This window comes from Pseudarthrobacter sp. NKDBFgelt (assembly GCF_046097905.1).
Classification (GTDB): Bacteria; Actinomycetota; Actinomycetes; order Actinomycetales; family Micrococcaceae; genus Arthrobacter; species Arthrobacter polychromogenes.
Window position 1 is genome coordinate 56535 of record NZ_JBJURL010000003.1, and the last position, 51393, is coordinate 107927.

The 51393-nt window shown below is 64.8% G+C and carries 47 protein-coding genes and 1 pseudogene (1 of these 48 cut by a window edge); 15 read left to right on the forward strand and 33 right to left on the reverse strand.

Annotation, left to right across the window (positions count from 1 at the left end; genetic code table 11):
• Positions 1-125 carry the 5' end (the start) of a hypothetical protein gene (locus tag ACKAE7_RS01510; protein ID WP_238340638.1) on the reverse strand. The gene continues 388 nt to the left of window position 1, outside the view, so the window shows 125 of its 513 coding nt (coding positions 1-125); its start codon is at positions 123-125; its stop codon lies beyond the left edge, outside the window.
• Between the two features lie 425 nt (positions 126-550).
• Positions 551-1204, reverse strand: coding sequence for a DUF6318 family protein (locus ACKAE7_RS01515; protein ID WP_408978338.1), 654 nt, complete (start codon positions 1202-1204; stop codon positions 551-553).
• Positions 1205-1646: 442 nt separating this feature from the next.
• Between ACKAE7_RS01515 and bioB the strand changes: the two genes are divergently transcribed.
• The 5 genes from bioB to ACKAE7_RS01540 all read left to right on the forward strand — a co-directional run bounded on the left by bioB (position 1647) and on the right by ACKAE7_RS01540 (position 4671).
• A complete protein-coding gene (gene bioB, locus ACKAE7_RS01520; RefSeq protein ID WP_408978339.1) occupies positions 1647-2666 on the forward strand; it encodes a biotin synthase BioB in 1020 nt (339 codons plus the stop codon).
• Positions 2663-2944 (forward strand): hypothetical protein, encoded by a 282-nt coding sequence (locus ACKAE7_RS01525; RefSeq protein ID WP_408978340.1) that lies wholly within the window; start codon positions 2663-2665, stop codon positions 2942-2944. Before bioB ends, ACKAE7_RS01525 begins: the two co-directional genes overlap by 4 nt.
• A gap of 62 nt (positions 2945-3006) precedes the next feature.
• Positions 3007-3441, forward strand: coding sequence for a pyridoxamine 5'-phosphate oxidase family protein (locus tag ACKAE7_RS01530; protein WP_066273926.1), 435 nt, complete (start codon positions 3007-3009; stop codon positions 3439-3441).
• A gap of 19 nt (positions 3442-3460) precedes the next feature.
• Entirely contained in the window at positions 3461-3889 is a 429-nt protein-coding gene (locus tag ACKAE7_RS01535; protein ID WP_188811162.1) for a very short patch repair endonuclease, read from the forward strand.
• A 371-nt stretch (positions 3890-4260) separates the two neighbouring features.
• Entirely contained in the window at positions 4261-4671 is a 411-nt protein-coding gene (locus ACKAE7_RS01540) for an Hpt domain-containing protein (RefSeq protein WP_188730855.1), read from the forward strand.
• On the opposite strand, the gene ACKAE7_RS01545 is transcribed toward ACKAE7_RS01540, so the two are convergent.
• Complete coding sequence (locus ACKAE7_RS01545) at positions 4644-5414, reverse strand: response regulator transcription factor (RefSeq protein WP_190611331.1); 771 nt, start codon at positions 5412-5414, stop codon at positions 4644-4646. The two genes, ACKAE7_RS01540 and ACKAE7_RS01545, sit on opposite strands and share 28 nt — an antisense overlap.
• A gap of 93 nt (positions 5415-5507) precedes the next feature.
• On the opposite strand from ACKAE7_RS01545, the gene ACKAE7_RS01550 reads away from it, so the two are divergent.
• On the forward strand, positions 5508-7166 hold the full coding sequence (locus tag ACKAE7_RS01550; protein ID WP_408978362.1) for a sensor histidine kinase: 1659 nt from the start codon (positions 5508-5510) through the stop codon (positions 7164-7166).
• Between the two features lie 33 nt (positions 7167-7199).
• On the opposite strand, the gene ACKAE7_RS01555 is transcribed toward ACKAE7_RS01550, so the two are convergent.
• From ACKAE7_RS01555 to speB, 8 genes are all read right to left on the reverse strand, one after another.
• Positions 7200-7433 carry a PLDc N-terminal domain-containing protein gene (locus tag ACKAE7_RS01555; protein ID WP_104186210.1) on the reverse strand — a complete coding sequence of 78 codons (234 nt, stop codon included), beginning with the start codon at positions 7431-7433 and terminating at the stop codon, positions 7200-7202.
• 81 nt (positions 7434-7514) lie between these two features.
• Positions 7515-7931, reverse strand: coding sequence for a thioesterase family protein (locus ACKAE7_RS01560; RefSeq protein ID WP_190611476.1), 417 nt, complete (start codon positions 7929-7931; stop codon positions 7515-7517).
• 38 nt (positions 7932-7969) lie between these two features.
• Positions 7970-10045, reverse strand: a complete 2076-nt coding sequence (locus tag ACKAE7_RS01565) for an ABC transporter ATP-binding protein (RefSeq protein WP_321202290.1) — start codon at positions 10043-10045, stop codon at positions 7970-7972.
• Positions 10042-11775, reverse strand: a complete 1734-nt coding sequence (locus ACKAE7_RS01570; protein WP_408978341.1) for an ABC transporter ATP-binding protein — start codon at positions 11773-11775, stop codon at positions 10042-10044. The genes ACKAE7_RS01565 and ACKAE7_RS01570 overlap by 4 nt, the downstream gene beginning before the upstream one ends.
• Positions 11776-11940: 165 nt before the next feature.
• A complete protein-coding gene (locus ACKAE7_RS01575; protein ID WP_408978342.1) occupies positions 11941-13551 on the reverse strand; it encodes an MFS transporter in 1611 nt (536 codons plus the stop codon).
• 10 nt (positions 13552-13561) lie between these two features.
• Entirely contained in the window at positions 13562-14035 is a 474-nt protein-coding gene (locus tag ACKAE7_RS01580; RefSeq protein WP_188811158.1) for a MarR family winged helix-turn-helix transcriptional regulator, read from the reverse strand.
• A gap of 169 nt (positions 14036-14204) precedes the next feature.
• Positions 14205-15923: a thiamine pyrophosphate-binding protein gene (locus ACKAE7_RS01585; protein ID WP_408978343.1), complete on the reverse strand. Its 1719-nt coding sequence runs from the start codon at positions 15921-15923 to the stop codon at positions 14205-14207.
• A 4-nt stretch (positions 15924-15927) separates the two neighbouring features.
• A complete protein-coding gene (gene speB / locus ACKAE7_RS01590; RefSeq protein WP_408978344.1) occupies positions 15928-16992 on the reverse strand; it encodes an agmatinase in 1065 nt (354 codons plus the stop codon).
• 320 nt (positions 16993-17312) lie between these two features.
• Between speB and ACKAE7_RS01595 the strand changes: the two genes are divergently transcribed.
• Complete coding sequence (locus ACKAE7_RS01595) at positions 17313-18128, forward strand: DUF559 domain-containing protein (RefSeq protein WP_408978345.1); 816 nt, start codon at positions 17313-17315, stop codon at positions 18126-18128.
• Positions 18129-18254: 126 nt separating this feature from the next.
• Here the strand turns inward: ACKAE7_RS01595 and ACKAE7_RS01600 are convergent, their stop codons facing one another.
• On the reverse strand, positions 18255-18830 hold the full coding sequence (locus ACKAE7_RS01600; RefSeq protein ID WP_104186205.1) for a cupin domain-containing protein: 576 nt from the start codon (positions 18828-18830) through the stop codon (positions 18255-18257).
• Positions 18831-19098: 268 nt separating this feature from the next.
• Here ACKAE7_RS01600 and ACKAE7_RS01605 point away from each other — a divergent pair, with 268 nt between their 5' ends.
• Entirely contained in the window at positions 19099-20616 is a 1518-nt protein-coding gene (locus ACKAE7_RS01605) for a sodium:solute symporter (protein ID WP_400618989.1), read from the forward strand.
• Positions 20617-20716: 100 nt separating this feature from the next.
• Here ACKAE7_RS01605 and ACKAE7_RS01610 read toward each other — a convergent pair whose 3' ends face one another.
• A complete protein-coding gene (locus ACKAE7_RS01610) occupies positions 20717-20944 on the reverse strand; it encodes a hypothetical protein (RefSeq protein WP_188811155.1) in 228 nt (75 codons plus the stop codon).
• A 244-nt stretch (positions 20945-21188) separates the two neighbouring features.
• Here ACKAE7_RS01610 and ACKAE7_RS01615 point away from each other — a divergent pair, with 244 nt between their 5' ends.
• Together ACKAE7_RS01615 and ACKAE7_RS01620 are read left to right on the forward strand one after the other, a co-directional pair.
• Positions 21189-22361: a VIT1/CCC1 transporter family protein gene (locus ACKAE7_RS01615; RefSeq protein WP_408978346.1), complete on the forward strand. Its 1173-nt coding sequence runs from the start codon at positions 21189-21191 to the stop codon at positions 22359-22361.
• Entirely contained in the window at positions 22361-23293 is a 933-nt protein-coding gene (locus ACKAE7_RS01620) for a matrixin family metalloprotease (RefSeq protein ID WP_408978347.1), read from the forward strand. Before ACKAE7_RS01615 ends, ACKAE7_RS01620 begins: the two co-directional genes overlap by 1 nt.
• Positions 23294-23313: 20 nt before the next feature.
• On the opposite strand, the gene ACKAE7_RS01625 is transcribed toward ACKAE7_RS01620, so the two are convergent.
• Positions 23314-24453: an LOG family protein gene (locus tag ACKAE7_RS01625; protein WP_408978348.1), complete on the reverse strand. Its 1140-nt coding sequence runs from the start codon at positions 24451-24453 to the stop codon at positions 23314-23316.
• A 172-nt stretch (positions 24454-24625) separates the two neighbouring features.
• Between ACKAE7_RS01625 and ACKAE7_RS01630 the strand changes: the two genes are divergently transcribed.
• Together ACKAE7_RS01630 and iolB are read left to right on the forward strand one after the other, a co-directional pair.
• Entirely contained in the window at positions 24626-25366 is a 741-nt protein-coding gene (locus tag ACKAE7_RS01630; RefSeq protein ID WP_188811329.1) for a GntR family transcriptional regulator, read from the forward strand.
• 18 nt (positions 25367-25384) lie between these two features.
• A complete protein-coding gene (gene iolB, locus ACKAE7_RS01635) occupies positions 25385-26278 on the forward strand; it encodes a 5-deoxy-glucuronate isomerase (protein WP_408978349.1) in 894 nt (297 codons plus the stop codon).
• 127 nt (positions 26279-26405) lie between these two features.
• Here iolB and ACKAE7_RS01640 read toward each other — a convergent pair whose 3' ends face one another.
• From ACKAE7_RS01640 to ACKAE7_RS01705, 14 genes are all read right to left on the reverse strand, one after another.
• Positions 26406-27446, reverse strand: a complete 1041-nt coding sequence (locus tag ACKAE7_RS01640; RefSeq protein WP_408978350.1) for a Gfo/Idh/MocA family oxidoreductase — start codon at positions 27444-27446, stop codon at positions 26406-26408.
• A 44-nt stretch (positions 27447-27490) separates the two neighbouring features.
• Positions 27491-28483: a Gfo/Idh/MocA family oxidoreductase gene (locus ACKAE7_RS01645; RefSeq protein WP_408978351.1), complete on the reverse strand. Its 993-nt coding sequence runs from the start codon at positions 28481-28483 to the stop codon at positions 27491-27493.
• Between the two features lie 87 nt (positions 28484-28570).
• Positions 28571-29506 carry an ATP-binding cassette domain-containing protein gene (locus tag ACKAE7_RS01650; protein WP_400601223.1) on the reverse strand — a complete coding sequence of 312 codons (936 nt, stop codon included), beginning with the start codon at positions 29504-29506 and terminating at the stop codon, positions 28571-28573.
• A 13-nt stretch (positions 29507-29519) separates the two neighbouring features.
• Complete coding sequence (locus ACKAE7_RS01655) at positions 29520-30569, reverse strand: ABC transporter permease (protein ID WP_188811144.1); 1050 nt, start codon at positions 30567-30569, stop codon at positions 29520-29522.
• 64 nt (positions 30570-30633) lie between these two features.
• Positions 30634-31635: a substrate-binding domain-containing protein gene (locus ACKAE7_RS01660; protein ID WP_188811141.1), complete on the reverse strand. Its 1002-nt coding sequence runs from the start codon at positions 31633-31635 to the stop codon at positions 30634-30636.
• A 253-nt stretch (positions 31636-31888) separates the two neighbouring features.
• The gene (locus ACKAE7_RS01665) at positions 31889-33325 is read right to left on the reverse strand and encodes a sugar porter family MFS transporter (protein WP_408978352.1); all 1437 of its coding nucleotides are present in this window, start codon (positions 33323-33325) and stop codon (positions 31889-31891) included.
• The gene (locus ACKAE7_RS01670) at positions 33322-34197 is read right to left on the reverse strand and encodes a sugar phosphate isomerase/epimerase family protein (RefSeq protein WP_188811139.1); all 876 of its coding nucleotides are present in this window, start codon (positions 34195-34197) and stop codon (positions 33322-33324) included. Before ACKAE7_RS01670 ends, ACKAE7_RS01665 begins: the two co-directional genes overlap by 4 nt.
• A gap of 101 nt (positions 34198-34298) precedes the next feature.
• A complete protein-coding gene (locus ACKAE7_RS01675; RefSeq protein WP_188811137.1) occupies positions 34299-35312 on the reverse strand; it encodes a Gfo/Idh/MocA family protein in 1014 nt (337 codons plus the stop codon).
• A gap of 45 nt (positions 35313-35357) precedes the next feature.
• Positions 35358-36269 carry a sugar phosphate isomerase/epimerase gene (locus tag ACKAE7_RS01680; protein WP_188811135.1) on the reverse strand — a complete coding sequence of 304 codons (912 nt, stop codon included), beginning with the start codon at positions 36267-36269 and terminating at the stop codon, positions 35358-35360.
• Positions 36270-36360: 91 nt separating this feature from the next.
• Positions 36361-37872, reverse strand: a complete 1512-nt coding sequence (locus ACKAE7_RS01685) for a CoA-acylating methylmalonate-semialdehyde dehydrogenase (protein ID WP_408978353.1) — start codon at positions 37870-37872, stop codon at positions 36361-36363.
• Positions 37873-37918: 46 nt separating this feature from the next.
• On the reverse strand, positions 37919-39847 hold the full coding sequence (gene iolD / locus ACKAE7_RS01690; protein ID WP_408978363.1) for a 3D-(3,5/4)-trihydroxycyclohexane-1,2-dione acylhydrolase (decyclizing): 1929 nt from the start codon (positions 39845-39847) through the stop codon (positions 37919-37921).
• Positions 39848-39887: 40 nt separating this feature from the next.
• On the reverse strand, positions 39888-40838 hold the full coding sequence (locus ACKAE7_RS01695) for a deoxyribose-phosphate aldolase (RefSeq protein ID WP_408978354.1): 951 nt from the start codon (positions 40836-40838) through the stop codon (positions 39888-39890).
• Positions 40835-41839: a 5-dehydro-2-deoxygluconokinase gene (iolC, locus tag ACKAE7_RS01700; protein WP_408978355.1), complete on the reverse strand. Its 1005-nt coding sequence runs from the start codon at positions 41837-41839 to the stop codon at positions 40835-40837. The genes ACKAE7_RS01695 and iolC overlap by 4 nt, the downstream gene beginning before the upstream one ends.
• A 204-nt stretch (positions 41840-42043) precedes the next feature.
• Positions 42044-42448, reverse strand: a complete 405-nt coding sequence (locus ACKAE7_RS01705) for a tautomerase family protein (RefSeq protein WP_408978356.1) — start codon at positions 42446-42448, stop codon at positions 42044-42046.
• Positions 42449-42608: 160 nt separating this feature from the next.
• Between ACKAE7_RS01705 and ACKAE7_RS01710 the strand changes: the two genes are divergently transcribed.
• Together ACKAE7_RS01710 and ACKAE7_RS01715 are read left to right on the forward strand one after the other, a co-directional pair.
• Positions 42609-42971, forward strand: a complete 363-nt coding sequence (locus ACKAE7_RS01710; RefSeq protein WP_400601213.1) for an ArsR/SmtB family transcription factor — start codon at positions 42609-42611, stop codon at positions 42969-42971.
• On the forward strand, positions 42968-43450 hold the full coding sequence (locus ACKAE7_RS01715; protein WP_188811121.1) for an SRPBCC family protein: 483 nt from the start codon (positions 42968-42970) through the stop codon (positions 43448-43450). The genes ACKAE7_RS01710 and ACKAE7_RS01715 overlap by 4 nt, the downstream gene beginning before the upstream one ends.
• A gap of 146 nt (positions 43451-43596) precedes the next feature.
• On the opposite strand, the gene sucD is transcribed toward ACKAE7_RS01715, so the two are convergent.
• The 5 genes from sucD to pcrA form a co-directional block, all read right to left on the reverse strand.
• Positions 43597-44499, reverse strand: a complete 903-nt coding sequence (gene sucD, locus ACKAE7_RS01720; protein ID WP_157239019.1) for a succinate--CoA ligase subunit alpha — start codon at positions 44497-44499, stop codon at positions 43597-43599.
• Positions 44500-44510: 11 nt separating this feature from the next.
• On the reverse strand, positions 44511-45680 hold the full coding sequence (gene sucC / locus ACKAE7_RS01725) for an ADP-forming succinate--CoA ligase subunit beta (RefSeq protein ID WP_188811118.1): 1170 nt from the start codon (positions 45678-45680) through the stop codon (positions 44511-44513).
• Between the two features lie 242 nt (positions 45681-45922).
• A complete protein-coding gene (locus tag ACKAE7_RS01730; RefSeq protein ID WP_408978357.1) occupies positions 45923-46600 on the reverse strand; it encodes a hypothetical protein in 678 nt (225 codons plus the stop codon).
• Between the two features lie 27 nt (positions 46601-46627).
• Positions 46628-47938, reverse strand: coding sequence for a glycosyltransferase (locus tag ACKAE7_RS01735; RefSeq protein WP_408978358.1), 1311 nt, complete (start codon positions 47936-47938; stop codon positions 46628-46630).
• A gap of 119 nt (positions 47939-48057) precedes the next feature.
• A complete protein-coding gene (pcrA, locus tag ACKAE7_RS01740; RefSeq protein ID WP_408978364.1) occupies positions 48058-50610 on the reverse strand; it encodes a DNA helicase PcrA in 2553 nt (850 codons plus the stop codon).
• 169 nt (positions 50611-50779) lie between these two features.
• Between pcrA and ACKAE7_RS01745 the strand changes: the two are divergent.
• Positions 50780-51393, forward strand: a pseudogene (locus ACKAE7_RS01745) (HNH endonuclease); the annotation flags it as partial.

The following is a 51393-nucleotide window of genomic DNA, read 5'->3' on the forward strand; positions in this document are numbered from 1 at the left end:
TCCGCATAAAAGTTGGTCTCAGCACCCCTCAACGTGTGCGGGCTGGGTTGGGCCACCACCGTTCCAGCATTCACCGGCAGGCTCTGGAACTCCCGCTGGATGTCAGCTGCGATCCTGGGCAGCAAGTCCTCGGGCCTGGCGTCAAAGAGGCACGTAGGGCCGGAATGATGAGCCCAAACAGCGCCGGGCACACCTCGGGGCCGGGAGAGCCAGGTGACGGGAATGCCCTCTTCACCGTCGGGCCCATCCTTGCACTCCAACTGGCGGGCAAGGCAAGGAGTATCAAAGTCTCCCCCGCCGAGGTGGCACTGGAGTTCGTACTTGTACTCGTTGGGGTCACTATTTACCGTACCTGCCGGGACTGGGACTATTGCTCCCGTCGTAGGATCACTTTTTAGGTCGTCAGCACCGACTTGGACCCCAGTATCCACGAAGCCCACTTCTACAGGGGACTTAGGGTGTTCGTCGCCGTACACGGGGCTGCCCAGAAGAAATAGCGACAATGCGGACAATAAGATCCCAACTACCCCAATAGATCCGGTGCGCATAGCTACCGAATCAGGCTCAGTTTGCTAATGGTCCAGCCCGTGCCCTCAAACCTTGCCATAGCCTGGCTTCCTGAGTTCGTGCCTGCTGTCGCCTCCTGATACGGACTCCCGTCCGGATTGTGGATCACCAGTTCCTTCTGAATCACCTGCAGCGTGACACGTGTCGGCTCCCCTACAGGGGCATCAGCCGTTACCGCTGGTGTTTCAATATGGCCGCCTGAAATCCACTTCCCATCGCTCCACGCTGTTTGAATGTTGTCAACTAGCCCCTTACAAAAGACGCAATCTGGTCCCGACAACGCTGACAGATGTTCAGTGTCACCCGTCTCATATGCATAACTCAGCACACTAAACCAATATTTCGCAAAGGCCTCCGCCCCCTCCTTCGTCTCCGTCTTCGCCACCTCGGGGAGCACAGGGACGGGGACGTTTTGGGCGGGACCGGAAGCGTCGGCCGGCTTGTACACGGCGGTGGGTGTCGGGGTCGGAGTGGAGGGCGGGCTGGTGGTGGCCGAGCCCGTTGGCGTGGAGGACGCGGTGCCTGGATCTGCGGGCGCTCCACCCGCGCAACCGGCCAGCAAGATTGCCGCGGCAACAACAGCACCGGCAGCAGCTGAGCGGATTCCCCAAGGCGTGGAGACGTTGATTGATGTCATGGGCCGCTAATCCCCCAGTAGTTTCAAGACGGCTAACTCCGGACAATGACTTAAGGGTAGCCCAGGTCACATTTGAGCGATAAGACTTATCCACAGACACCCGCCCAAGGTTTTATCACTCTCTGGAGACCTTGAAAGAAGTCATAAGACAAGCCGGTACACGTTTGGTACGGCAGAGCGCTGCCCTGGAGAAGCTACTTCTGCGGAGGCAACGCCAACTCCCCCGGCTGTCCGTGGACGAGGCGGGCGACGAGTCATACTGCGGGCCGCCGTCGGGCGCGTCGTTCGCCGACCGCACCATGTCCGGTTATTCGGAGGAGTTGTGCCTTGACTGCTGCCGTAAACAAAAGCCGTTACCGCCCATTGTTGCCCTTCCACAAAACCGGCTAAAGATACCGGAATTACTGTCGGAAGGAGATCACAACCGAAAGCTAGGACGGCGATGACAACCATTTCCCCCACCACGGAATATCCAATCCTGGAGACCGCGCGGCAGCAGGTCCTGGAGGATGGGATCGGCCTCACGGAGGCTCAATTGGTGGAGGTTCTGCGCCTCCCCGATCCCGCCGTCCCCGCCGCGCTGGAGCTTGCCCACCAGGTCCGCCTCAAGCACTGCGGTGAGGACGTGGAGGTTGAAGGGATCATCTCCATCAAGACCGGCGGCTGCCCGGAGGACTGCCACTTCTGCAGCCAGTCCGGACTCTTTGACAGCCCCGTCCGCGGCGTCTGGCTGGACATCCCGGAGCTGGTCAGGGCGGCCAAGGAAACAGCAGCAACAGGGGCCACTGAATTCTGCATCGTGGCAGCCGTTCGCGGACCCGACATCAAACTCATGAACCAGATCAAGTTCGCCATCGACCGCATCAATGAGGAAGTGGACATCAACATCGCCTGCTCCCTGGGCATGCTGACCCAGCGCCAGGTGGACCAGCTCGCCAGCTGGGGCGTCCACCGCTACAACCACAACCTCGAAACCGCGCGCAGCTACTTCCCCAAAGTGGTCACCACGCACACATACGAGGAGCGGCTGGAGACCTGCGCCATGGTCAAGGATGCCGGCATGGAACTGTGCTGCGGGGCGCTGATCGGCATGGGCGAGTCACTCGAACAGCGCGCAGAGCTGGCCGCGCAACTGGCTGCCCTGGAACCGCACGAAGTGCCGCTGAACTTCCTCAACCCAAGACCCGGCACGCCGCTGGAAAACCAGCAACTGATGGACGGCAAGGATGCCCTCCGCGCCATCGCCGCGTTCCGGCTGGCCATGCCCCGCACCGTCCTGCGGTACGCCGGCGGCCGGGAGCTCACCCTCGGCGACCTCGGTACCCGAGAGGGGCTACTGGGCGGGATCAACGCCGTCATCGTGGGCAACTACCTGACTACCCTGGGCCGCCCCGCCGCTGCCGACCTCACCCTGCTGGTGGACCTCAACATGCCCATCAAGGAACTCCAGAAGACCCTATGATCCCCAACCGCTCGACCAGCTCACTCATCGGGAGCTTCTGCGGCCACTGCGGCGAGTTGTACCCGACGGAAACGTTCGACGGCGGGAGCGCACCGCCGTCGAACGTCCTCCAGGCGGGCGATGTGCACGTGGCGGGCACCGCCCACCGGGAGTGCGCTGCGCGGCTTCAGCTGGAACCGCCGCGCTATTGCTGCCAGTGCGGGCGCCGACTCAAGGTCCAGGTGTCACCCCATGCCTGGACTGCCAGCTGCTCACGGCATGGAACCGCCACCTCCTGACCGGCGCCCAAAGTTTCCGTAACCCTCTGGCATGTTTCTACATTACGTAGAAGAATGGCGTCATGATGTTTGAACATGTGGATGGACAACCCGTTCTGGAACTCGACGACGAGCAGTCCTGGCGTCTGCTGGAGGGCACAAAGCACGGGAGGCTGGTGGTGTCCGTCGCGGGAGAGCCGGATATCTTCCCGGTCAACTACGTCACCGCCAACCGGAAAATCTATCTCCGGACCGCTCCTGGCAACAAGCTGGCCCAGTTGACCATCAACTCCACGGTTCTCTTCGAAACGGACGGCATCCTCTCGGAGGAGGCTTGGTCCGTGGTGCTGCGTGGAAAAGCGCGCGTCCTCAGCAACTCTGCGGAACTGGCAGCGGTGGAGGAACTGGGGCTGAAGACCTGGGTACCCACCCTGAAAGACTTCTACGTGGAGATTGAGCCGACGTCCGTCAGCGGCCGCCACTTCGAATTCGGCGAACAGCCGGAGCGCGAAATCTAGGAGCTCCTAGACTGAAGGCATGGCGGACAAGCTCACTCCTGAGCGGCGCAGCTGGAACATGTCCCGGATACGGGGCAAGAACACCAAGCCGGAACTGCTGGTGCGCAGGCTCCTCCATGCCAAGGGATACCGCTACCGGCTGCACGGCAGAGCCGGCGCCACCCGCCTGCCCGGCAACCCGGACCTGGTATTCGCCGGCCGCCGCAAGGTGATCTTTGTCAACGGCTGCTTCTGGCACTTCCATGACTGCCGCGTGGGCCTGCACGCGCCCCAGGCCAACGCTGAATTCTGGGCCGCCAAGCGCAGCCGGACCCGCGACCGGGACGCCCATCAACGCCGCCTGCTGGAAGAGGCCGGCTGGCAGGTCCTCACCGTGTGGGAATGCGAACTCAAGGACAGCTCCGCGCTGGAAACCGAGCTGGTGCGGTTCCTGGAAACCGGCCGCTGAATCGCCGCTCCTGCGTGCCTGCTCCCAACCAGGATTCGCCGCTTTCACGGCATCTTGAGCCAATCTTTAGGCATTCCCGCCGCAGTTCTTGAGTGCTGGCAGGAAGGATGGATGGGTTCAAATCCAGGCAAACCGCCACCCTGTTCTCGGCCCCGCTGCAACCGCTCCCAATGCTGGGAACCGGGCGCAAAACCGGGCACAAAAACCACGTGCCCACGGCGGAGGGGTAAACCCGCAGTCTCATCAAGAAACCCACAATTCTGTTTCCAAAACCCGTCGCGCGAAAGCAACGCCCCTAACCTGAAGTGAAACAAATGCCCCACGTAACCGCCCCCTTCCAGGAAGGGACTGTTCCCGCCGAAAGGACCGTCATGAGCGCCGCAGATGATGCCCCCCGGCCCTTGGTGGACCAGTCGGTTCTCGACCGGTTGAGGGAGGAGCTGGAGGAGGACGAGGGGTACTGCAAGGTCTTCGTGGGGAACTTCATCGAGTACCTGCCGCACCGGATTGGACGCCTCCGGCTGGCGCTGACCACGGGAGACCTGGAAGGTTCGGTGGACGCAGTCCTCAGCCTGAAAACCTCCAGCCAGATGGTGGGCGCCGAGCGGCTGGCCGGTCTGGCCATGGACCTGGAGGGTGAGCTCCGCAGCGAAGCCCGCCACTCAGATGTGGCAGTCGTCCTGCCGCAGCTGGCCGCCGCATTCCTCCGGCCCATCAACCTGTGCAGCCGGCAGACCATGCACCGCCTGCAGTCTCAGTGCTCGCCCGGAGCCAGGCGGTAACCCACGCCACGGACGGTCTGGAGCCAGCGCGGCTTCTGCGGTGAGTCGCCCAGCTTCTTGCGAAGGTTGCCCATGTGGACCTCGACGGACCGTTCGTCTGCCTCGCTGATGTAGCTGCCGACGTCGTAATCCTCGTCCCGCAGCCGCCGCACCAGGTCGGACTTGGTCCGGACCGTCCGGCCGGCTTCAAGGAGGGCGTGCAGGAGTTCGAACTCCGTGCGGGTCAGGTTCATTTCCTTGCCGTCAACAACCACGGTCCGGGATGCGTAGCTCAGTTCCAGTCCGTTGTGGCTGAAGTTCCCCCGCTCAGGGTGGCCGGCTCCGCCGTCGGCTGCGGCATCTCCCGGCATGGCGTCAGCAGGATCGGCGACAGAACGGGGGCGGCGCATCATCGCGGCAATGCGGGCGCGGAGCTCCCTGGGGCGGAACGGTTTGGTGAGGTAGTCGTCAGCCCCGGACTCCAGCCCGATCAGGGTGTCAAGCTCCTCGGTGCGGGCCGTGAGCATCACAATGTAGGCGTCCGAAAACTCGCGGATCTGACGGGAGACCTCAAACCCGTCGATGTCCGGAAGTCCGAGGTCCAGGGTGATGACATCCGGATTGAGGGTCTTAGCCACGAGGACACCTTCTGCCCCGCTGCTGGCAACGCTTACGTCGAACCCGGCCTGGGACAGCACGGTGCGTACCAGTTCCCGGATGTCGTGGTCATCCTCGATGACCAGTCCCACTCGTGCATCACTCATAGCGCCCCCTCAGCAGCCAACGTCTGAAGTATAGCTGGCTGCCGATATCCTGCTGGCATGGCTTCACACACCCCGCCCCGCAAGTTCCGCGCCATGGACCACCCTGTGGCCTGGTCCTCGGGCAAGCTGAGGTTCTTCCGCCGGCCCTTCCACGAGTACCGGCTGACGGACCGGGTGGCGCTGAGCCAGATGCCGCTGTTCGTGACAACGCTCCTCACGGCATTCCTGGTGTGGGCGTTTTTCCCCGTCACCATGGACAACCCGCTGTTCGTGGCCTTCCTGGTGTCCCAGCTGGTGATCATGGCCCTCTGCTACCTGGTTCCGTGGGACCGGCTGCCGTACACGAGTTTCCTCATCATTCCGCTGCTGGACTTTGTCTCCATCGCCGTGGGCCGGGAGGGCGGCGGGCAGGAAAGCCTCACCGGGATCAGCCTGCTGGCCGTATTCCCGGTGATCTGGCTGTGCGCGTCCGGATACTACCCCCGGACATCCCTGTGGCTGTCCTTCCTGGCCCCGCTTGCCATTATTTGGGTCCCGCTGCTGCTGGAGGGGAGCCCGACGCCCCAGGACCTGGCGCGGTCCCTGCTCCTTCCGGTCATGATGCTCGGCATCGGGGTGTCCGTCAGCGTATTGACGCTCAGCATGACGCGGCAGCAGCGCGCGCTTGAGGAGAAGGATGCCCAGCTGCAGGACAACCTGCGCACCAGCCAACGCCAGGGGGCGCTCCTGAACACCATCCTGGACACTGTCCACTTGGGGGTCCTTGCGGTCGACGCGGACGGGCACGACGTCCTGATGAACAGAAGGCAGCGGATCAACCACGAACTCGCCCGGCCCAAGGACATCGCGGATCCGAACGAGTCCCAGCTGCTGGTCTTCGGGCCGGACCGCTTGACGCTGGTTCCCGTTGAGCAGCGGCCGGTCCGCCGCGCCGTCCTCGGGGAAACCTTCACCGATTACCTTGTCTGGCTGGGCTCCGGAAGAGAACAGCGCGCCTTCGTGACCACCGCCCGGGCCATGAAGGACGACGACGGCGCGTTTGCCGGTTCTGTGATTGTCTTCAGCGATGTGACGGACCTGGTGAACGCCCTGACGGCCAAGGATGATTTCGTCTCCAGCGTCTCGCACGAATTTCGGACGCCGCTGACCTCGATCCTGGGCTACGTTGAAATCCTTCTTGGCGACGAGCCCGAGGACACCCAGCGTGACATGCTGGAAATCATCCGCCGGAACTCCGAACGGCTCCTGACGCTGGTATCGGACCTGCTGTCCAGCCGGAACGGCCAGCTGATCGTGACACCCGAGGCCGTGGACGTGGCAGAACTGGTGCGCTCCAGCGTTTCCTCTGCCATCCCCCGGGCAGCAGCTTCGGGAGTGGCGCTGGAGGCTGATACCCCGGACCGGCTGGAGGCCCACGTGGACGGGCCCAGGATCTCTCAGGTGCTGGACAACCTGGTGTCCAACGCCATCAAGTACTCCCCCGACGGCGGCAGCGTGATGGTCTCACTCGCGGAGGAGGACGGGCACCTGGCCTGCCGGGTCACCGATACCGGCATGGGACTGAGCCCGGAAGACGCGTCCGAAGTCTTCGCCAAGTTCTTCCGCGCCAGCACTGTCCGAAGGACAGCCATCCCCGGCGTGGGCCTCGGCCTGCCGATCAGCAAGGCGATCGTTGAGGCACACGGGGGGACCATCGAGGTGGACAGCGCCCTGGGTGAAGGGACCACCTTCATGTTCCGGGTGCCGGTCTAGTCCTCTTTGGCCCCCCCGGCAGCCCCGGTGCGGCTACTTGCCGGCGCCGGGACGCTTCCGGCCGAAGGTGAAGTAGCCCACGGGGCCGATGAAGTTAATGAAGGATGCTGCCCGCCATGCGGCTTTGGGACCGTTGATGAGTGCCGCGGGCCGCTTCGAAATGTCCCGCTGCGCTGCCACCAGCAGGGACACCTGCGCGATGGCCACCAGGATGGTGCCGGCCTTTGCTGACGGGGACATTTCTTTCCAGGTCTTTTTCTGGGCCATGTTTGCTCCTTGTTTAGGTTTTCAGTTTCCGGTGCTTGCTGCTCCTGCGCAACGGGGCGTGCCTGTACCGGCCCATTCGCGTCAGGCCGTGAACGGCGCCAGGCGTTCCTTTTGTTCAGGCGTCAGCCGCTGCACGCGGCCTGTGGCCTCATCCACGAACGCCAGGTGGCTGCTCGCCTTGACGCAGTCCTCCAGGGTGACCGGGTCCTGGATGAGGTAGTGGATGTCGAAGCTGGCCCCTTTGACGGCGCCAATCCACACCTGCACCACGGCCGGCACGTTCCGGTACTCAAGAGTCCTGACGTACCGGATCTTGTGGTCCACCACCAAAGCCATGGTGCCGTCCGGGACGTCGTTGAACAGGGAGACGTGCGGGTCAACTCCGGGCAGGCCGGCACCGCGGGGCGGGCCGAAGGCCGCGATGCGGGCTTCCTCTAGCATCCGAACAATTTGCACGTTGTTGATGTGCCCGTAGGCGTCCATGTCTCCCCAGCGCATGGGGATGAGGACCTCGATCCGCTGGCTTCCGTTGCTGCTCAACTGTGCACCGCCGTCGAATCGTCCACCGGGACGTCCTCTGCGTCGGACCCGGCGAACTGGGACATGTACAGGCGGTAGTACGCGCCTCTCGCGGCGAGGAGGACCTTGTGGTTGCCCTGTTCCACGATCCTGCCGTTTTCCATCACCAGGATGGTGTCGGCGTCGCGGATTGTTGAGAGCCGGTGGGCAATCACAAAGCTGGTGCGGTCCGTGCGGAGCGCGGCCATGGCCTTCTGCACCAGCAGCTCGGTGCGGGTGTCAACGGAGCTGGTGGCCTCATCGAGGATCAGCAGCGAGGGATTCGCCACGAAGGCACGGGCGATGGTGATCAGCTGTTTCTCGCCGGCACTGACGTTGTTGCCTTCCTCGTCGATGACGGTGTTGTAGCCCTCCGGAAGGGCCCGCACGAAGCGGTCCACGAAAGTGGCTTTGGCGGCGGCCATCACCTGTTCCTCGGTGGCTTCGAGGTTGCCGTAGCGGATGTTGTCGTAGATGGACCCGCCGAACAGCCAGGCATCCTGCAGCACCATGCCCACCTTGGAGCGGAGTTCGGAGCGGCTGAGGTGGGTGATGTCCACGCCGTCCAGCATGATGGATCCGGCATTGAGCTCGTAGAACCTCATGACCAGGTTGACCAGGGTGGTCTTTCCGGCGCCGGTGGGCCCCACGATGGCCACGGTGTTTCCCGGTTCGGCGGTGAAGGACAGGTCCTCGATCAGTTTTTTGTCCTCGGTGTAGCTGAAGGTGACGTTGTTGAAGTCAACGTGCCCGTCAGTCCTGGCCGGGAGGTGTTCGGTGGCGGTTTCCTCGTCCTGCTCGTCGGCGTCGAGGAACTCGAAGACCCGTTCAGCGGAGGCCACGCCGGACTGCAGCATGTTTGCCATGCCGGCCATCTGGCCCAGCGGCTGCGTGAACTCGCGGGAGTACTGGATGAACGCGGTGGCGTCGCCCAGGGACATGGACCCGGAAGCCACCCGCAATCCGCCCACCACGGCGATGCCCACGTAGCTGAGGTAGGAGACAAACTGCATGACCGGGAAGATGATGCCGGAGACGAACTGCGCCCCGAAGCTGGCCTTGTACAGTTCCTCGTTGCGTTCCTCGAACCGTTCCAGCATGTCCGCGTCGCGGCCGAACACCCTCACCAGGTCATGCCCCGAGAAGGATTCCTCGATCTGCCCGTTCAGCGCCCCCGTGTTCTTCCACTGGGCGGCAAAGAGCTTCTGGCTGCGCACGCCAATCATGCCCGCTGCCACCCCAGAGAGGGGAAGGGCAACCAGCGCTATCAGGGCCAGCTGCCAGGAGACGATGAACATCATCACCACGATGCCGATGACGGTCAGCAACGAGTTGATGAGCTGGGCGAAGGCCTGCTGGAGCGCCTGCTGGATGTTGTCGACGTCGTTCGTTACCCGGGACAGCACGTCGCCGCGCTGGCGGGTGTCGAAGTAGTTGAGCGGGAGGCGGTTCAGCTTCCGTTCGGTGTCATCGCGGAGCCGCCGGATCACCTTCATCACGATGCGGTTCAGCACGTAGCCCTGCAGCCAGAGGAAGATGTTGGCCACGAAGTACATCAGCAGGACCACCGCGATGAGCATGCTGAGCTTGTCGAAGTTGATGCCGGTGCCGGGCACCAGTTCCATCCGGGAGACCATGTCCGCAAAGTTGTCCTGGCCCTGCTGGCGCAGACCGTCCACGAACTGTTCCTTGCTGGCGCCTGCCGGAAGCTGCTTTCCCACCACTCCGGCGAAGATGACGTCCATGGCCTGGCCCAGGATCTTGGGGGCGATGACGTTCAGGACCACGGCGATCACCACCATGCCCACCACCACGTAGATTCCCAGTGCCTCAGGCTTCAGCAGCCCCATCAGCCGCTTGGCGGAGGGCCAGAAGTGTTGGGCTTTCTTGGCGGGCATCCCGCCGAACATGTCTCCGTCGGCTTCGGAGGGCTTGAACTCCTCCTCCACGAAGTCGTCGTCCTCGACGGGTTTGTCCACCAACTCCGCGTCGGGTGCGTCCTGGGCAGCTGCTGTTTCTCTGATCTCGGTGGAGTCCTTCCTGCGGGCGTTCATGCCATTTCCTCCACGCTCAGCTGGGATTCAACGATTTCCTGGTAGGTGGGCGAGGTTTCCAGGAGTTCCTGGTGCGTACCGCGGTCCACGATGCGTCCGTTGTCCAGCACCAGAATCTGGTCCGCCTCGGTGATGGTGGAGATCCGCTGCGCCACGATGATCACGGTGGCGTCTGCGGTGATGCCCTTCAGCGCGGCTCGGAGCCGGGCATCTGTGGCCACGTCCAGTGCGGAGAAAGAATCGTCGAAGAGGTACACGCGGGGCCTGCTCACGAGTGCCCTGGCGATGCAGATGCGCTGGCGCTGGCCGCCGGAGACGTTGGTCCCGCCCTGGGAGATGCGGGATCCGAGGCCGTTCTTCTTGGCGCGGACAAACTCGTCGCCCTGCGCCACCTGCAGTGCGTCCCACAGTTCCTGGTCAGTGGCCCCGGTCTTTCCGAACCTCAGGTTGTGCTCGATGGTTCCGGAGAAGAGATATGGCCGCTGCGGCACCATGGCCACCCGCCGGGTGATGTCGGCCCGGTCCATCCTGCTGACCGGGACCCCGTCCAGCAGGACCTCCCCCTCCGCGGGGTCGTAGAGCCGGGGCAGGAGGGACAGGAGGGAGGTTTTTCCCGAGCCGGTGGATCCGATGATCGCGATGGTCTGGCCGGGCTGTGCCGTGAAGCTGATGTTGCTCAGCACCGGCGACTCGGCGCCAGGGTAGGCGAAGGTGACGTTCCGGTACTCCACCACGCCGGCCAGCGTGCCCGGCACCTCCGGGCGTTCAGGATCGTGGATGGAGGGCTCGACGTCGAGCAGCTCGCCAATACGGTCCGCGCAGACTGACGCGCGCGGGATCATCATGGCCATGAAGGTGCCCATCATGACCGCCATCAGGATCTGCAGCAGGTACTGCAGGAAGGCGGTCAGGGCGCCCACCTGCATCTCGCCGGAGTCCACGCGCTGCCCGCCAAACCACAGCACGGCCGCGGTGGACAGGTGGAGGATCATGCCGATGGCAGGGAACATCAGGACAAACAGGGCGCCGATCTTCAGCGAGACATCCGTCAGTTCCTTGTTCGCTCCGCCAAAGCGCTCCGTTTCATACGGCTCCCGGACGAAGGCGCGGACCACCCGGATGCCGATGATCTGCTCGCGCAGGACGGCGTTGATGCGGTCGATCTTTTTCTGCATGGACCGGAACAGCGGCATGAGCCGGACCACCAGGTACCCCACCACCACGGTCAGGAGGGGCACGGAAACCCACACCAGCCAGGACAGGTTGAGGTCCTCGCGCAGCGCCATGATGATGCCGCCAATGCACATAATGGGCGTTGCCACCATGAAGTTCAGGCCCATCAGCACGAGCATCTGGACCTGCTGGACGTCGTTGGTGCCGCGGGTGATGAGCGTTGGGGCACCGAAGGCGTTGACGTCCATGGCCGAGAAGCTGGTGACCTTGCGGAACACCCCGCGGCGCAGGTCACGGCCCATGGCCATGGCCGTCTTCGAGCCGAAGTACACACCTGCAATGGCGGTGCCCACCTGGAGGAACGCCACCGCCAGCATCACCGCGCCCGTCCGCCAGATGAAGTCGGTGTCCCCGCGGGACACCCCCTGGTCGATGATCTGGGCGTTCAGGCTGGGCAGGTACAGCGCCGCGATGGTGGACGCCAGCTGGAACACAATGACGGCCGCGATGAACGGCCTATACGGCCTGGAAAACCGCCGTACGAGGGTGAGGAGCATGCCCACGGGTCCTTAGGGATGAGTTCGATGATGGGTTCGTCAAGATTAGGAGGCTTAAGTAGTAGCAGCCGGGGCCGACATCCTCAGCCTTCCCACTCTACGAAACTCCTCCCCGTGGTGAAACAGGCTCCGGGAAAGATCATCCGCGGGGATTACCCCTCAGGGTCACCTACCAGCCTGGGCGAGCTCCGCCGTCGTGCTCTTTTCCTCAGCACCGGGCTGGATGTCCACGGTGCGCCGGAGGGGTTTCTCCTTGATGAACAGCACGGACACCAGCGCCACGACGGCCACGGCGGCGGAGATCAGGAACACTTCCGCGGTGGCGTCACCGTAGGCGGCCCGCATGATGTCGCGGACAGGTTCCGGCATGTGCGCCAGGTCCATGCTGGCACCGGCTGTGCCTCCTTCGACGGGTATGCCTGCGGCTGCCAGGCCCTGGGTGGCCAGCTCGCTGACGCGGTTGGCCAGGATGGCGCCCAGGACGGAGACGCCGATGGCGCCGCCCACGGACCGGAAAAAGGCAACCGATGCACTTGCCGTGCCGATATCTGAAGCCCGGACAGTGTTCTGCACGGCCAGAACGAGGTTCTGCATCAGCATGCCCAGTCCAAGGCCCAGCACTGCGGTGAAGACCCCTGCATGCCAGAGTTCTGTGGTGTGGTCCAGGGTTCCGGACAGTCCCAGCCCGCCGATCAGCAGGATGGAACCGGCGATCAGGTAGCCCTTCCACTTGCCCGTCCGGCTGATCAGCTGTCCCGAGGCCACTGAACCAACAAGGTTTCCGGCGATCATGGGAAGGGTCAGGAGCCCGGCTTCCGTGGGGCTGGCGCCGCGCGCCACCTGGAAGTACTGGCCCAGGAAGGTGGATGACCCGAACATTGCCACGCCTACGGCGACGGAGGCGAGGATGGCCAGTGCCGTGGTGCGTTCGGAGATGATCTTGAGCGGGATGATGGGCTGCTCCACCTTGGATTCCACCAGTACCAGCAGGGCCAGCAGGAGGATGCCGCCGCCCACCATGGCGGCCGTCTGCCAGGAAATCCAGTCGTAGTAGGCGGGGTTGCCGGCGAACGAGACCCAGATCAGCAGGAGGCTCACACCGGAGGTCAGCAGGATGGAGCCCAGCCAGTCGATCTTGGCGGGACGGCGGACGTGGCTGATTTTGAGGGTGACCTGCAGCAGGATGAGGGCGACGACGGCGAGCGGCACGCAGACGAAGAAGGTCCAGCGCCAGCCGAGCGGGCTGTCCACGATGAAGCCGCCCAGCAGCGGTCCGCCGGCGGTGCCGACTGCCATGACCGCGCCCATGTACCCGGAGTATTTCCCTCGGTTCCGCGGCGGGATCATGGTGCCGATGATGGCCTGGGACAGTGCCGTGAGTCCGCCCATGGCCACGCCCTGGATCACGCGGGCACCTAGCAGCAGCGGGATGGTTTCGGACAGGCCGGCCATGACGGAGCCGGCAACGAAGATGATGATGCTGAGCTGGACCAGGACCTTCTTGTTGTAGAGGTCGGCGAGTTTGCCCCAGATGGGGGTGGTGGCGGCGTTGGCCAGCAGCGCGGCGGTGATGACCCAGGCGAAGTCGGTCTGGGTGCCGTGCAGGTCGGACATGATGGTGGGCAGCGCGTTGGCCACGATGGTGCTGCTGAGGATCGCCGTGAAGAAGGCGGCGAGGAGCCCGGTGAGGGCTTCCATGATCTGGCGGTGGGACATCTCGGGCGGAGTGCCCGCGGGGGCGCCTGCTGATGTGGCGGGGGCGGCAGTTCTTGCCATAGGTCTGCTCCTAAGCGGTGGTTGTGATGGTGCCGGCCGCCGTTGCCCGGGCTGATTGCTTGAGTGAATCGGTGAGTTTGTGCAGGATTCTGGCCGTGTTGCCGGCGTCTTCCTCGCTCCAGTCGCGCAGGTACTCCTGCAGGACCGCCGTCCGCTGGTCCTCGATGTGGCGGAGTTTTTCCGCTCCCAGGGCAGTCAGGGCAACCAGTTGGGCCCGGCCGTCGTCGGGGTCCTGCCTGCGGACCACCAGCCCGTGCTCCTCCAGGTCCGCGATGTGCCGGCTGAGCACCGGCGCGCTGACTCCCAGCCGCTCGGCGAGCCGCGTGGCCCGGGACTCCCCCTCCCCCACGAAGCGCAGCACGCCCTGGAGCGCCACCCCCGTGTCCTGCCCACGCACGCTGGCGGTGGCGATGCACCGCACCGCCCGCTGGAGGTCGAAGATCTGGTACACAAGATCTGCTGCCGTGTCCGGCGCTACTGCCATGGTTGAAGGGCTCCTCAGTTGTTTGCCTGAAGCAACTATATATTAAAAGTTGTTGCTTTGGGAAACTAATCGCTTGCTGGGGTGCACGCGAAAGGCCCCAGCTCTGTGCGAGCTGGGGCCTCAGGGAGTTCAAGGTCAGGAGGAGGGGCTGGCCAGAAGGACGGGCTGGTCAATCCGCCAGGTGCGTGGGCGCAAACATCTTCAGCAGGGTTTCCACCACGACGACGTTCGGCCCGTCAGCGGCGAATCCCGCCTTCAGCGCATCCCCCACGCCCTCCGGCGCCACCTTGACGGCAGGCACACCGAAAGCCTCGGCAAGTTTGACGAAGTCCGGCCGTGCCAGTTCGGTGGCCGTGGCTTTGCCGAAGGCGCCCACCATGTATTCGCGCAGGATGCCGTAGCCGCCGTCGTCCACAATCAGCCAGGTAACCGGAACGTTGTGCTGCCTCGCGGTGGCAAGTTCAGAGATGGAGTACATCGAGGATCCGTCGCCGGACACTGCGAGTACCCGGGCAGAGCCAGCGGGCCTGCCCACCGTTTCGAGTCCCACGGCCGCTCCGATGGCTGCCGGGAAGCCGAAGCCCAGCCCGCCGGCGCCCTGGGCCGAATGGAATTGGCCCTCGCGGGCGTCCCAGCAGCTCCAGCCCCAGTATGCCGCGATGGTCATGTCCCAGAAGGTCTGCATGTCCGCCGGTACCGCCTCGCGGATGTCCGCCATGAACGTCAGTTCCTTGGCCAGGTCCTGCGACTCCAGGCGTGCGCGGACCTTCGCCAGGGATTCCTTGACCAGTTCCTCGGGCGGCTTTCCGTGCCAGGTGGGCGCTGTCCGGCCGCCCCCGGCGTCCAGGGCTTCATCAAGGGCGGCGAGCGCCTGGCCTGCGTCTGCCCGGATCCCCAGCCCGGGGCGGTTGGACTCCAGGACCCTCGGTTCGGCGTCGATCTGGATGATCCGGCCGCGGGGCTCGAACGTGAAGTAGTTGGAGGTGACCTCGCCCAGGGACGATCCGATCACCACCAGGACGTCCGCGTCTTCCAGCAGGTCGGTCATGTAGCGGTCCTCGATCCAGGACTGCAGCGAGAGCTCGTGGTTCCAGGGGAAGGCACCGTTTCCGCCCGGCGTGCAGATCACGGGTGCATGAAGCTTCTCGGCAATTGAGAGCAGGGACTTTTCGGCCCGGCCCCGCCGCGTGCCGCCGCCGGCGATGATGGCCGGACGTTCCGCGGACTGCAGCCATTTCACCGCTTCCCGGACCAGCTCCACCCGGGGCGGATTGTCCGCCGCCTCGGCGAGCGCATCCTCCACCGGGGGCACCATGATGGGATCGAGCAGGACGTTCTGCGGGATCTCCAGCCAGACGGGACCCTGGGGCGAGGAGATCGCCTCGGTCCAGGCGTCCTGGATGGCAGACGGGATGCCGGACGCGTGCTGGATCAGACGCTGGCTCTTGGTGACGTTGGCCGCCGACGCCTTCTGGTCATCGAGCTGGTGCAGCATGCCCTTGCGCCTGGCCCCCAGGCCCTCGAGCGGGATCTGGCTGGCCACCACAACCATGGGAACCCCCGTGGCGTAGGCTTCCTGCAGCCCGGCCAGGGACGTCAGCGCGCCGGGCCCGGTGGACAGGAACAGGACACCCACCTCGCCCGTCGCCCGGGAATACCCGTCCGCGGCAAAGGCACTGTTGTTTTCCACCCGGGAGGAGACGAACTGCAGGTTGCCGCGGCCCATGGCATCGAAGAGGCCCAGGGCGTGCTGGCCCGGGATGCCAAAGACGGTTTTGGCGCCCAGCGCCTCAAGGGTTTCGACGACGAGGTCCCCGCCGTTGCGCACTCCCGGGCCCGGATTCTTTGCAGCGGGTGCGGCAGCCGCGCCCGCAGTGACGTCGCCCATCCGGCTACGCCTTGCCTGCCGGGGCGAAGCCTGCCGGGCGGCGGGATTCCTGGCCGAGGGCCTGGGCGGCGTAACCGTTGGCTTCTCCGAAGCGGTCGCCTGGCACGGCGTTGTCGGCCATCAGGGTGACCAGTTCGTAGGCGACATGGCTGGCGGCCACGCCGGTAATCTCGGCGTGGTCGTAGGCGGGGGCCACCTCCACGATGTCCGCTCCCACGAGGTTCATGCCGCGGAAGCCGCGGATGATTTCCAGCAGCTCGCGGCTGGTGATGCCGCCCGCTTCGGGGGTGCCGGTGCCCGGGGCGTGGGCGGGGTCCAGGACGTCGATGTCAACGGAGATGTACAGCGGGCGGTTGCCGATCCGGTCACGGATCTTGGCCACGGTTTCCAGGACGCCCTGGTAGTAGACGTCGGCAGAGGTGACGATGCCGAACCCGAAGCGATGGTCGTCGTCGAGGTCCTTTTTGCCGTAGAGGGGGCCGCGGGTGCCGATGTGGCTGATGGCTTCCGTGTCCAGGATGCCTTCCTCGACGGCCCGGCGGAACGGGGTGCCATGCGTGTACTCGGCCCCGAAGTAGGTGTCCCAGGTATCCAGGTGCGCATCAAAGTGCAGCATGGCGATGGGCCCGCCGGCACGCTCGGCAGCGGCGCGGAGGAGCGGCAAAGCGATGGTGTGGTCACCGCCCAGGGTCACCAGTTTGCCGCCGCCCGCCGTGAGGTCCAGGGCGTTCTGCTGGATGGTTTCGATGGCCTCGTTGATGTTGAACGGGTTGACGGCCATGTCCCCGGCGTCGGCTACCTGGATGTTCTCGAAGGGGCTGACGTCCCATGCCGGGTTGTAGGGGCGCAGCAGCCGGCTTGCTTCACGGACGTGGTTGGCGCCGAACCGGGCACCCGGGCGGTAGGAGACGCCGGAATCGAAGGGCACGCCCACCACCGTGACATCGGCCTTGGCCACCTGGTCCAGGCGGGGAAGGCGGGCATAGGTGGCAGCTCCCGCGTAACGGGGAATCCGGGATGAATCGATGGGGCCAAGGTTGCCGTTGGCTTCGATGCGCAGCTCTTCCAATGGAGGCCTCTCCTTCGAGGAGTTGAGGGACTGATGTGACTGCAATCATACAGGTGGTTTCCCTATGTGCACCACTTGTTTACTTCATCGGCAGGGTCCCGTCCTGGATCCACTCTCGCCGCGCATTCCTCCCCAGTTGCCACCGGACCCCGGCCCTGCCGCACCACGCGGTCCGCGGGCCGACCGCGCTCAGCCGGAAAGGACTGCCCGGGCGCCCGCCACCAACTGGGCAGGAACGTACGGCAGAGCGCTGCCCACCGAATCCACATACGGCCCGGGCACTGTTCCAATTGCCGGTCCCGTCCGACTGGAATTGCCAGATGGACATCCTCGAGCACCTGAAACAAGCCGGCGGAGTCGCCCGGACAGCCCAATTGCTCGACGCCGGGTACTCGCGAAGGGACATAGCCCGGCTCACGCAACGTGGCGCCCACCAACCCAAGCGCGGAGTCTTCCTCGCGCCCAACTGCGACAAGGAGCTGGCGGCAGCCATCCATCACAACGCGCGGCTGACCTGCGCGAGCGCAGCGCCGCACTATGGACTCTGGCTCAGGAAGGCGCCACCCCAACTGCATCTGGCCTGCAACCATGGCCACGGCGCAGGGTTCATCCGGCACCGATCGGTGCGCTTCAGCGGCCACCCAACCCTGCCGCTGGCGGGCGTCGAAGACGTCGTGCTGCACGCGCTGGGATGCCTGCCGCCGCCAGCGTCAACTGCCCTGGCGACGTCGGCCATCCGGCTCTACAGCCTGCCATTGGAGCTCCTGAAACAGGAACTCCGCGCGGACCGGTCCGCGCCGGCACTGCGGGCTCTCCAGGACCTGGATCTCCGCGCCGAATCCATCGTTGAAGTGGACGCCCAGCATCTTTTCCGGGTAAACGGCATCGACTTTGAAGTTCAGGTCCACATACCCGGAATTGGGAGGGTGGACTTCCTCCTCAACGGCTTCCTTATCGTGGAGATTGACGGCTACGCGTTCCACTCCAAGCGGGCGGACATGCTCAGGGACCGGGACAGGAACAATTCCTCCACGGTTAAGGGCTACGCCGTTCTCCGCTACATGCCCGAGCACATCTGGTTCAACCCAGAGCAGGTTTTGTCCGAGATCAGGGCTGCACTGGCAACCCGAGGCTGATGCTCGGACGCTCCCGCCCAGTTTCCTGCGGCGGGCGAGGGCCGGCCGGGCGCGGTGCAGCGCAAATCCCCGGAGGGCGGCCGGGCAACTGGGCGGGAGCGCACAGGACGGCCGGACAGGCCGGAGTTACCGACTGGCGGCCGGCACCAGGACCCACAGAACCTCAACGGGCTTGTCGGTGGGGTTGATCCAGGTGTGCGGCTCGCGGCCGGGGAAGGTGACGGTGTCCCCTGCGCTGAGGTCGTACTCCTCGTTGGTGAGGATCAGCCGGATGCTGCCCTTGATCACATGGAGGACGTCAACGTCGCAGTCCACCGCGTAGAGCTCGGATTCGCCGCGGCCGTGCGGTTCGATGCAGGCCTGGATGATCTGGACGCGCCGCTCCGAGCGCGCGGTGAGGAGCCGCTCCACGATGCCCTGCCCGCCCAGCGAGATCCGCGGCCCGTCGTTGCGCTTGGTCAGGTGCGTCTCGGGCGCCGCAAACAGGTCGCCGACGGAGACCGAGAGGACCTGGCACAGCGTGACCAGGGAGGCCACGGACGGGGACGTAAGGTCGCGCTCCACCCTGCTGAGGAACCCCTTGGTCAGCCCCGTCGCGTCAGCAACCTGCTCAATGGTCAGCCGCTGCGACTGCCGGGCGGCCCGGATCCTCGAGCCGATGGCCACTGGGACGTTGCTCGGCTCAACTGGCAGTGCCTTCATCTACGAACCTTTCATGGCCGGCAGCCCGGCCCCACTTTGGAGCAATACTAGTGGCCGGCCCCTTCTGTGACGCCTCATTGCACGCGTGGCCCGGAGTCCAACGCGGTCTTGACTGTTATCACCGTCACAGCCTACGCTTTGGAAACACTTGTTGCCTATAGAGCAATAGCCGAGAATCCCCCCTCACTCCCCCAAATCCTGCAGCGGCGCCCGGTCCACCAACCTTCCGGCGTGCGCCACGCTGCCAACACGCTCCAAGGAGCCCAACATGGATGCAAGTTTCATCAACATCGCCATCGTGGTGGTGTACCTGCTCGCGATGCTGGCCTTCGGCTGGTGGGGCAAGTCCCGGACCAAGAACAACAGCGACTTCCTGGTTGCCGGCCGCCGCCTCGGCCCCTTCCTCTATACCGGGACCATGGCCGCCGTCGTCCTGGGCGGCGCCTCAACCGTGGGCGGCGTGGGCCTCGGCTACAAATTCGGCATCTCCGGCATGTGGCTGGTGGTGGCCATCGGCGCCGGCGTCCTGCTGCTGAGCCTCCTCTTTGCCGGGACCATCCAAAAGCTGAAGATCTACACGGTGTCCCAGATGCTCACCCTGCGCTACGGCAGCAGGGCCACGGAGGCCTCCGGCATTGTGATGCTCGCTTACACGCTGATGCTGTGCGCCACATCCACCGGCGCCTACGCCACCATCTTCGTGGTGCTCTTCGACTGGGAGCGTCCGATTGCGATAGGCGTTGGCGGAGCCATCGTGCTGGTCTACTCCACAGTGGGCGGCATGTGGTCCATTACCCTGGCCGACCAGGTGCAGTTCATCATCAAGACCGTGGGCATCTTCTTCCTGATGCTGCCCTTCACGCTCAACGCAGCGGGCGGCTTTGAAGGCATCCGCAGCCGTGTGGACGAGAGTTTCTTCCAGATTGACGGCATCGGCGTCCAGACGATCATCACCTACTTCGTCGTCTACACCCTGGGCCTGCTGATCGGCCAGGACATCTGGCAGCGCGTCTTTACGGCGAAAACGCCCACCGTGGCGCGCTGGGGCGGCGCCACCGCAGGCATCTACTGCATTCTTTATGGCGTTGCCGGCGCCCTGATCGGCATGGCCGCCAGCGTGGCCCTCTCCGGCATCGACATCGCAGTCAAGGACGACGTCTACGCCGAGGTGGCCCAGACCCTGCTGCCCGTCGGCATCGGCGGGCTGGTTTTGGCAGCGGCGGTGGCAGCGATGATGTCCACCGCATCGGGCGCCCTCATCGCCGCCGCAACCGTGGCCCGCGCCGACGTCCTGCCGTTCGTTGCCAGCTGGTTCGGCAAGGACGTCAACACGGAGGACTCGGACAACCCTGAGCACGACGTCAAGGCCAACCGCATCTGGGTCCTTGCCCTGGGAATCATCGCGATCGTCATCGCCATCATCACCAAGGACGTGGTGGCAGCCCTGACCATTGCCTACGACATCCTGGTGGGCGGCCTCCTCGTGGCGATCCTCGGCGGACTGGTCTGGAAGCGCGGTACGGGCATCGCCGCGGCCGCATCCATGGCTGTGGGTTCCGTGGTGACGCTGGGCACCATGATCGTCCTGGAAATCAACGCCGAGGCACCGCTGGAAGGCATCTACGCCAACGAGCCCATCTACTACGGCCTGCTGGCGTCCGCCCTGGTCTACGTCGCGGTTTCCCTGTTGACCAAACCAACCGACCCGCAGGTTATGCGCAACTGGCAGCGCCGCGTGGCCGGGCAGGCCGCGGAAGAATCGCCCCTTCCCTCCGCTGCCCGCTAGGCCCCGGCAGGGTAGAACAGCAGGAGCAGGGCACGACGGCGGCACCTCCCCTTCGCTTTCCGGCGAAGGGGAGGTGCCGCCGTCGTTTAGTTCTGGTTTCCTAGTCGGTTTCGCGGACCTCGTCAGGGTCATCCAGCGGGACCACGCGGTCCTCGGCGTCGACCACGACGGGAGGAACCTGGACCACCGGCTCCTCCTCGTCCAGGAGGTCGTCCTCGGTATCCCAGTCGTCCTCAACTACCGGTGCATCCTCGGCGTAGTCATAGGCGGGATCCGCCTCTACGGCATCCAGGTGCGGCATGTCCGGGTGCTGTCCGGTGGTGCTCATGATTGAACCTCCGTTTGTTCGCCTGACGTGCTCTTTCAGTGAGGGCGCTGGCCGCGCCACACCTTCATCACAGCACCGCACCGAAGGGTGGTCAATAGCGCGCCACGGGACCTAAATATCTGGCCCGGTTTAAGGCGCACCGAAATATCCGGAGGAGGCTGACCGGCCAAAAATCCGCGGATTTTCGCAGTAAGCTTGCACTGCAATGGGGCCGCGCCATGCCCCATCCAGCCCAGGAGTTTCCGTGTCTCAGCACGCCAGGTTCAACCGCCACGCCACACCAGAAGCGTCGCAACCTTCAGCACCCCAGGAACCAGCCGGCGCCCGGCAGCATGCCCAGCCATCGCCGTCGGACGTCAAGCGGTGGCGGCAATACCTCGCGGACGAACGGGCGGAAGCCGCCGTCTACCGGGACCTGGCACAGAACCGCCAGGGCGAAGAGCGCGACATTCTCCTGGCCCTGGCCGAGGCCGAGGGCCGCCATGAAGCTCACTGGCTGGGACTGCTGGGGGAACGGGCGGGCAAGCCCCGGCGTGCCTCGCTGCGCAGCCGGATGCTGGGGTTCCTGGCCCGCCACTTCGGGTCGGTGTTTGTGCTGGCCCTGGCCCAGCGCGCAGAGGGCCGCTCCCCTTATGCCAAGGACCCCAACGCCACGGAGGCGATGGCGGCGGACGAGCAGATCCACGAGGAAGTGGTCCGGGGGCTGGCAACCCGGGGACGCAACCGCCTCGCGGGCACCTTCCGCGCCGCCGTGTTCGGCGCCAATGACGGCCTGGTCAGCAACCTGTCCCTGGTGATGGGCATGGCCGCGTCCGGTGTCGCCAGCAGTGTGGTGCTGCTCAGCGGAATCGCGGGGCTGCTGGCCGGCGCCATGTCCATGGGCGCCGGCGAGTTCATCTCCGTCCGGTCGCAGCGCGAACTGCTCGCGGCGACGCGCCCCACCCAGGTCACCCTGCTGGCGGCCCCCAAGCTGGACCTGGAACACAACGAACTGCTGCTGGTGTACCTGGCCCGGGGCATGACCCAGGAAGCGGCCCAGCACCGTGTGGCCGAACGCATGGGCCTGCTGCCCTGCGACTGCGATCCCAGCCTGTCGCTGCAGCCGGAACTGCCCGACGTCGAGGACCAGCATGAAGCAGTGGGGACCGCGTGGGGCGCGGCCCTGTCCAGCTTCTGCTTCTTCGCCTCCGGTGCGATCGTGCCAATCCTGCCGTTCCTGTTTGGCCTGACCGGGGTTGCCGCCCTGGTGGCGGCCGGCATTCTGGTGGGCCTCGCCCTCCTGGTCACCGGCGCCACGGTGGGCCTGCTCTCCGGCACGTCGCCATTGACGCGTGGACTCCGCCAGCTGGCCATCGGCCTGGGCGCTGCGGCCATCACCTACCTGCTGGGGCTGGCCTTCGGCACCGTCGTAGGCTAGTGGAAAACCGGCCGCCGCACCGCGCGCCGTCGCGCCATGCGGGGACCAAAGCCCGCCTGGGCGTGCGCCGGGGCGTGGAGATTATTCTTACCGCCGCGCTGACCGCGGGCGCTGTGTTCGGAGCAGCACTGGCACTGAACGACCCTCGCTTCAAAGAGCTGCTGGACGTCCGGATCGGCCCGGGAAACGGGCAGTCCGCGGGGCAGCAGGACCCGGGCACTGCAGGGGAAGCAGGCCAGGCGCCCCGGGCCGAGGGCCGGCTGGGCGCGCCTCCTCCGGGGCTGGAGGAGTCTGACGCTCCCCTGGCCGCCGCAGACCCTCCGCCGCTGGGCAGCGATTCCTACCGCTTCCTCGCCGTCAACGGGGACGGCAGCCCGGTGGGGTATTCCCCCTGCAGGCCGCTGCACTACGTCATCAATGACGAGCTCGCACCGGCCGGCTCGCAGCAGCTGGTCACCGAATCCATCGCCACCATCTCCGCCGCCACCGGCATCCGGTTCATCTACGACGGCACCACCGCAGAGCAGCCCTCCCCCCAACGTCCGCCGTACCAGCCCGAGGCCTACGGCGAGCGCTGGGCGCCGCTGCTGATCGCCTGGACAACACCGGAGGTGGCTCCGCAGCTCAAGGGCAAGGTGATCGGCACCGGGGGCAGCACCCATTTCAGTTACGACGACGGCCCCAAGGCCTTTGTCACGGGCGGCCTGGACCTGGACGCGCCGCAGATCGCCGATGAACTGCTGAACCCGGACGGCCACCTGTACGCACGTGCCGTGATCCTGCATGAGCTCAGCCACGTGATGGGCCTCGACCACGTGGACGACCCCACCCAGCTGATGTATCCCGAGATCGGCACCCCCGAGGGACTGTCCGCCGGGGACCTCAACGGGCTCTACGAGCTCAGCAAGGCGCAGTGCCGGAAGGATCTCTGACCGGCCGGCTGCTCCACGGCTCAGGCGGGCAGCCGCAGCACCTCCACCGCCTCCTGGACAGTGTCCACCAGGAAAATCCGGTCCTCCATCGGCCGGCCGGCCGCAAGGCTTTGCAGCATGGGCCAGGCCGGGTACTGGCGTTCCCAGTGGTGCCGGCCCACCAGCACCATGGGCGTCACCTTTTCCCGTGCCCCGTAGTAGTTTTCGCACGCATCCTGGAAGATCTCCTGGACGGTGCCGGCAGCTCCGGGCAGGAACACGATTCCTCCCGTGCACAGTTCCAGCAGGATCGCCTCCCGGATGGCGTTGGCAAAGTATTTTGCGATGTGCGTGGCGAAGTAGTTGGGCGGCTCGTGCCCGTAGAACCAGGTGGGGATCCCGAGCGACGGCGTACCGCCCGGAAAGCGTTCGACGACGGCGGCCGCCGCACGCGCCCACGCGGACACCGAGGGACGGAAGCCGGGGACGGAGGCGAGGATGTCCAGCGCAGCCTGCACGCCGTCGTCGTCCACTTCACTGAGGTACGCGCCGAGGTTTGCCGCCTCCATGGCCCCCGGTCCACCGCCGGTGGCCACCACGTACCCGTCCTGCGCGAGGAGCCTGCCCAGCAGGGCGGCCTGGGCAAACCCGCTGCTGCCGCGCTGTGCGGCATGCCCGCCCATGACACCCACCATGGCCCGGCCGTGCAACGGGCCTGTCCGGGTCATATCGTCCAAGGCGTCACCGATGGCGTGGTCGTGCAACGCTGAGGCCAGGGTGGCGTCCAGCCGGTGCCGCATGCCGGGCTGGATGCTCCACTGGTAGATCCGGGCGTCCGGAAGGGCTTCGTAGGGGGCGTCGGGCAGCCCGGCGTACAGTTCCTGGGGCGAGTACAAGGCGGCCCGGTAGGGGTTGAAGGGCACGGTTTCCAGCCGCGGGAAGATCAGCGCGCCCCGTCGGCGCAGCAGGTCTTCCACGCCGTCGCCGAAGGTGCAGCCCAGGAAGATGGCACCCTCCACGCGCAGGCTCTGCAGTGCGCCGGTCCTCCCCCGCAGGTCCAGGGACTGCGCGTGCCAACCGCGCATGTCCACCGCACCGGCGCTGACCAGGCGGTCGAAGCTGTCCAGGTCCTGCACTTCAAGGTTGTGCGGGTGGGGGCCCACGTTTCCGGAGAGGTTCACTGTCTAAACCTAAAGCAACGCGGGCCCGCTCCCCTTGACCCGGATGGCGCGGCTGCTAGGATCAGAGAAGAAGAAAAGTATGTCCTATCAAGAGAACATATGGCGGCAAAGCGGCCGTTCCCGCCCCACCCGGGCGACGACGTCCCGCAACAAGGAACATGAGGGAAGTACCGTGGCGCACAACCTGGGTCTCAGCATCGACCGCTCCTCCCCCGTCCCGCTTTACCACCAGGTGGTGCAGGGGATCGAAGCCGCCATTTTCAGCGGCGTGCTGGAGCCCGGCAGCCGGCTTGATAACGAAATCGACCTGGCGGCACAGCTGAACCTCTCGCGCCCCACGATGCGCAAGGCCATGGATGAACTGGTCCGGTCCGGGCTGCTGGTGCGTAAACGCGGCGTCGGAACCCAGGTTGTATCGAGCCAGGTGCGCCGTCCGCTCGAGCTCTCCAGCCTCTACGACGACCTCACCAACAACGGCAAGAAGCCCACCACCGACGTCCTGAGCTTCGCCCATGTGGAGGCCGACGAGGCCACCCTGGCCACCCTCCAGTTGCCTGCCGGCTCCAAGGTCTACCACTTCACGCGGCTGCGGAAAGTGGCAGGCAAACCCTTGGCGCTCATGGAGAACTGGGTCCGTGATGACATCGCCGAGATGGATGAAGCCACGCTGTCGGCGGAAGGCCTCTACGCCATCCTGCGCCGCGGGGGCGTAAACTTCCGGCTCGCCAACCAGCGCATCGGCGCCGTGGTGGCCAACGACTATCAGGCCTCCCTCCTCGAGACCGCGCCCGGATCCGCCCTGGTCACCATGGAGCGTACCGCCACGGATGACACCGGCCGCCGCGTGGAAACCGGGCACCACGTGTACCGCGGGGATTCCTACAGCTTTGAAATGACACTCGTACAGCGCTAACGCAAGGAGCCACACTCCATGACCAACTGGGTCTATCCACTGGGCACCGCCACCGACGGCACATGGGACGTCTCGATCGGGACCTCGGACTCATCCCTGTCCGTGGACGGCTGGGCACATACCGGGCTGAAGGTGGCCACGCTCGCCGCAGGGGCCGACGTCGTCCTTCCCGCCGCCGATGAGGAACGCATTGTGGTGCCCCTTAACGGATCCTTCACGGTCACGGTCGATGGCACCGAATACCGACTGGACGGGCGCGCGTCCGTGTTTCACGGCCCCAGCGATGTTCTGTACTCGGGCACCGGACGCGCCGTCAGCATCGCGTCGGCTGACGGCGGGAGGGTGGCGGTAGCCACTGCCCCGGCACAGGACGCGTACCCCACCCGGCTGGTGACCGCCGCGGAAACCCCGGTTGAGCTGCGCGGCGCCGGCAACTGCTCCCGCCAGGTCCACAACTTCGGCACACCGGCCGCACTGGAAGCCGACCGGTTCATCGTCTGCGAGGTCCTCACCCCAGCAGGCAACTGGTCCTCCTATCCCCCGCACAAGCACGACGAGGAGAAGGACGGCGAGACCCGCCTCGAGGAGATCTACTACTTCGAGACGCGCGTGGCGGAAGGCTCAGCGGCGCCGGCGGATGCGGACGCCATCGGCTACCAGCGCGTCTACGCCTCGGACGAGCGTCCCATCGACGTGTCGGCGGAGGTGCGCACTGGCGACGTCGTCCTGGTTCCCTACGGCTGGCACGGTCCTGCCATGGCCGCACCCGGGTACGACCTCTACTACTTGAACGTCATGGCCGGGCCGGGGCCCGTGCGCGAATGGCTCATCAGCGACGACCCCCACCACGGCTGGGTGCGCCAGGCATGGGACGGCCAGGACATCGACGCCCGGCTCCCGTTCGGCGCCTGACCCCGCCAGGTCCGTGACATAGCCCTGGTGATGCGCGGGTCCCCAGCCAGCAGGAGTTTTTGTCCAGATATGCAGGCTTGAGGGGCCTCCAACCCTGCATATCTGGACAAAAACTCACACCCGGAGGTCAGCCCGCGACGGCCGGGTCCAGCTCCACCCTCACCGGGGATCCGCTGCGCAGCGACTCCTGGGCAGCATCCGCCACGCGTGAAGCTGCCACCGCATCCTCAGGCGTGCACGGGTTGTCCCGAAGGCCAAGGATCAGCTCCACAAACGCCGCCATCTCGGCCCGGTACGCGGCATCGAACCTTTCGGCGAAGGTCTGGTGCGGTTGTCCAGCGGGGAAGGCAACGCCCGCTTCGGCCGAGGCCAATGCGGTCCTGTCGTCCAGGCCCACCAGCAGCGATCCCCTGGAGCCCTGGATTTCGAGCCGGACGTCGTGGCCGGCCCCGTTGTAGCGTGTGGCCGAGACTGTTCCCACCGTGCCGTCGTCGAACGTCACCAGGGCGAGGGCCGTGTCCACGTCCCCAACAGACCCGATGGCCGGGTCCCCGTTGTTGGAGCCCTTCGCATAGACCTCCACGATCTCCCTGCCCGTCAGCCAGCGGAGGATGTCGAAGTCGTGCACGGAACAGTCCCGGAAAAGTCCGCCCGAGCCAGCCAGGAACTCGACGGGCGGCGGTGCCATGTCGCAGGTGACGGCCCGCAGTGAATGGATCCAGCCAAGCTCACCGGCCTGGTAGGCACGCCGTGCTTCGAGATAGCCGGGGTCAAAGCGCCGCTGATGGCCGATCTGCACCACTCCCTGACGCTCCCGGACATACTCGAGGACCGGCAGGGCGTCCGCCACGTCCAGTGCCACCGGCTTCTCGCAGAAGACCGGGATTCCAGCGTCCACCCCCGCCTTGATCAGGCCGGGATGGCTGCCTGTGCCGGTGGCGATGACCAGCCCGTCCAGGCCCGAGGCGAGCAGTGCTTCCGCGGACGGCAGGAACTCGGCACCCGCCCTGGCAGCCACGGCCCTGGCGTGCTCTTCGGCGACGTCCGTCAGCCGGAGCCGGACATTGATGTCCTCAGCATTAAGTACGCTGTTGAGCGCCGAGATGTTGTCCGCGTGCATGGCGCCGATTCGGCCTACGCCCACCAACCCAAGAGTTAAATCCTTCAAAGTTCTTCCTTCGTTCTGTTTTCACCAGGGAAATTGAGCCATCACTAGATCACCTTCGTGAAGGCTCCGTCGCTGTGCAGCGAACGGATCATGGCCTGGGCCACCCGCGATGCCCGCAGGCCGTCCTCCCCGGTGGCGAGCGGCGCGGTTTCGCCGCGTTCCAGGGCGGAGATCCAGGCCTGGAGCTGCAGGCGGTAGGCGTCGGCGAAGCGTGGTCGCCAGTCGGCCGGGATGCCGGACCGCTGCTGGCCTTCGTGGTGGACCACCAGTGCTGCGGGCTCGGGGAGGGCAGCCGAACCATGCTCGGACACCACCTCGCACCTGGTGGTGTAGCCGTACTGCGCATTCAGGAACAGTTCAAGGGTGGCAAGGGTGCCGTCGGCCGTCCGGAGGAGCATGAGCGCAGGGTCCTGCAGGTCTCCGGTGCTGTGCCGGGAGCTGCGCCCCGCTTGCCATGAAACTTCGGCGATGGGCGTGCCCAGCAGCCAGGGGATGATGTCGAACTCGTGGATGGCTGAATTGGTGATGGCTGATTCAGAGCTGGCACCGGGGCCCGCAGTTGCCGTGCGGCTGGTGCAGTGGACCATCAGCGGTTCGCCGTAGTTGCGGACCCGCGTGGCTTCGCGCAGTGCGGCGTAGCCCGGATCGAACCGCCTCATGAAGCCCATGGACAGCAGCCTGCCGCCGGTGGCGGCCAGGATGTCCGCCTCAGCCTCCACCACATCGAGGCTTTCCAGGATCGTAGGTGCCAGGGGCTTCTCACACAGCACAGGCGTCATCGCTTCGAAGCATTCCAGCACCAGTCCGGCATGGGTGGAGTCGTGCGAGGCGATGACGACGGCGTCCACCTCGCTGGAGTTGATCAGTTCCGAGGGGTCCGTGGTGGTCCGGGCCGCAGGCGGCGCAGCTGCCGCTGCCCGCCCGGCGTCGAGGTCTGCCACGAAGGTGACTTCCGCACCGTTGACGGCGGCGGAAAGGTTCCTGATGTGGTCTGCGCCCATGACTCCGGCGCCGATGACGCCCACCCGGATCGGCATGATGTCTTCCTGTCTGCTGTTCGTTGTCTGTGCGCAATGTTGAGCGGGGCCCGTCCGGCTTACCGGCGGGCCCCGCTCCGGTCCGTGCTAGGCGTGCCGGGGGCCGCTTTGCTTTGGCGTCTCTGTGCCGTGGGTGACGTCAGCGACCTCTGCCTGCACTTCCTTGACCACATCACTGTGGCCGCCGAGCTGTTCGAGTTCGTGCGCAAGTTCGGCAAGTTCAGCGCCGCCGGCCATCTGCGCGGTGAGCTCGTCCAGGGTGATGTCTTTTTTGTCGTAGTAGCCGATGGACTTGCCCCGCTTGAGCAGCAGGAACCGGTCCCCCACGGGGAAGGCATGGTGCGGGTTGTGGGTGATGAAGATGACCCCGAGTCCCCGGTCCCTGGCCTGGAGGATGTATCGCAAAACTACGCCCGACTGCTTCACGCCGAGCGCCGCCGTCGGCTCGTCCAGGATCAGGACCTTGGCGCCGAAGTAGACGGCGCGGGCAATGGCCACGCACTGCCTCTCACCGCCGGAGAGCTGGCCGATGGGCTGTTCCACGTCGCGGAGGTCGATGCCCATCTCGGCGAGTTCCTTTTTGGTGATGTCCTTCATCTTTTGGACATCCATGCTCTTGAAAGGACCGAAACCGCTGGTCAGTTCAGAGCCAAGGAAAAAGTTGCGCCAGATCGGCATCAGCGGCACCACCGCCAGGTCCTGGTAGACAGTGGCGATGCCTGCATCCAGTGCATCACGGGGCGAATCGAACTTCCGCTCCTCGCCCATGATGTTCAGCGTTCCGGCGTCGTGCTGGTGTAGTCCGGCGATGATCTTGATGAGCGTGGACTTGCCGGCGCCGTTGTCACCGAGCACGCAGGTGACACGGCCGTTGTCGACTGCCATCGTGACATCCCTCAGTGCCACGATGTTGCCGTAGTGCTTGCCTACGGCATCAAGCGACAGCAGGTGCACCGGAGTATGCGTGAGCGGATCTTTTTCGTTTTGCAGCAATGTGCGCTGGTCGATTTTTTGGGCATTCATTTTTCGGACCCCTTTACTTCAGTTCCGCGCGGCGCTTGACGATGAGGTTGACGATGGTGGCCAGCAGGAGCATCAGGCCCAGGAAGAACTTGAACCAGTCCGGGTTCCACTGTGCGTAGACGATGCCCTTGTTGGCCATGCCGAAGATGAACGCGCCGATGGCGCCGCCAACAGCCGAACCGTAGCCGCCGGTGAGAAGGCACCCGCCGATCACAGCGGCAATGATGTAGAGGAACTCGTTGCCCACACCCTCACCGGACTGCACCGCGTCGAAGGCAAACAGGTTGTGCATGCCCAGGATCCAGCCGCAGAAACCAACTGCCATGAACAGCCCGATCTTGGTGGCCTTGACCGGAACGCCCACGGCACGGGCCGCATTCGCATCACCGCCGACGGCGAAGATCCAGTTCCCCACGCGGGTCCGCATCAGGACCCAGGTGGCCACTGCCACAAGGGCAATCCAGATGAATACGGTGATCTGGACATCAATCCCGCCGATCCTCACTGATGACGCGAACACCGCGCGGGCGGAGGCGAAGCCGTCCATGTCCGAGATCGAGGGGGAAGATACGCCGCCGCCGATCATGCGGGTCAGGCCCAGGTTCAGGCCGGTCAGCATCAGGAACGTGGCCAGGGTGACGATGAAGCTGGGTAGTTTTGTCTTCATCAGGATCCAGCCATTGATGTATCCGATGGCCAGGGAAACCAGCAGTGCCAGGGCCACACCAACCCAGACGTTGGTGCTGAAGTACCAGCTGAACATCGAGGCGGTAAGGGCCGAACTAATGACGGCGACACCTGTGGAAAGGTCGAACTCGCCGCCGATCATAAGCAGCGCGACGCCGACGGCCATGATTCCGATGGTTGAGCTGCCGTACAGAACGGTCGCGAAGGACGAAGGCTGCAGGAAGGTCGGGGAAACCACGGCGAAGAAAACGAAGAGGACGATGGCGCCCACCAGGGCGCCGACCTCAGGGCGGCCGAGCAGTTTCTGGAGGGGGCTGCGCTTACCGATGCGTTCATCGGTCGCGGGGACGGAGGGTTTGGTCAGGGTCTGGGTCATGGGGATTCTCCTGCTATGGCGGGTTCCGGAGCCGCAAGGGCCCCGGAACCCGCTCAAAGCATCCTTAGCGGATGCCTTCCTTGGCGAATTTGAGGACGTCAGGAGCTGCTGCCTGATCGATGATCGACGGGCCGGTCAGCACCGGAAGCCCGCCACCTACGTGGATGCCGCCCCGCTTGACCTGCCAGAGGGCGTCGACGGCTCCATAGCCCTGGAGCCACGGCTGCTGGTCGACGGTGAAGGCAACCTTGCCGTCGATGATGGCCTGGGCCAGTTCACCGTTCATGTCGAAGGAGGCTACTTTGACCTTGTCCTGCAGGCTGAGGGACTCCACTGCCTTGTTGATGGTCAGCGTGAACGGCGCTCCCAGTCCGATGATGGCGTCTGCATCCGGGGTGGCCTGGAGTTTCGCAGTGACTGTGGAGGAAACCTGGGTCATGTCGGTTCCCTGGACAAACAGGTTCTCAGTAGCCGGGATCTTGGACTTCACGCCGGCACACCGGGCATCCAGTGCCACGTTGCCCTGTTCCATGATCACGCAGATGGGGCGCTTTGCTCCCAGCGAGGACAGCTTCTCCCCCACGGCCGCACCCGCGAGGTTCTCGTCCGATCCGAAGTGGGTGAAGGCGCCTACCTGCTGCCAAATATCAGCACCTGAATTCAGGCTGACTACGGGGATGCCGGCGTCCACTGCCTTCTTGAGGACGTCCTTGAGGGCGTCCGGCTTGGCCAATGTCACGGCGATGCCGCCGACTTTCTGGTCGATTGCCTGCTGGATCAGCTGGGCCTGGCGTCCGCCCTCAGGATCCGAGGTGTAGAGCAATTCCACGTTGTCCTTTGCAGCTGCTTCTTCGGCACCCTTGCGGAGGATGTCCCAGAAGGTGTCACCGGGAGCGGCGTGGGTGATGAGGGCAACCTTCATGCGTTCTGTTGTCGCGACCTGGCCGCCGCCTGCTGCGCCGCCGGCCTCCTCGGTCCTGCCTCCGGTGCTCGAACAGGCACTCAGTGCCAGCATCGGCACGACAGCCGCTACAAGTGTTGCTTTACGCCAGGAAAATCTAGCCACGAGTATCTCCTTTGATATCAGCTCCGGACTGCCACGGTGCAGTCGCCGGAATGTGCTTACTACGATCATGGTGACTTGAACCACACATGTCAATAGTTTGTCCTGACATTAGTATGTACGCACGTAATGTGGGCGCTCACGTCCGTGAAAACCGGGCGGTGTCCGCGGCATACGGGCCGCTGGCACCCTCTGTGAAACCCAAAAGGGCACCTTCGTCCCGGGAGACGACGGTGCCCTTTACGGTTAGGTGTTCTTATTGGCCCGCGACGGCCTCCGGCTGCGTCCCGGCCACGTTCTTGAAGTAGTGCTCCACGTCTTCAAGGCTCTTGTCCTTGGTCTCGGGAACGTACTTGGCGGCAAACGCTATGGCGCCCACTCCGAGCACGGCGAACACAAAGAAGGTGCTGGACAGACCGATCGCCGCCAGGAGCTGCGGAAATCCGAACCCCACCATGAAGTTGACGATCCAAAGGACAAAGGCGGAGGCGCCCATGCCGAGCCCGCGGATCTTGAGCGGGAAAATCTCGGAGAGCATCAGCCACGTGACCGGTGAGATGGCACCCTGCTGGAAGGCCAGGAAGGTCACAGTCAGGGACAGAATAACGAAACCACGGGCTGAGCCTTCAGGCAGGATCAGCGAGAACAGGCCGATCAGCAGCAGCGCCGTCGTCGTGCCTATCTGCCCAGTGATAAGCATCCGACGGCGGCCCACCTGGCCGAGCAGCCAAATTCCCACGAACGTCGCGAGGACAGAGATGACGCCGTTGGCAATGTTGGCGGTCAGCGCAGCCTCGCGCCCGAATCCGGATTGGGCGAGGATTTGGGTGCCGTAGTACATGATGGAGTTCACGCCCGTGATCTGCTGGATCACGGCCAGGCCGAGGCCCACGACAAAGATCCGCCGCAGCCAGGGGATCCCAAGGTCCCTCCAGGAGCCCATCTTGGACTTGTAGTCCTCGACGGCCATGGCCTTGACTTCCTCAAATTCTGTTCGCGCCTCGGCCTGGGAGCGGATGCGTTGGAGAACGCTGAGGGTTTCGCCGAAACTTCCCATCGAGGCCAGCCATCGGGGGCTCTCGGGCATGAAATTCATCCCGATCCACAGTGCAATGGCCGGCAGGGTGGCGATCACCAGCATCCAGCGCCAGATGCCGCCGGACTCCCCGAAGGTGTTGCCCAGGTAGGCGTTGAAGATGAAGGCCAGCAGCTGCCCGGTAACGATCATCAGTTCGTTCTGTGTGACGATCCGTCCGCGCCGTGCGCTGGGCGAAACTTCGGCCAGATACACAGGCACGGTGACGGAGGCACCGCCCACAGCGAGGCCGAGAATGAACCGGGCGGCGATCAAAACCTCGGTGTTTGGCGAGAAAGTGCACGCCAGCGTGCCCACAAGGAAAATGACCGCGAGGACCATGATCATCTTGCGGCGGCCGTTCCGGTCGGCCAGCCGGCCGCCGAACAGTGCACCGAACGCGGCGCCGAAGAGGAGCGACGATGTGACCAGGCCCTCGGTCAGGGGCGTCAGGCCCAGATCCTCCTGCATGTACGGCAGCGCGCCGTTGATGACCCCTGTGTCGTAGCCAAAGAGGAGTCCGCCGAACGTGGAGATGATGGTGGCGGTCCGCAGCGCCCTCTTATGGTTCGGAGGCTGTTGCCCTTTTACCGCCGCGACCTTCCCGGAGAGACTCATGCGGTAGCTTTCTGGACGTACTGCTGTATGGTCTCCAACTGGTAGCGGGAGACGTCCTCGGCGTTCTCGTCCTCTGCAAAGACGCTGGAGACCATCACTGTGTCATCCCGGTCCAGGAAACCGATCTCCTTCAGTCCGCCGAAGAACTCGTCCCAGTTCACGTCGCCGTCACCGATCTTCAGGTGCTGGTGCACGCGCACGGGGTTGCCCGGCGGGTTGGTGATGTAGCGAAGCCCGTGTGAGGCGTGGTGGTCCATGGTGTCCGCAACGTGAACCAGACGGAGTTTGTCCCCCGCCGCGCGCATGATGTCCAGCGGGGCGTTTTTCATGTGGAAGCTGTGCGAGGCCACGTAGACCATGCCAACATTCTTCGAGTTCAGTCCCCTGATGACCCGGATTGCGGCCAGGCCTTCCTCTACGAAGTCGTCCGGGTGCGGGTCAATGAGCAGGTCGATGCCTTCGCGTTCAATGATCGGCAGGAGCTCCTCCATGGAGCGGTAGAACGCCCGCTCGGACTCCTCAGCCTTTTCGGGGCGGCCGCTGAACTCGGTGTTGATAGTGCCGACGCCGAGGTCAACGGTGATCTGGATGACCCGCTTCCAGTAACGGACAGCAGCTTCGCGTGCGTCCTCGTCCGGGCCGGACCAGCGGAGCACCGGCAGGACGGAGGCAATTTCGATTCCCGCGTCCCTGCAGGCTTTGCTGAGCTGGCCCACCAGTTCGTCATCGGCTTTGGGATGGTTGTAGAAGGGGATGAAGTCCGCGTGCGGCGTCATCTGCATGTACTTGTAGCCGAGATCGGCCACCACCTTCGGGAACTCCAGCAGGCTGTGCGAGTGGTGGAAAGGGGTGGGATCAAGTGCGATTTTCACGTAAACACTCCATGTATGGATCCGTCAGGCGGGAGTTTTTGTCCAGATACGCAGGGTTGGAAGGCCCGGAAGTCGGCGTATCTGGACAAAAACTCCGCGGGTTAGCGGTATAGGTCAGGCTTGGCGGCGAGCTTCACGGCCACCTTTTCGCCGCTCTTCTGCGCTTCGACGCCAGCCTCGCAGCACGCCGCGGTGGCGTAGCCGTCCCACGCGGTGGGGCCGCCGATTTCGCCCTTCAGCGCAGCGTCCACCCATGACTGGATTTCGACGTCGTATGCCGCGCCGAAGCGCTCTTCGAATCCGGGGGTGACGTTGCCGCCCCAGCGGCCGGCGCTGCGGGTGTAGGGGCCCTTGTCCCCGCCGATGTTGACGATGCCCTCTTCGAAGGCGGCCTGGGTGGCCACCTCATAGCCGAATTTGGCGTTGACATAGATTTCGACGTCGGCCAGGACGCCTGATTCCGTTTCCAGCAGGACGTGCTGGGGGTCGTGCTGGCCGGCGGGGGCGTTCTTGGTGGCCTTCCCCATGCGGACCTGGACGCTGGTGATTTCCTCTCCGGTGAAGAACCGGATGGCATCGAACTCGTGGACCACGGAATCGTTGATCAGCATCTCGTTGGTGAAGCCCGGCGGCGTGGTGGGGTTGCGGTGCTGGTGGTGCAGCATCAGCAGTTCGCCCAGCTCGTGGTTGTGGATGATCTGGCCCAGGGCCGCGTATTCGGCGTCGAAGCGGCGCATGAAGCCCACCTGGATGCGTTTGTGCCCCAGCTCAACCTCAGCCTCCACGATTTTCCAGGAGGACTCGGCATCGGGGGTCAGCGGCTTCTCGCACAGGATCGGGATGTCCTTGGCGATGGCCTTCAGCAGGATGTCCTCGTGCAGGAAGCCGGGCGTGGCGATGAGTACTGCGTTGACGTCGCCGTTGTTGAGGGCTTCCTCGGCGTCGGCAAGGGCCACGGCGCCCGGAATGCCTTCAACTGCCGCCTGTGCGCGGGCCAGGTCAACGTCCACGACGGCGGCAACCTCGGCTCCGTGGATTCGGGTGTTAAGGCGCTGGATGTGGTCGGCGCCCATGCGCCCGGCGCCGATGACGGCGACGCGGAGTGCTTCAGTCATTGTTTCGTTCCTTCAGGGGTCTTAGCGGATGCGGCGGTGTTGCTGTCAGTTGACGGCGGTTCGGGAACCGCAGGACAGCAGGTAGTTGCGGGTGCGCTTGGCAATGGGCATGGGCACATCGAAGGCTACCGGGTACATGTCCTGTTCCACGATGCCGAACATGGGCCGGTTGAGGGCCTCCACCGCTTCGATGACGGCGCGCAGGTCGGGAAGCCCGTTCGGCGGCTCGGTCATGACGCCGGCCAGGTTGGCGGCAGCCCAGGTCATGTTTTCCTCGTTGACTTGCCTGAGGATCTCCGGGTTGATCTGCTTCAGGTGCAGGTAGCCGATCCTGTCCGGGTAGTTCTTGATCAGCTCGAGGCTTGAGGCACCGCAGTATTCGGCGTGGCCCGTGTCCAGGCATAGGTTCAGGTACCTCGGGTCCGTGGCGGCCAGGAGGGTTTCAATGTCTTCCTGCGCGCCAACGTGGGAGTCAGCGTGGGAGTGGAACTGCTGCTTCAGGCCGAAATCCTCCAGCAGGGTCTTGCCCAGGCGGTTGTGGCCGGCAAAAAGGTCGCTCCACGCCTTGTCAGTCAGGGTGCCGCTCTCCACCGCCTCGCCGGTGACGTCGTCTCGCCACATGGCCGGAATGACCACGATGTGCTCGCCGCCCATGGCCGCCGTCAGTTCGGCCACTTTGCGGGCCGGTTCCCAGGCGGATTCCCACTGGTCCAGTCCACGGTGGAAGGCAGTGAACACCGTGCCGGCGGTGACCTTGAGGTCGCGCTGGTTCAGTTCTTCTGCCAGCCGCGTGGGATCGGTGGGCAGGTAGCCGTACGGGCCCAGTTCAATCCACTTGTAGCCGGACTCGGCCACCTCATCGAGGAACCGTTCCCAGGGCGTCTGCTTGGGGTCATCCGCGAACCAGACTCCCCAGGAGTCCGGCGCCGTGCCGATGATCAGCTTGTTCTCAGTCATTGCCATTCCTTCTCATCGATTGCTCCGCAGGTGCCGTTTTGGACGCTCAAAACGGCCGTTACGGAGCAGTCGATGGTGGGTAGTCGGGTCGCTAGTTGGACGGGAAGTTGTAGGAGGCGCCGGAAGCGTGGGTGGGTTCGGGCCAGCGGGAGGTGATGACTTTTCCGCGGGTGTAGAAGGAGACGCCTTCGGGGCCGTAGATGTGCTTGTCGCCGAAGAGGGATGCCTTCCATCCGCCGAAGGAGTGGTAGGCCACCGGGACAGGCAGGGGAACGTTGATACCGATCATGCCGACCGTGACGGAGCGCTGGAATTTCCGGGCGTGGGCGCCGGAGGAGGTGAAGATCGCGGTGCCGTTGCCGTACGGGTTGGCGTTGATTAGCTTGATGCCGTCCTCAAGGGTATCGACGCGGACCACCACAAGGACGGGTCCGAAGATTTCCTCGGTGTAGGCGGTCATCTCGGTCTTGACGTGGTCGATCACTGTGGGGCCTACCCAGAAGCCGTCTTCGTGGCCGGGGACCACCAGGTCGCGGCCGTCCACCACCATGGCGGCGCCTGCCTGTTCGGCCTCGGTGACGATCCGTACGATGCGTTCCTTGGAGGCGGGGGTGATCACTGGGCCCATTTCGGCGTCGGGGGCGGTGCCGTTGTTGACCTTGACGGCCAGGGCGCGCTCTTCGACCTTCTTGACGATGAGGTCCGCGGCGTCCCCGACGGCGACGGCGACGGAGATGGCCATGCAGCGTTCCCCGGCGGAGCCGAAGGCGGCGGCGGCGAGGTGGTCGGCGGCGTTGTCCAGATCGGCGTCGGGCATCACGATGGCGTGGTTCTTCGCCCCGCCCAGGGCCTGGACGCGCTTGCCGTGCTTGGTGGCGGTTTCGTGGACGTACTGGGCGATCGGGGTGGAGCCGACGAACGAGATGCCGTCCACGTCCGGGTGGGTCAGGAGCCCGTCCACGGTTTCCTTGTCGCCGTGTAGGACCTGGAACACGCCGTCGGGCAGGCCTGCCTGCTTCCAGAGCTTGGCCAGCAGCATGGAGGCGGACGGGTCGCGCTCGGAGGGCTTGAGGATGAACGCATTGCCGGTGGCGATGGCCATCGGTGCCATCCACAGCGGCACCATCACCGGGAAGTTGAACGGCGTGATGCCGGCAACCACTCCGAGGGGCTCGCGGAAGTTGAAGACGTCGATTCCGGTGGAGACCTGGTCCGAGTAGTCGCCCTTGAGCAGCGTGGGGATGCCGCAGGCGTACTCGATGACTTCCAGGCCGCGGCCGATTTCACCCTTGGCGTCGGAGAGGACCTTGCCGTGCTCGGCGGTGACCAGCTGGGCGAGCTCCTCGACGTGGGAGGCGACGAGCTCGCGGAATTTGAACAGCACGGCGGTGCGCTTGGCCAGGGAGATGTCGCCCCACGTGTCGGCGGCCTTGCGGGCAGCAGCTACTGTGGCGTCCAGGTCTGCCCGGTTGGCCAGCCGCAGCTGCGCGGACACGGCGCCGGTGGCCGGGTTGTAGACGTTCGTGGTGCGGTCACCCTCGCCGGCGCTTTCGGCGCCGTTGATGAAGTGGTTGATGGTGGAGGTCTCGGTTGTAACAGTCATGGCGGCTCTTCCTTGAGTTGAAAGCGTTCGGGTGTCGAAGAGGGAATCAGCCAAGCAGCTTGCGCTGGCGGGCTTTGTGGTCGGTGTAGGCCTGGTAGGCCTGCTGCGTGGAGTCCAGCTCGGAAACCTGGGAGACGGGAACGTCCCACCAGGATTCGGAGGACGGCGCGTCGAGCAGCGGGTCTGATTCGACGTGGATCAGGATGGGCCCGCCGCGCTCCGGTGCGGCTTTGGCGTCGCGGATGGCCTGTTCGAGTTCGGCGATGACCTTCTCCCCCGGTTCGATCCGGATGACCTTCACGCCCAGGGACTCGGCGTTCAGGGCCAGGTCAACGGGCAGGGTGTCGCCTTCGTCGAAGCTGTGCTGTTCCTCGTTGAGCGACCGGTACTGGGTGCCGAACCGCTGCGAGCCCAGGGACTCGGAGAGCGAGCCGATGGAGGCGTAGCCGTGGTTCTGGATCAGGACCACGATCAGCTTGATCCGTTCGGCGACGGCGGTGACTAGTTCCGTGTGCATCATCAGGTAGGAGCCGTCCCCCACCATGACGACGACGTCGCGCTGGGTTCCGCCGTTAACAGCTTCTGCCATCGCTGCGCGCTTGACCCCGAGGCCGCCCGGAATCTCGTAGCCCATGCAGGAGTACGCGTATTCCACGTGGTAGCCGAACGGGTCACGGACCCGCCACATCTTGTGCAGGTCGCCGGGGAGGGAACCCGCCGCACAAATAACGACGTCGGCCGCGTCCATGGCGCGGGACGTGGCACCGATGATCTCGTTCTGTGCCGGCAGGGGTGTGGAACGGGAATCGAAGGCTTCATCCACGGTGGCGTCCCAGCGCTTCTTCTCCGCCGCGATCTTCTGCTCGAGGTCCGCTCCGACGCGGTAGCCGCCCAGTGCCCGATTCAGCTTGACCAGGGCCTTGCGGGCATCCGCCACGATCGGCAGCGTGGCGCCGTGCTTGTAGGCGTCGATCGCAGCGACGTTGATGTTGATGAACTTCACGTCCGGGTTCTGGAACGCGGTGCGGGAGGCGGTGGTGAAGTCCTCGTAGCGCGTGCCAATGCCTATGATCAGGTCCGCGTCGGCAGCAATGGCGTTTGCCGCCGTTGTGCCCGTGGAGCCAATGGCTCCAAGGGAGAACTTGTGGTCCCACGGCAGCACGCCGACGCCGGCCTGGGTGTTGCCCACCGGGATGCCGGTCAGTTCCACGAACTTCGCGAGTTCCTCGTTGGCGTAGGCGTAGAGGACGCCCCCGCCGGCGATGATCAGCGGCCGCTTCGCAGAACGGATAGCCTCGGCCGCGCGGGCGATATCGTCGTCGTCCGCGTCCGGGCGGCGGATCCGCCACTCGCGCTCGGCCAGGAACTCCTCGGGAACATCGAAGGCCTCGGCCTGGACGTCCTGAGGCAGGGAAATCGTCACCGCACCGGTCTCGGCCGGGTCGGTCAGGACCCGCAGGCCGTGGTGGAACGCGGAGAACAACTGCTCCGGACGGGTGACCCGGTCGAAGAACTTGGACAGCGGCCGGAACGCGTCATTAACCGTGATGTCGTAGGCGTAGGGCTGTTCGAGCTGCTGCAGCACCGGGTCAGCGGCGCGGGTGGCAAAGGTGTCGCTGGGCAGCAGCAGCACCGGCAGCCTGTTCGTCGTCGCCAGGGCCGCACCGGTCAGCAGGTTCGAAGACCCTGGTCCGATGGACGTGCTGATGGCGAAGGTCTGGCGGCGGCGGGTGTGCCGTGCGTAGCCCACGGCCTGGTGCGCCTGGGCCTGCTCGTTCCGGCCCTGGTAGTACGGCATGATGGCCGGGTCCAGCTGCTGGTACTGCTTCAGGGCCTGGCCCACGCCGGCCACGTTCCCGTGCCCGAAGATGCCGAAAGTTCCCGGAATCAGCCGCTCACGGAACTCAACCCCGCCAATGGAGTCCGCCGTGTACTGCTTGGAAAGGTATTCCACCACGGCCTGGGCGACCGTCATTCTGCGGGTGGCAGTTCCTGATGTTGTTCCCATGGGGAGGCTACTCCGATACTTCTTCGGTTCGGTTTGGGGTGGTGTGGTTCAGCAGTGAGGCGGCCGTGGCCACGGCACCGGCAACATCGCCGTCGGCCGGGTACAGGAGCGTCCGGCCAACAGTGAGGCCCTGCACTCCGGGTAACGCGAGGGCTGCATGCCAGCTGGCGAAAACCTCGTCCTGGCTGCTGTCCGGATCCCCGCCCAGCAGGACGGTGGGCATGGTGGTGGCCGCCATGACCCGCTCCATGTCCGCCACGACGGGAAGCTTCATCCAGGTGTAGGCGCTGGTGGATCCCAGGCCCTCGGCGATGGCGATGGACTTGATGACGGCATCCGTGGAGAGATCATTCCGGACGCGGCCGTTGTCCCGGACCGAAAGGAAGGGCTCCACCATGGCAATGAGCTTGCGCTCGGCAAGGGAGTCGATGGCCTTGGCAGTGGCCTCCAAGGTTGCCACCGTGTCCGGGTCGCCGAGGCAGATGCGGGTCAGCATTTTCCCACCGTCGGCACCCAGCGCTTCCAGGGCGGGTGCCGTGTGGCCGGTGAAACGGTCGTCGATTTCATTGACCAGGCCGGCGAGTCCGCCGCGGTTCATCGAGCCGAAAACCAGCTTGCCTTCCAGCGCACCCAGCAGGAGCAGGTCATCCATGATGTCCGGCGACGCAAGCACGCCATCAACGTCCGGATTTGCCAGGGCAATCTGCAGCCGGTCCAGCAACTGGCGGCGGTCTGCCATCGCCACCGGGTCACTGCCGACGGCCAGGGCGCCGCGGGCAGGGTGGTCGGCGGCAACGATGAAGTTCTGCTTGCCGTACTTCAGGCCGGGGTGGCGGCGCCGGGCCTTGGCTGCCCGGGCAATGGCGTCCGGGTCCTCAAGCCGGATGGTGCTCAGGTGGGCGTAGCGGCGCGGGTCGTCGTCCAGCGCATTGTTTGAGGCCAGCGGCGTGAGGGTCACAGTGCTGCTCCTTCGGTGGCAAACTGGCCAGGTACCAGGCGGCCGCGTTCCGCGAGCAAGGAGGTGACCTCTTCCGGCGTCGGCATGGCGTCGGCGCAGGAAAGGCGGGAGGCGACGATCGCACCGGCGGCGTTGGCGTAGTCCAGGACCTGGGCAAGCGGCCAGCCGGACAGCAGTCCGTGGCAGAAGGCACCACCGAAGGAATCGCCGGCTCCCAGGCCATTGACGGTCTGCACGGGCACAGGGGCGGAAACTACGCGTTCCGTGCGGGTTTTCGCCATGACACCTTCGGGGCCGAGCTTAACGACGGCGATCTCGACTCCGGCGGCCAGCAGGCGGTCCGCCTGCTCATCGGGGGTTCCCTCCCCTACCGCCACGGCGCATTCCTTGTCGTTGCCGATGGCGACGGTGACGTGCGGCAGGATCTTGGCCACCTCAGCCCGCGCTTCCTCTTCAGATGCCCAGAACATGGGCCGGTAGTCGAGGTCGAGGATGGTGAGCTGGCCTTCCTTCAACCCGGTCCGGGGACGTGCCTCGTGTGCCTTGATGTGGGCTGTTCGGCTGGGCTCCTGGCATAACCCGGTCACGGTGGACCAGAAGATCCCTGCGTTTCGGATGGCGTCCAGGTCGAGCTCCTCGGCCTTGATCTGCAGGTCCGGGGCGGTGGGAAAGCGCCCATAGAAGTAGAGCGGGAACTCGTCCGTAGCCGGCTTGATCGCACAGAACGTCACCGCCGTTGGCCATTCCTTGACCGGGGTGACGAACGCGTCGTCGACGTTGAACTTCTTCAATTCCCGGTGGAGGTAGGTTCCAAAAGCGTCGTCACCGGTGCGGGTAATCACGCCTGTCCGGCGGCCATGCCGGGCGGCTGCTACGGCAACGTTCGACGGCGATCCGCCGAGGTACTTGCCGAAAGACGTCACGTCCTCCAGGTCCACCCCGATGTCGTTCGGGTAGATATCAACGCTGATGCGCCCGATCGTGAGCAGTTCGTGGGTCACGGTATCGCGGACCTTTCTAATTTGAACTCTGCCCTCAACAGCTAGAGCTCCAGTGACTGGCTGGCCCCTCCATGAGCGGGGTCACATCCACTACTTTGCCCTAGAATCAATGTCCTGTCAAAGGTTTGTACTGACATGTTTACAACTTGCCATAGAGGCCATTTAGCGCCCTTTGGCACGGCGTCCAGGGCCGCAGAAGGCTGGCTACTTGCGCGGCACGGCCAGCTCGCCGGTGACGTACTGCGCCCGGCCAAAACCGAAGGACCAGTCGCCCGCCGCATTCTCCACATAGCCGATGAATACATCCTCTCCAGCGATGCCAACCTTCGCGAGCTTTTCCGCCACCGCGGCAAAGAGGCGCTGCTTGGCCTCCTGTGACCGGCCTCCCTGCGTTAAGATCTGGATCATCACAACCCCGCTGGTCCGCTCAAAGCCAAGCCCGGCATCCTGGGCAAGAATTTGCCCCAGAGGGTGCTCGGTCAGGATATGGAAGTAGTCGCGCTCCGGGATTCCGTACTCGGCGAGGATCGCGTCATGGATCCCCCGGCTCAGTCGCTGGAGTTCCTCCTGGCTGCGCCCCTGGTTTACATCAATTCGAACAAGTGGCACTTTCGCTCCTTTGAAGTTTGTTCTGACATACTAACAAAGTAGGCGAATGAACCGCAACGGAGACATTGCCGCATGGACGCAGTGGGAGTACTCTTAAACAACTAGCAGATTGATAAACTGTTTGGTTGATTAAAGCCAGTTGAGGAGTGGAGCAGCAACGATGGAACCCGACGCAGCGGCTCTGGACTCGGCCTTTATGGCCCTGGCCGATCCCGTGCGGCGGAGCATCATCGCCCGGCTCAGCCGGGGACCGGCCACCGTGAATGAATTGGCGGAACCCTTCGAGATCTCCAAACAGGCTGTCTCGAAGCACATCCAGGTACTCGAGCAGGCGGAACTGGTCACCCGCACCAGGGAAGCCCAGCGGCGGCCCGTGCACCTGAATCCCGCACGGCTTGAGGCACTCACCGCATGGATCGACCAGTACAGGTTGGTCCGCGAGGGGCAGTTCCGCAGCCTCGATGCCGTGCTGAGGTCAAACGCTGCAACCGGCAGCGGCCCAGATACAAAGGAGTCATCATGAGCAATTCCCTGAAGCTCAGCGTTCCTGAGGGAGTCCCCTTCATCGACTACGAGCGCGAGTTTGATTTCCCTGTCGCGGACGTCTTCCGGGCCCATAAGGAGCCGGACCTTCTCGTCCAGTGGTTGGGTCCGCGTGGTTACAAGATGGACATCGACCACTACGACTTCCGGACCGGCGGCAGCTACAGCTACCTGCACACCGGGCCGGAAGGAGTGCCCTATGAGTTCAAAGGCATCTTCCACACGGTCCGCGAGAACGAGTTCGCCATCCAGACTTTCGAGTTCGGCGGGTATCCGGACGTCGTCAGCCTGGAGTTCATGACGTTCGAGGACCTGGGCAATGGCCGGTGCCGCCTCCGCGGACATTCGGTCTATCCCACGCAGGAGGCCCGCGACGGCATGGCGCAGTCAGGCATGGAAGGCGGCATGTCGGAAGGCTATGAGCGGCTGGACGAACTCCTCAACGGCGCCAAGGTGTAGAGCACAAAAGTACGACGACGGGTGGGTCACCTTTCGCTTCGAAAGGTGACCCACCCGTCGTCGTACTTAACAGCAACGCGGGGCCGCTTCGGGCCCGTCCACGAGTGACGGGCGGGAAGCGACCCCGCGTTGGTTCTTACTGGGAACTAGAGCGCTGCGTAGACTTCGCGCAGCAGCTTGGCGGTCTCAGACGGCGTCTTGCCGACCTTGACGCCAGCGGCCTCGAGGGCTTCCTTCTTGGCCTGGGCGGTTCCGGCGGAACCGGAGACGATGGCGCCGGCGTGGCCCATGGTCTTGCCTTCGGGCGCGGTGAAGCCGGCAACGTAGCCGACAACCGGCTTGGTGACGTTGGCCTTGATGAAGTCGGCAGCGCGCTCTTCGGCGTCGCCACCGATTTCGCCGATCATCACAATTGCCTTGGTCTCGGGGTCGGCCTCGAACGCGGCCAGGGCGTCGATGTGCGTGGTGCCGATGATGGGGTCGCCGCCGATGCCGATGGCGGTGGAGAAGCCCAGGTCGCGCAGCTCGTACATCATCTGGTAGGTCAGGGTGCCGGACTTGGAGACCAGTCCGATAGGGCCCTTGCCGGTGATGTTGGCCGGGGTAATGCCAACCAGCGCCTCGCCGGGGGTGATGATGCCGGGGCAGTTCGGTCCGATGATGCGGGTGACCTGGTTGCCGTCGGCGTCCACCTTGGACTGGGCCAGTGCCCAGAATTCGGCCGAGTCCTGGACCGGCACACCTTCGGTGATGACAACCACCAGGCCGATGCCGGCCTCGATGGCTTCAACGACGGCGCTCTTGGTGAAAGCCGGCGGCACGAAGACGATGGAGACGTCCGCGCCGGTTTCCGCCATGGCTTCCTTGACGGTGCCGAAGACAGTGATTTCCTTGTCGCCGTGCAGGACCGTGGTGCCGGCCTTGCGGGCGTTGACGCCGCCAACAATGTTGGTGCCGGCCTTGAGCATCAGGGCGGTGTGCTTGGTGCCTTCGCCGCCGGTGATGCCCTGGACGATGACCTTGGAGTCCTTGTTCAGATAGATAGACATGGTGCGTCCCTTTACTTAGCTGCGTTGGCGAGCTCGGCGGCCTTGTCGGCGCCCTCGTCCATGGTTGCGGCCAGGGTAACCAGCGGGTGGTTGGCCTCGGCCAGGATGCGGCGGCCTTCCTCAACGTTGTTGCCGTCGAGGCGGACTACCAGCGGCTTGTTCGCGGAGTGGCCCAGCTCGGCCAGCGCACCAACGATGCCCTTGGCGACGGCGTCACACGCGGTGATGCCACCGAAGACGTTGACGAATACCGACTTGACCTGCTCGTCGCCCAGGATGACGTCCAGGCCAGCGGCCATGACCTCGGCGGAAGCTCCACCGCCGATGTCCAGGAAGTTGGCGGGCTTGACGTTGCCGTGCTTTTCGCCGGCGTAGGCAACGACGTCGAGGGTGGACATGACCAAGCCGGCACCGTTGCCGATGATCCCTACTTCGCCGTCCAGCTTGACGTAGTTCAGGTCCTGCGCCTTGGCCTTGGCCTCCAGCGGATCAGCAGCGTCCTTGTCCTCAAGGAGGGCGTGCTTGGCGTGGCGGAAGTCGGCGTTCTCGTCCAGGGAGACCTTGCCGTCAAGGGCCACGATCTCACCGGCACCGGTCTTGACCAGCGGGTTGACCTCCACCAGGGTGGCGTCTTCCTTCTTGAAGACATCCCAAAGCTTCAGGATCACGGCGGCGACTTTGCCGCGCAGTTCCTCGGCGAAGCCGGCTGCTGCGACAATCTCGTCAGCCTTGGCCTGGTCGATGCCCACGGCGGGGTCGATGGCGATCTTCGCCAGCGCCTCAGGGCGTTCGACGGCGAGCTGTTCGATTTCCATGCCGCCTTCAACCGAGCACATGGCCAGGTAGTTGCGGTTGGCCCGGTCCAGCAGGACGGAGAAGTAGTATTCCTCGGCGATGTCCGCACCCTGAGCAATCATCACCTTGTTAACGGTGTGGCCCTTGATGTCCATGCCCAGGATGTTGGTGGAGTGCTCAAGTGCCTCATCGGCGGTCTTGGCAACCTTAACGCCGCCGGCCTTACCGCGGCCACCGGCCTTAACCTGGGCCTTAACGACAGTTACGCCGCCGATCTTCTCGGCAGCTGCCTTTGCTTCTTCTGGGGTGTACGCCACGATGCCAGCAAGCACGGGTACACCGTGCGCCTCGAACATATCGCGCGCCTGGTATTCAAACAGGTCCACGGTTTAGTGTCCTTCTACGTCGAAGTAGTTTCTGTACAGTCGGACACCATCGAAGACGATGACCGGGCTGCGGAATTGCACGCACCGGCGGCCTGTTGGAAACGAGCCACGCGGCGTGATGCTCCACTGGGAACTCTAGTCCTTTGGGAGGACCGGCCCGTCCCAGAGTACCCCTTATGTGAGTAAGGACACTATTCTATGGAACGTAGAAAAACCGCGGATTTACGCGGTTTTTGAGGGCTTCACAGTGCCGGCGGGGCACTCTCCGGAGGGCTGGAAATCAGCTCGTAACGGTCCTCCGAAACAAAGAACCCCACGCCGGCCGAGACGTTTCCGCAGGCTACGCCGCCGTTGTAGGCGGAACAGCGAAGTCCGTTGCGCTCAAGGTTCTGCCCGTCAGCCAGCACAGCCAATTCCGCGATCGGGCCGGCCTTGCTGCCGCGGGGGCCGTATGTTGCTTCCATTTGTGTGACTCCGGACCGGCATTCTCCGTACGTAGCCTTGTCCGGCGTCAGCAGGGCTACCCCGCCCATGTATCCGATATTCGTTCCTGCGCAGTCATCCGCTACGTCGTCCGGGGCAGGTTTCGGGTATCCGGCCAGTTCGCAGTGGGCTACCGGCACAATGGCCAGTTTGTTGTTTTCGCTGTCGCTGAAGCTGTTCTGCTCATAGGGGAGGTTGATGTGCGGCCCGCGGGCTGCCGTCAGGGAGCACGCCACTGTCCGGTCTTCGGTAAGGAAGGAGATGACATCGTCACTGCCTGAAAATTCCTGCGGGTCAACCAGCGGCGCCTGTTCCAGCTGCTCAATCGGCGGCAGTGGAGGCGGTGCCACGTATCCAGGGTCCTCCACCGTCACGGTGCAGCCTGTTGCAGCCAAGAGGAAAAGGGCGGCGAGCATCCCCCGTACAGTCCGTCGCATGCGGTCTATTATGCTTCATGGCGGCGCTCAGTCTGGTGCCAGTCCGGCTGCCTTTTCGACGACGGCGGCGGCAACAGCAGCGGGATCCCCTGCGGCGAAGTGGTCGCGCATCTGTTGTGCCCGTGTCCGCCAGGCAGCGTTCGAGAGGATCTCCTGCACTGCCTGGGCAATTCGCTGTGGCTTGGGCCGTTCCGTTTTGAGGCTGATGCCCACGCCGGCGAATTCCACCCTGGCATTGACGTCACTCTTGCCCTCGTTGATCCCTGACACCACCATTGGCACTCCTTTGGACAGGCTGAGCTGCACCCCGCCGAAGCCGCCGTTGGTGATGAACACGTCCGTGAAATCCAGCACGCTGGCGAAGTCCACGAAGTCGCGGATCACGATGTTGGGCTGCGGGTAGCGCGCGCTGAGGACCTCCGTCCCGCGGCCACCGGTGGCCACAATCACCAGCGCGTCCATGTCCTTGACCGCCTCGAGCGCCGGGACTATCAGCTTGTCCTGGTCTACGTTGTCCACCGTTCCCTGGGTCACCAGCAACGTGCGTGGGTACTGCGGCCAATGTTCCGCTTCTTCGGCACCACGTTCAGCCGCAGCCAGTGCCGGGGGCGGGGGCCTGTACGGCAGGAGTGCCCCCACATAGTGCACCGCGGGGTTCCTGTGCCGCCGTGGGAAGTCCAGGGCTTCCTGGCCGGTCTGGATGACTGCCGCTGAGGACCGGTAGGGCTCGTCCGTCAGACGTCCGTGCCTGGGGGCGGCCTGCCCGTAGGCCGCAAGCTGGCGGCGGTAGCTCAGGCCGGCGGGCCGCAGGATGACGTTGTCGGACAGGAAGCCCGCCGCCGCCTGGATGGATCTCTCTACCGGGTTGCGGGCAGGCTTGAAGCCGAAGAACAGCGGCGGTACCTGCGGGTCGCTTTCCATGTTGGGAATCGCCACGAAGTTCACCAGCGGCTTGCCCATCAAGCTCGCCACGAGGCGGTGGATGAACATTGAACTGTCCACCACGGCCACGTCGAAGGCAAAGTCCTGTTCCAGTTCCCGGATATCTTCGAAGAAGTTGCTGACGTTGCTGGCAAAGATCTTCTCCCCATCGAACCCGATGGCCCGGGGTCCTTTGAGCTTGGCGCGTTCCGGGTACAGCTCGAAGAGGTTATCCACGCGGTGCTCAATGGCCCGTTGGAAAGGAAGGAGCGGGATGTCCAGGTCCCGGAGCTTGTCACGGAAGACGGGGCCTGTGTACCAGGCGACGTTGTGGCCGCGTTCTTTGAGGCGAACCGCCACCCCCGTCATGGGGTTGAAGTGTCCATCGATGGCCTGGCTGGCGAACAGGATTTTCATGGCCGCGCTCCGACTGGTCCTGCGCTGCAGCAGGACGGTTCCTGAACCTTAGTACTGGGCGCCGGTGCCGGGCAAGGCTTCCTACCCTGGCGGCCCGGGCCTTCGCTGTCCTGGAACTGCTAGGCGTCGAGCTTGGTCAGCGGCGCGTAGCGCAGCAGCAAACGCTTCTCACCGACGTCGAACTTCACCTTGGCCACGGTCTTGTCCCCCGCCCCCTCCAGCGCGAGGACGGTACCGTTGCCGAAGCTCGTGTGGTTGACCTTGTCCCCCACGGTGACCGCCACGATTTCTTTCTGAGGCTGCACACGGTTCTTCGCAATGGCCGCGGGCACGTCCGCGTTGAATCCGGCTGACGAGTCAGCAGCGGCGCCCCTGGCCGTCCCGGCGCCCCAGAAGGATCCGCTGTAGCGGTTCGAACCGATTGATCCGCCGCCCCACCCGCCTGACTGCCTGCTGGTTCCTTCGCGTTTCCATTCCAGGAGCTCGGCGGGAATTTCCTCCAGGAACTGGCTGGCTGGGTTGTACTGGCTCTGGCCCCACATGCTCCGGACCTCGGAACGGGTGACGTACAGGCGTTTCCGGGCACGCGTCAGGCCAACGTAGGCAAGCCGGCGTTCTTCCGCCAGTTCTTTGGGGTCAGTCGCTGACCGCTGGTGCGGAAACAGTCCATGCTCCATGCCGGTCAGGAATACCACCGGGAACTCGAGGCCCTTGGCGGTGTGCAGGGTCATCAGCGTGACCACGCCAAGCCGTTTGGCCTCCGCAACGGCGGCGGCTGTGTCTTCGGCGTTCCCGCCGGGAGCGTCAGGAATCTGGTCCGCGTCGGCCACCAGCGAGACCTGCTCCAGGAACGCGCCCAGCGACCCTTCGGGGTTCTCCTGCTCGTACTCCCGCACCACGGCCACAAGCTCCGCCAGGTTCTCCACCCTGGACTCGTCCTGGGGGTCTGTGCTGGAGCGCAGCGCGGCCAGGTAGCCGGTCTGCTCCAGGACGGCTTCAAGGGCTGCCGCGGCGCCGGAACCCGCGGCCACTTCGGCGAGGTCATCCAGCAGCTTCACAAACCCAAGGACGGCATTGACGGATCGGGTTGCCATCGCCGGGGCCTGCTCGGCCCGACGGGCGGCTGCCATGAACGAGATGCGCTCACGCTGGGCCAGTGCCGCCACCGCACCTTCGGCGCGGTCGCCGATCCCCCGTTTTGGTTCGTTGAGCACCCGCCGCAGGTTGACGTCGTCGTCCGGATTCACCAGGACACGAAGGTAGGCCAGGGCATCCTTGATTTCCTTGCGCTCGTAGAACCGCGTGCCGCCCACCACCTTGTACGGCAGGCCCACCCGCACCAGCACGTCCTCGATGGAGCGTGACTGGGCATTGGTGCGGTAGAAGATGGCGACGTCCCCCGGACGGAGGTTGTCCTCATCCTGGAGCCGGTCGATCTCCTTGGCAATGAACTGGGCTTCGTCGTGCTCGTTCTCGCCCACGTATCCGATGATTTTGTGGCCGTCGCCTTCGGCGGTCCACAGCCGTTTCTCGGGACGGTTGGGATTTCGTGAGATGACCGAGTTGGCTGCGCTGAGGATGTTCTGCGTGGAGCGGTAGTTCTGCTCCAGCTTGATGGTCCGTGCCTCGGGGTAATCCTTTTCGAACTCCACGATGTTGCGGATGTCGGCGCCCCGGAAAGCGTAGATGGACTGGTCCGAATCGCCCACGACCGTCAGCTCGGAGGCGCCGGGGCCTTCGCCCACGATCTCCCGGACCAGGGCGTACTGGGCATGGTTGGTGTCCTGGTACTCGTCCACCAGGACATGCCTGAACCGCCGGCGGTAGGAATCCGCGAGGGCAGGGAAGGCCCGGAACATAAACACCGTTTCGGCAATCAGGTCATCGAAATCCATGGCATTGGCCTGGCGCAGCCGCTGTGTGTAGCCCTTGTAGACCTCTGCCACGGCCTGCTCGAAAGGATCGTTGTAGTTTGCAGCGGAGGAGTACGAGTCAGCATCGATGAGCTCGTTCTTCAAGGCGGAGATCTTGTGCTGGATGGCCTTGGGGGCAAACTTTTTCGGGTCCAGGTCCAGGGCCTTGGACACCTGGGTGACCAGCCGGAGGGAGTCGGCTGAGTCGTAGATGGAGAAGTTCGATTTCAGCCCCACGTTCGCGGCTTCCTGGCGCAGGATCCGTACGCATGATGAGTGGAAGGTGGAGATCCACATGATTTTGGCGCGCCCACCCACCAGCGCTTCAATGCGTTCCCGCATTTCCGCAGCGGCCTTGTTGGTGAAGGTGATGGCGAGGATCTCCCCATGGTGGGCCCGGCCGGTGGCGATCAGGTAGGCGATCCTGTTGCTGAGCACACGGGTTTTGCCCGAACCCGCGCCGGCTACGATCAGCAGCGCGGAACCTGCGTGCTTAACGGCCTCCTCCTGCTGCGGGTTCAGCCCTTCCAGGAGCTGGGCCGCGTCCGGCCGGCGGTGGCCGTGGCCGTGGCCCTCCGCATGCTGACCATCCGCATGCGGCGCTTGTGTGCCGCCGGACAGCCCGGCGCCCTGCCGGTTCTCCCACGGCACAGCACCGCCGGGACCGGCCGCCGTGGCGCCTTCAGCGCGCGACTTGGTGCGGGCAGCTGCCGGGGAAGCAGCCTTGAACGGTCCGTCAGAGTACGGGTCAAACAACATATCCATGGTGCCTACAAGTCTAGGCGGTGGGACCGACACGGACTTCCCGGCTGTGGATGACGGGCTCCATGCCCGCGCCTTTTCGGCGGTCCTGCAAGCTTTATCCACATAGCGCTGAGCGGTGCGTGCAGGGAGGGCATGCAGTTGAAAGGCTTAGCGGATGGAAGCCATGATGACGGCGGCGGCGCCGGCGCGGAGTGAAGAAAGTCTCCATGGCACTCGCCTTGGCGACGTTGTACAAACCCTGGCTTCCGTCCGTCCTGCTTCTACTGGTCCGGGGATGATTGATCAGTTGCGGGAGCTTGAGGACCTGAAATCGCTGGCGGCTGCGCAACAGGCCCGGACCGCTGTGGCTTTTGATCTCTCCCAGCGGCGGGAGCAGGCCGCGGCCGGTGTCCCGGCCAAGGAGCGCGGCGCCGGTGTTGCCGCGCAGGTCGCGTTGGCGCGGCGGGAGTCCCCGGCCCGCGGCGGCCGCCTCCTGGGCCTGGCCAAAGCCCTGGGCACCGAGATGCCCCGCACCCTTGCCGCCCTGGAATCCGGGGAGCTGAACGAATGGCGCGCCACCCTCGTCGTGAAAGAAACAGCGTGCCTGTCCGCCGAAGACCGGTGCGCGGTGGACGAGGAACTCGCCGCCGACACCGGCACCCTGACAGGTGCAGGGTCACTGGCAGGGGCCGGGGACCGGGCCATCATTGCCGCGGTCCGGGCTGCCGCGTACCGGCGCGACCCGCACTCGGTGGCAAAACGCGCCAGCCATGCGGTGAACGACCGAACCGTGACCCT

Bases quoted from the DNA above. Each gene is read 5' to 3' on its own strand.
- ACKAE7_RS01675 (WP_188811137.1), bottom strand. From the start codon at position 35,312: ATGACTGAAGCACTCCGCGTCGCCGTCATCGGCGCCGGGCGCATGGGC.
- ACKAE7_RS01580 (WP_188811158.1), bottom strand. From the start codon at position 14,035: ATGGCAGTAGCGCCGGACACGGCAGCAGATCTTGTGTACCAGATCTTC.
- ACKAE7_RS01530 (WP_066273926.1), top strand. From the start codon at position 3,007: ATGATGTTTGAACATGTGGATGGACAACCCGTTCTGGAACTCGACGAC.
- ACKAE7_RS01555 (WP_104186210.1), bottom strand. From the start codon at position 7,433: ATGGCCCAGAAAAAGACCTGGAAAGAAATGTCCCCGTCAGCAAAGGCC.
- ACKAE7_RS01585 (WP_408978343.1), bottom strand. From the start codon at position 15,923: ATGGGCGACGTCACTGCGGGCGCGGCTGCCGCACCCGCTGCAAAGAAT.
- ACKAE7_RS01545 (WP_190611331.1), bottom strand. From the start codon at position 5,414: ATGAGTGATGCACGAGTGGGACTGGTCATCGAGGATGACCACGACATC.
- iolD (WP_408978363.1), bottom strand. From the start codon at position 39,847: ATGACGGTCGCCCAGGCCGTGGTGGAATACCTTTCCAAGCAGTACACG.
- ACKAE7_RS01595 (WP_408978345.1), top strand. From the start codon at position 17,313: ATGGACATCCTCGAGCACCTGAAACAAGCCGGCGGAGTCGCCCGGACA.
- ACKAE7_RS01680 (WP_188811135.1), bottom strand. From the start codon at position 36,269: ATGACTGAGAACAAGCTGATCATCGGCACGGCGCCGGACTCCTGGGGA.
- ACKAE7_RS01525 (WP_408978340.1), top strand. From the start codon at position 2,663: ATGATCCCCAACCGCTCGACCAGCTCACTCATCGGGAGCTTCTGCGGC.
- ACKAE7_RS01565 (WP_321202290.1), bottom strand. From the start codon at position 10,045: ATGAACGCCCGCAGGAAGGACTCCACCGAGATCAGAGAAACAGCAGCT.
- ACKAE7_RS01515 (WP_408978338.1), bottom strand. From the start codon at position 1,204: ATGACATCAATCAACGTCTCCACGCCTTGGGGAATCCGCTCAGCTGCT.
- ACKAE7_RS01715 (WP_188811121.1), top strand. From the start codon at position 42,968: ATGAGCAATTCCCTGAAGCTCAGCGTTCCTGAGGGAGTCCCCTTCATC.
- ACKAE7_RS01575 (WP_408978342.1), bottom strand. From the start codon at position 13,551: ATGGCAAGAACTGCCGCCCCCGCCACATCAGCAGGCGCCCCCGCGGGC.
- ACKAE7_RS01710 (WP_400601213.1), top strand. From the start codon at position 42,609: ATGGAACCCGACGCAGCGGCTCTGGACTCGGCCTTTATGGCCCTGGCC.
- ACKAE7_RS01665 (WP_408978352.1), bottom strand. From the start codon at position 33,325: ATGAGTCTCTCCGGGAAGGTCGCGGCGGTAAAAGGGCAACAGCCTCCG.
- ACKAE7_RS01730 (WP_408978357.1), bottom strand. From the start codon at position 46,600: ATGCGACGGACTGTACGGGGGATGCTCGCCGCCCTTTTCCTCTTGGCT.
- ACKAE7_RS01600 (WP_104186205.1), bottom strand. From the start codon at position 18,830: ATGAAGGCACTGCCAGTTGAGCCGAGCAACGTCCCAGTGGCCATCGGC.
- ACKAE7_RS01605 (WP_400618989.1), top strand. From the start codon at position 19,099: ATGGATGCAAGTTTCATCAACATCGCCATCGTGGTGGTGTACCTGCTC.
- pcrA (WP_408978364.1), bottom strand. From the start codon at position 50,610: ATGTTGTTTGACCCGTACTCTGACGGACCGTTCAAGGCTGCTTCCCCG.
- bioB (WP_408978339.1), top strand. From the start codon at position 1,647: ATGACAACCATTTCCCCCACCACGGAATATCCAATCCTGGAGACCGCG.
- ACKAE7_RS01650 (WP_400601223.1), bottom strand. From the start codon at position 29,506: ATGAATGCCCAAAAAATCGACCAGCGCACATTGCTGCAAAACGAAAAA.
- ACKAE7_RS01535 (WP_188811162.1), top strand. From the start codon at position 3,461: ATGGCGGACAAGCTCACTCCTGAGCGGCGCAGCTGGAACATGTCCCGG.
- ACKAE7_RS01685 (WP_408978353.1), bottom strand. From the start codon at position 37,872: ATGACTGTTACAACCGAGACCTCCACCATCAACCACTTCATCAACGGC.
- iolB (WP_408978349.1), top strand. From the start codon at position 25,385: ATGACCAACTGGGTCTATCCACTGGGCACCGCCACCGACGGCACATGG.
- ACKAE7_RS01540 (WP_188730855.1), top strand. From the start codon at position 4,261: ATGAGCGCCGCAGATGATGCCCCCCGGCCCTTGGTGGACCAGTCGGTT.
- ACKAE7_RS01560 (WP_190611476.1), bottom strand. From the start codon at position 7,931: ATGCGCTGGGGAGACATGGACGCCTACGGGCACATCAACAACGTGCAA.
- ACKAE7_RS01570 (WP_408978341.1), bottom strand. From the start codon at position 11,775: ATGCTCCTCACCCTCGTACGGCGGTTTTCCAGGCCGTATAGGCCGTTC.
- ACKAE7_RS01550 (WP_408978362.1), top strand. From the start codon at position 5,508: ATGGACCACCCTGTGGCCTGGTCCTCGGGCAAGCTGAGGTTCTTCCGC.
- ACKAE7_RS01610 (WP_188811155.1), bottom strand. From the start codon at position 20,944: ATGAGCACCACCGGACAGCACCCGGACATGCCGCACCTGGATGCCGTA.
- ACKAE7_RS01645 (WP_408978351.1), bottom strand. From the start codon at position 28,483: ATGCCGATCCGGGTGGGCGTCATCGGCGCCGGAGTCATGGGCGCAGAC.
- ACKAE7_RS01655 (WP_188811144.1), bottom strand. From the start codon at position 30,569: ATGACCCAGACCCTGACCAAACCCTCCGTCCCCGCGACCGATGAACGC.
- ACKAE7_RS01735 (WP_408978358.1), bottom strand. From the start codon at position 47,938: ATGAAAATCCTGTTCGCCAGCCAGGCCATCGATGGACACTTCAACCCC.
- sucD (WP_157239019.1), bottom strand. From the start codon at position 44,499: ATGTCTATCTATCTGAACAAGGACTCCAAGGTCATCGTCCAGGGCATC.